The organism is Marinobacter sp. LV10R520-4 (assembly GCF_002563815.1).
Classification (GTDB): domain Bacteria; phylum Pseudomonadota; class Gammaproteobacteria; order Pseudomonadales; family Oleiphilaceae; genus Marinobacter.
Map to the genome: position 1 here is coordinate 1,210,774 of NZ_PDJM01000001.1, position 56,600 is coordinate 1,267,373.

Annotated in this window: 54 protein-coding genes and 2 pseudogenes (2 of these 56 only partly in view); 30 read left to right on the forward strand and 26 right to left on the reverse strand. The window is 55.5% G+C overall.

Features of this window, described 5'->3' with window-relative positions:
* The 3 genes from ATG98_RS05720 to ATG98_RS05730 all read right to left on the reverse strand — a co-directional run.
* Window positions 1-195 carry the start of a putative bifunctional diguanylate cyclase/phosphodiesterase gene (locus ATG98_RS05720; RefSeq protein WP_228706252.1) on the reverse strand. Its footprint begins 759 nt before the window's first position, so the window shows 195 of its 954 coding nt (coding positions 1-195); its start codon is at window positions 193-195; the stop codon falls past the left edge of the window.
* Between the two features lie 63 nt (window positions 196-258).
* On the reverse strand, window positions 259-1,329 hold the full coding sequence (locus ATG98_RS05725; RefSeq protein WP_228706253.1) for an RNA-guided endonuclease InsQ/TnpB family protein: 1,071 nt from the start codon (window positions 1,327-1,329) through the stop codon (window positions 259-261).
* Window positions 1,330-1,593: 264 nt separating this feature from the next.
* On the reverse strand, window positions 1,594-2,298 hold the full coding sequence (locus tag ATG98_RS05730) for a tellurite resistance TerB family protein (RefSeq protein WP_098422364.1): 705 nt from the start codon (window positions 2,296-2,298) through the stop codon (window positions 1,594-1,596).
* Window positions 2,299-2,569: 271 nt separating this feature from the next.
* Between ATG98_RS05730 and ATG98_RS05735 the strand changes: the two genes are divergently transcribed.
* Window positions 2,570-3,016 carry a YaiI/YqxD family protein gene (locus tag ATG98_RS05735; RefSeq protein WP_098422365.1) on the forward strand — a complete coding sequence of 149 codons (447 nt, stop codon included), beginning with the start codon at window positions 2,570-2,572 and terminating at the stop codon, window positions 3,014-3,016.
* A 32-nt stretch (window positions 3,017-3,048) separates the two neighbouring features.
* Window positions 3,049-4,173 carry a PQQ-dependent sugar dehydrogenase gene (locus tag ATG98_RS05740; RefSeq protein ID WP_098422366.1) on the forward strand — a complete coding sequence of 375 codons (1,125 nt, stop codon included), beginning with the start codon at window positions 3,049-3,051 and terminating at the stop codon, window positions 4,171-4,173.
* A gap of 11 nt (window positions 4,174-4,184) precedes the next feature.
* Here the strand turns inward: ATG98_RS05740 and ATG98_RS05745 are convergent, their stop codons facing one another.
* Window positions 4,185-4,700, reverse strand: coding sequence for a CIA30 family protein (locus ATG98_RS05745; protein WP_098419873.1), 516 nt, complete (start codon window positions 4,698-4,700; stop codon window positions 4,185-4,187).
* Between the two features lie 435 nt (window positions 4,701-5,135).
* On the opposite strand from ATG98_RS05745, the gene ATG98_RS05750 reads away from it, so the two are divergent.
* Genes ATG98_RS05750 through ATG98_RS05765 form a run of 4 tightly spaced genes read left to right on the forward strand, consistent with a single transcriptional unit; the run spans window position 5,136 to window position 8,928 of the window.
* On the forward strand, window positions 5,136-6,002 hold the full coding sequence (locus tag ATG98_RS05750; protein WP_098421747.1) for an ABC transporter substrate-binding protein: 867 nt from the start codon (window positions 5,136-5,138) through the stop codon (window positions 6,000-6,002).
* A gap of 5 nt (window positions 6,003-6,007) precedes the next feature.
* Entirely contained in the window at window positions 6,008-7,210 is a 1,203-nt protein-coding gene (locus ATG98_RS05755) for an ABC transporter permease (protein ID WP_228706025.1), read from the forward strand.
* A gap of 27 nt (window positions 7,211-7,237) precedes the next feature.
* Window positions 7,238-8,185: an ABC transporter ATP-binding protein gene (locus ATG98_RS05760; RefSeq protein WP_098419874.1), complete on the forward strand. Its 948-nt coding sequence runs from the start codon at window positions 7,238-7,240 to the stop codon at window positions 8,183-8,185.
* Window positions 8,185-8,928 carry an ABC transporter permease gene (locus tag ATG98_RS05765; RefSeq protein ID WP_098421749.1) on the forward strand — a complete coding sequence of 248 codons (744 nt, stop codon included), beginning with the start codon at window positions 8,185-8,187 and terminating at the stop codon, window positions 8,926-8,928. The genes ATG98_RS05760 and ATG98_RS05765 overlap by 1 nt, the downstream gene beginning before the upstream one ends.
* On the opposite strand, the gene ATG98_RS05770 is transcribed toward ATG98_RS05765, so the two are convergent.
* Both ATG98_RS05770 and ATG98_RS05775 read right to left on the reverse strand, forming a co-directional pair.
* Window positions 8,912-9,826 (reverse strand): AEC family transporter, encoded by a 915-nt coding sequence (locus ATG98_RS05770; RefSeq protein WP_098422367.1) that lies wholly within the window; start codon window positions 9,824-9,826, stop codon window positions 8,912-8,914. The genes ATG98_RS05765 and ATG98_RS05770 overlap by 17 nt on opposite strands.
* Window positions 9,827-9,982: 156 nt before the next feature.
* On the reverse strand, window positions 9,983-10,765 hold the full coding sequence (locus ATG98_RS05775) for a substrate-binding periplasmic protein (protein ID WP_098419876.1): 783 nt from the start codon (window positions 10,763-10,765) through the stop codon (window positions 9,983-9,985).
* A gap of 386 nt (window positions 10,766-11,151) precedes the next feature.
* Between ATG98_RS05775 and ATG98_RS05780 the strand changes: the two genes are divergently transcribed.
* The 3 genes and pseudogenes from ATG98_RS05780 to ald all read left to right on the forward strand — a co-directional run bounded on the left by ATG98_RS05780 (window position 11,152) and on the right by ald (window position 14,276).
* Window positions 11,152-11,331, forward strand: a complete 180-nt coding sequence (locus ATG98_RS05780; protein WP_098422368.1) for a hypothetical protein — start codon at window positions 11,152-11,154, stop codon at window positions 11,329-11,331.
* Between the two features lie 95 nt (window positions 11,332-11,426).
* Window positions 11,427-12,839, forward strand: a pseudogene (locus tag ATG98_RS21970) (sodium:solute symporter family protein).
* A gap of 312 nt (window positions 12,840-13,151) precedes the next feature.
* On the forward strand, window positions 13,152-14,276 hold the full coding sequence (ald, locus tag ATG98_RS05790; protein ID WP_098422369.1) for an alanine dehydrogenase: 1,125 nt from the start codon (window positions 13,152-13,154) through the stop codon (window positions 14,274-14,276).
* Between the two features lie 75 nt (window positions 14,277-14,351).
* On the opposite strand, the gene ATG98_RS21805 is transcribed toward ald, so the two are convergent.
* Window positions 14,352-14,519, reverse strand: coding sequence for a hypothetical protein (locus ATG98_RS21805; protein WP_179888061.1), 168 nt, complete (start codon window positions 14,517-14,519; stop codon window positions 14,352-14,354).
* An 87-nt stretch (window positions 14,520-14,606) separates the two neighbouring features.
* On the opposite strand from ATG98_RS21805, the gene ATG98_RS05795 reads away from it, so the two are divergent.
* The gene (locus ATG98_RS05795; protein WP_098422370.1) at window positions 14,607-15,419 is read left to right on the forward strand and encodes a TlpA disulfide reductase family protein; all 813 of its coding nucleotides are present in this window, start codon (window positions 14,607-14,609) and stop codon (window positions 15,417-15,419) included.
* A 40-nt stretch (window positions 15,420-15,459) separates the two neighbouring features.
* Window positions 15,460-16,287, forward strand: coding sequence for a thiol:disulfide interchange protein DsbG (dsbG, locus tag ATG98_RS05800; protein ID WP_098419880.1), 828 nt, complete (start codon window positions 15,460-15,462; stop codon window positions 16,285-16,287).
* 14 nt (window positions 16,288-16,301) lie between these two features.
* On the opposite strand, the gene ATG98_RS05805 is transcribed toward dsbG, so the two are convergent.
* Together ATG98_RS05805 and ATG98_RS05810 are read right to left on the reverse strand one after the other, a co-directional pair.
* Window positions 16,302-16,574, reverse strand: coding sequence for a BrnA antitoxin family protein (locus tag ATG98_RS05805; protein WP_098419881.1), 273 nt, complete (start codon window positions 16,572-16,574; stop codon window positions 16,302-16,304).
* Window positions 16,549-16,860, reverse strand: a complete 312-nt coding sequence (locus ATG98_RS05810; RefSeq protein WP_098419882.1) for a BrnT family toxin — start codon at window positions 16,858-16,860, stop codon at window positions 16,549-16,551. Before ATG98_RS05810 ends, ATG98_RS05805 begins: the two co-directional genes overlap by 26 nt.
* Before the next feature lie 113 nt (window positions 16,861-16,973).
* Here ATG98_RS05810 and ATG98_RS05815 point away from each other — a divergent pair, with 113 nt between their 5' ends.
* Window positions 16,974-17,537: an NADPH-dependent FMN reductase gene (locus tag ATG98_RS05815; RefSeq protein WP_098419883.1), complete on the forward strand. Its 564-nt coding sequence runs from the start codon at window positions 16,974-16,976 to the stop codon at window positions 17,535-17,537.
* Window positions 17,538-17,620: 83 nt separating this feature from the next.
* Here the strand turns inward: ATG98_RS05815 and ATG98_RS05820 are convergent, their stop codons facing one another.
* From ATG98_RS05820 to ttrB, 3 genes are read right to left on the reverse strand one after another with little or no spacing between them, the layout of a single operon-like run.
* Window positions 17,621-20,722: a molybdopterin-dependent oxidoreductase gene (locus ATG98_RS05820; RefSeq protein ID WP_098422371.1), complete on the reverse strand. Its 3,102-nt coding sequence runs from the start codon at window positions 20,720-20,722 to the stop codon at window positions 17,621-17,623.
* 60 nt (window positions 20,723-20,782) lie between these two features.
* Window positions 20,783-21,892, reverse strand: coding sequence for an NrfD/PsrC family molybdoenzyme membrane anchor subunit (gene nrfD / locus ATG98_RS05825; RefSeq protein ID WP_098422372.1), 1,110 nt, complete (start codon window positions 21,890-21,892; stop codon window positions 20,783-20,785).
* The gene (ttrB, locus tag ATG98_RS05830) at window positions 21,873-22,652 is read right to left on the reverse strand and encodes a tetrathionate reductase subunit TtrB (RefSeq protein WP_098422373.1); all 780 of its coding nucleotides are present in this window, start codon (window positions 22,650-22,652) and stop codon (window positions 21,873-21,875) included. Before ttrB ends, nrfD begins: the two co-directional genes overlap by 20 nt.
* 325 nt (window positions 22,653-22,977) lie before the next feature.
* Between ttrB and ATG98_RS05835 the strand changes: the two genes are divergently transcribed.
* Together ATG98_RS05835 and nfsA are read left to right on the forward strand one after the other, a co-directional pair.
* Window positions 22,978-24,027, forward strand: a complete 1,050-nt coding sequence (locus tag ATG98_RS05835; protein ID WP_098422374.1) for a cytochrome-c peroxidase — start codon at window positions 22,978-22,980, stop codon at window positions 24,025-24,027.
* A 106-nt stretch (window positions 24,028-24,133) separates the two neighbouring features.
* Entirely contained in the window at window positions 24,134-24,919 is a 786-nt protein-coding gene (gene nfsA / locus ATG98_RS05840) for an oxygen-insensitive NADPH nitroreductase (RefSeq protein WP_098422375.1), read from the forward strand.
* 50 nt (window positions 24,920-24,969) lie between these two features.
* Here nfsA and ovoA read toward each other — a convergent pair whose 3' ends face one another.
* Together ovoA and ATG98_RS05850 are read right to left on the reverse strand one after the other, a co-directional pair.
* Window positions 24,970-27,150, reverse strand: coding sequence for a 5-histidylcysteine sulfoxide synthase (gene ovoA / locus ATG98_RS05845; protein ID WP_098422376.1), 2,181 nt, complete (start codon window positions 27,148-27,150; stop codon window positions 24,970-24,972).
* A 158-nt stretch (window positions 27,151-27,308) separates the two neighbouring features.
* Window positions 27,309-27,671 (reverse strand): annotated as a pseudogene (locus tag ATG98_RS05850) (glutathione peroxidase); the annotation flags it as partial.
* Between the two features lie 151 nt (window positions 27,672-27,822).
* On the opposite strand from ATG98_RS05850, the gene ATG98_RS05855 reads away from it, so the two are divergent.
* The 5 genes from ATG98_RS05855 to ATG98_RS05875 all read left to right on the forward strand — a co-directional run bounded on the left by ATG98_RS05855 (window position 27,823) and on the right by ATG98_RS05875 (window position 32,037).
* Window positions 27,823-28,362, forward strand: coding sequence for a YqiA/YcfP family alpha/beta fold hydrolase (locus ATG98_RS05855; RefSeq protein WP_098422377.1), 540 nt, complete (start codon window positions 27,823-27,825; stop codon window positions 28,360-28,362).
* Window positions 28,363-28,500: 138 nt separating this feature from the next.
* Window positions 28,501-29,526 carry a TRAP transporter substrate-binding protein DctP gene (gene dctP, locus ATG98_RS05860; RefSeq protein WP_098422378.1) on the forward strand — a complete coding sequence of 342 codons (1,026 nt, stop codon included), beginning with the start codon at window positions 28,501-28,503 and terminating at the stop codon, window positions 29,524-29,526.
* 124 nt (window positions 29,527-29,650) lie between these two features.
* Window positions 29,651-30,241, forward strand: coding sequence for a TRAP transporter small permease (locus ATG98_RS05865; protein WP_098419889.1), 591 nt, complete (start codon window positions 29,651-29,653; stop codon window positions 30,239-30,241).
* A gap of 50 nt (window positions 30,242-30,291) precedes the next feature.
* A complete protein-coding gene (locus ATG98_RS05870) occupies window positions 30,292-31,578 on the forward strand; it encodes a TRAP transporter large permease (protein ID WP_098419890.1) in 1,287 nt (428 codons plus the stop codon).
* Between the two features lie 15 nt (window positions 31,579-31,593).
* Window positions 31,594-32,037, forward strand: a complete 444-nt coding sequence (locus ATG98_RS05875; protein ID WP_098422379.1) for a universal stress protein — start codon at window positions 31,594-31,596, stop codon at window positions 32,035-32,037.
* Window positions 32,038-32,681: 644 nt separating this feature from the next.
* Here the strand turns inward: ATG98_RS05875 and ATG98_RS05885 are convergent.
* The 7 genes from ATG98_RS05885 to ATG98_RS05915 all read right to left on the reverse strand — a co-directional run bounded on the left by ATG98_RS05885 (window position 32,682) and on the right by ATG98_RS05915 (window position 40,466).
* Window positions 32,682-33,722, reverse strand: coding sequence for an extracellular solute-binding protein (locus ATG98_RS05885; RefSeq protein ID WP_098419892.1), 1,041 nt, complete (start codon window positions 33,720-33,722; stop codon window positions 32,682-32,684).
* Window positions 33,719-34,486, reverse strand: coding sequence for a spermidine/putrescine ABC transporter permease PotC (potC, locus tag ATG98_RS05890; RefSeq protein ID WP_098422380.1), 768 nt, complete (start codon window positions 34,484-34,486; stop codon window positions 33,719-33,721). The genes ATG98_RS05885 and potC overlap by 4 nt, the downstream gene beginning before the upstream one ends.
* A complete protein-coding gene (potB, locus tag ATG98_RS05895) occupies window positions 34,486-35,346 on the reverse strand; it encodes a spermidine/putrescine ABC transporter permease PotB (protein ID WP_098419894.1) in 861 nt (286 codons plus the stop codon). Before potB ends, potC begins: the two co-directional genes overlap by 1 nt.
* Window positions 35,330-36,466, reverse strand: a complete 1,137-nt coding sequence (potA, locus tag ATG98_RS05900) for a spermidine/putrescine ABC transporter ATP-binding protein PotA (RefSeq protein ID WP_098422381.1) — start codon at window positions 36,464-36,466, stop codon at window positions 35,330-35,332. The genes potB and potA overlap by 17 nt, the downstream gene beginning before the upstream one ends.
* Window positions 36,467-36,604: 138 nt before the next feature.
* Window positions 36,605-37,669 (reverse strand): TRAP transporter substrate-binding protein, encoded by a 1,065-nt coding sequence (locus ATG98_RS05905; protein ID WP_098422382.1) that lies wholly within the window; start codon window positions 37,667-37,669, stop codon window positions 36,605-36,607.
* A 29-nt stretch (window positions 37,670-37,698) separates the two neighbouring features.
* On the reverse strand, window positions 37,699-39,396 hold the full coding sequence (locus ATG98_RS05910) for a methyl-accepting chemotaxis protein (RefSeq protein WP_098422383.1): 1,698 nt from the start codon (window positions 39,394-39,396) through the stop codon (window positions 37,699-37,701).
* A gap of 56 nt (window positions 39,397-39,452) precedes the next feature.
* Window positions 39,453-40,466 carry a DUF2235 domain-containing protein gene (locus ATG98_RS05915; protein ID WP_098419898.1) on the reverse strand — a complete coding sequence of 338 codons (1,014 nt, stop codon included), beginning with the start codon at window positions 40,464-40,466 and terminating at the stop codon, window positions 39,453-39,455.
* Window positions 40,467-40,672: 206 nt separating this feature from the next.
* Between ATG98_RS05915 and ATG98_RS05920 the strand changes: the two genes are divergently transcribed.
* A complete protein-coding gene (locus ATG98_RS05920; protein ID WP_098419899.1) occupies window positions 40,673-41,053 on the forward strand; it encodes a rhodanese-like domain-containing protein in 381 nt (126 codons plus the stop codon).
* Window positions 41,054-41,092: 39 nt separating this feature from the next.
* Here the strand turns inward: ATG98_RS05920 and ATG98_RS05925 are convergent, their stop codons facing one another.
* Both ATG98_RS05925 and ATG98_RS05930 read right to left on the reverse strand, forming a co-directional pair.
* A complete protein-coding gene (locus ATG98_RS05925) occupies window positions 41,093-41,518 on the reverse strand; it encodes a hotdog fold thioesterase (protein WP_098419900.1) in 426 nt (141 codons plus the stop codon).
* A gap of 100 nt (window positions 41,519-41,618) precedes the next feature.
* The gene (locus ATG98_RS05930; protein WP_098422384.1) at window positions 41,619-43,001 is read right to left on the reverse strand and encodes a ribonuclease J; all 1,383 of its coding nucleotides are present in this window, start codon (window positions 42,999-43,001) and stop codon (window positions 41,619-41,621) included.
* A gap of 103 nt (window positions 43,002-43,104) precedes the next feature.
* Between ATG98_RS05930 and ATG98_RS05935 the strand changes: the two genes are divergently transcribed.
* The 3 genes from ATG98_RS05935 to ATG98_RS05945 all read left to right on the forward strand — a co-directional run bounded on the left by ATG98_RS05935 (window position 43,105) and on the right by ATG98_RS05945 (window position 45,699).
* Window positions 43,105-43,788 carry a type 1 glutamine amidotransferase domain-containing protein gene (locus tag ATG98_RS05935; RefSeq protein WP_098419902.1) on the forward strand — a complete coding sequence of 228 codons (684 nt, stop codon included), beginning with the start codon at window positions 43,105-43,107 and terminating at the stop codon, window positions 43,786-43,788.
* 139 nt (window positions 43,789-43,927) lie between these two features.
* Entirely contained in the window at window positions 43,928-44,656 is a 729-nt protein-coding gene (locus ATG98_RS05940) for a MotA/TolQ/ExbB proton channel family protein (protein ID WP_018405328.1), read from the forward strand.
* Window positions 44,653-45,699, forward strand: a complete 1,047-nt coding sequence (locus ATG98_RS05945; protein WP_098422385.1) for a peptidoglycan -binding protein — start codon at window positions 44,653-44,655, stop codon at window positions 45,697-45,699. Before ATG98_RS05940 ends, ATG98_RS05945 begins: the two co-directional genes overlap by 4 nt.
* Window positions 45,700-45,819: 120 nt before the next feature.
* Here the strand turns inward: ATG98_RS05945 and ATG98_RS05950 are convergent, their stop codons facing one another.
* Entirely contained in the window at window positions 45,820-46,932 is a 1,113-nt protein-coding gene (locus tag ATG98_RS05950; RefSeq protein WP_098422386.1) for an S-(hydroxymethyl)glutathione dehydrogenase/class III alcohol dehydrogenase, read from the reverse strand.
* Between the two features lie 114 nt (window positions 46,933-47,046).
* On the opposite strand from ATG98_RS05950, the gene ATG98_RS05955 reads away from it, so the two are divergent.
* The 7 genes from ATG98_RS05955 (at window position 47,047) to ATG98_RS05985 (ending at window position 53,288) form a co-directional block, all read left to right on the forward strand.
* Window positions 47,047-47,634, forward strand: coding sequence for a TetR/AcrR family transcriptional regulator (locus tag ATG98_RS05955; protein WP_098422387.1), 588 nt, complete (start codon window positions 47,047-47,049; stop codon window positions 47,632-47,634).
* A 68-nt stretch (window positions 47,635-47,702) separates the two neighbouring features.
* Window positions 47,703-48,830 (forward strand): alkene reductase, encoded by a 1,128-nt coding sequence (locus ATG98_RS05960; protein WP_098422388.1) that lies wholly within the window; start codon window positions 47,703-47,705, stop codon window positions 48,828-48,830.
* A gap of 32 nt (window positions 48,831-48,862) precedes the next feature.
* Window positions 48,863-49,612 (forward strand): SDR family oxidoreductase, encoded by a 750-nt coding sequence (locus tag ATG98_RS05965; RefSeq protein ID WP_098422389.1) that lies wholly within the window; start codon window positions 48,863-48,865, stop codon window positions 49,610-49,612.
* 118 nt (window positions 49,613-49,730) lie between these two features.
* Window positions 49,731-51,056, forward strand: a complete 1,326-nt coding sequence (locus tag ATG98_RS05970; RefSeq protein WP_098422390.1) for a DASH family cryptochrome — start codon at window positions 49,731-49,733, stop codon at window positions 51,054-51,056.
* Window positions 51,057-51,083: 27 nt separating this feature from the next.
* On the forward strand, window positions 51,084-51,482 hold the full coding sequence (locus ATG98_RS05975) for a YkvA family protein (RefSeq protein WP_098419949.1): 399 nt from the start codon (window positions 51,084-51,086) through the stop codon (window positions 51,480-51,482).
* A 72-nt stretch (window positions 51,483-51,554) separates the two neighbouring features.
* Window positions 51,555-52,340: a MotA/TolQ/ExbB proton channel family protein gene (locus ATG98_RS05980; RefSeq protein ID WP_098422391.1), complete on the forward strand. Its 786-nt coding sequence runs from the start codon at window positions 51,555-51,557 to the stop codon at window positions 52,338-52,340.
* A gap of 3 nt (window positions 52,341-52,343) precedes the next feature.
* Entirely contained in the window at window positions 52,344-53,288 is a 945-nt protein-coding gene (locus ATG98_RS05985; RefSeq protein ID WP_098422392.1) for a flagellar motor protein MotB, read from the forward strand.
* A 10-nt stretch (window positions 53,289-53,298) separates the two neighbouring features.
* On the opposite strand, the gene ATG98_RS05990 is transcribed toward ATG98_RS05985, so the two are convergent.
* Both ATG98_RS05990 and ATG98_RS05995 read right to left on the reverse strand, forming a co-directional pair.
* Entirely contained in the window at window positions 53,299-54,423 is a 1,125-nt protein-coding gene (locus tag ATG98_RS05990; protein WP_098422393.1) for a lipocalin-like domain-containing protein, read from the reverse strand.
* Window positions 54,420-56,600 carry the 3' portion of an ABC transporter permease gene (locus ATG98_RS05995; protein WP_098422394.1) on the reverse strand. 306 nt of this gene lie beyond the right edge of the window, so the window shows 2,181 of its 2,487 coding nt (coding positions 307-2,487); the start codon falls outside the window, past its right edge — the gene reads right to left on this strand; its stop codon occupies window positions 54,420-54,422. The genes ATG98_RS05990 and ATG98_RS05995 overlap by 4 nt, the downstream gene beginning before the upstream one ends.

Genomic DNA, 56,600 nt, shown 5'->3' on the forward strand with positions numbered 1-56,600 from the left:
TGCGCGCCTTAGCCTGCCTTCCAGCGATATGTGTTCGAGCGCCGCAAGGTTGTAGGCAGCGGAATAAAACTGGTAATTGTTGCGCCCCTGTTCTTTGGCCTGATACATGGCGGCATCGGCGCGCTTTATCAAATCATCCACCTCACTGCCGTCCCCGGGGAACAGTGAAATCCCGATACTGCAACCGCTGTATATTTCGTTATCAGTGAACTACCAACACTAAATCGAAGATTTTGAATTGGCATCTGGGTAAACCTACTACGCGGCGATCTGATGCGCAGTATTTTCCCTTCTAATAACGATGGATTTGTGTGGTATCAGATCCATCATTATGGGGTTGGACACGCACCCCTTACAGGCTAGCCCTAAGGCCTCACCCGTTGCTTTTCTCAGGATATTAAGAGCACCGTTAATGTCGGCGTTTATGATCCCGTGTTTGCTTTGATACAGCCCTCGGCGGATTCGCTTTCCGCTGAATAGTGGTACGACGTTTTCAGGATTGTTGCCGTAAACCGGCATGAAGTCGTTGTCCAGAGCGGATGCCTTGGAGGTGTACGACTCTTCCTGAATAACGGTGGTGATGCCGAGAGCTTGGCACTTGTATTGGATTTGAGAGATCAGAATGGCATGCGGAATACCGACAAATTTCTGGTTATTCACACGGCCAATATTGACCTCCTGATTCCAGTGTTTGTTGTAACCGATGACCAGCGTGCCAATATTGTTCTCCAGGCAGCACGCGATCACCTTGCTGGAGGCCCTGTGCAACAGGTCTTTTATCCGGCGATTGCGCTTGTTGGTCACGGCGCGAATGTGGGCGTATTTGCCTTGGGAGCGAAGTTTGGCCACACGTTTGTTGTACCAGGCATTGATCGATTTCAGCGCTTTACCGTTGATCAGAACAGGGCGAACGCCCGGCTGATCGGTTGCGAGTGCGATAAGATTGTTGATGCCTAAATCGATCCCGGCCTTGCGGGATGTGTCGAGAAGACGGCAGAAGCGACCCGCCTCCACAATCTTTGATTCGTTGTAAACGATTTCGATAATGAAGCAGTTGCCCTTGGGTACAATTCTGACCTCAAGCGCAACGGTGTCGCCGACAGCCGCGTTCCATTTTTGTGAAAACCGAAACTGCGTTTTGATCGGTGGCAACACGTCGCTGGCAAAGTGCAGAGTCCCGTCAACGAACTTGAAGCCGTTTCGTCCAATGTGGACGGTGGCTGCTTTGTGGGCGTAACCGGGCTTCTTCGGCTTGGCCTTGAAGCTGGAAGGCATCTTCTTGTACGCCCGCAGAGCCGCAAAATAAGAGGTCCATTTCTGGCCAACAATCTAAGTGCAAACGCTGGCCCCGCGAAACGCTTCATGCTGCTTTCGAATGAGGATTTTCTGGGTGCGAATGTGGGTTGATTTCTCGTTGTTCATGTTGATAATATTAGGACTTGAAATAATTGGTGTCAATCATTTATACAGTGAAATTTACCGACGAAAAGAAGCCACAATTCGTGTGCACATCGAAAACCAAGATCGATCCAAATAGACGCTATCCATCCAACACTAAATCAGAGATTTTGAATTGGAATTCCGCTCATTTCGTTAAATATCCCAGGATCGAGCATGTTTTGGTTTCAGGGCGCTCACTTGGTTGTCCAGCTCTGTAACCAGCTGCGGCGGTAATTGCAGGCGCGCCGCAAGCATGGCCAGGTAAGATTTCTCAGCGGCGGTATCTACATCAATCGCCAGCAGTGAGGCAATGTAAATTTCTGACGCTACTTCCGGGCAAGTGGCACTGTTAACAATCGCGTCCATATCAACAGGGTGCCCTATTTCCTGCACCAGAACATTCTGGCTTGCGTTATCCAGCCCCAGGGATTCAATCCGCTGAAAAATAACCTGGCTCTCTTGTGCGTCCATCCGTCCGTCTGCGCGGGCCGCCGCAATCATGGCGCGTATCAGCATCAGGCCTAACCTGTCATTGGCTGCCTGATCATCTGCCGCGGGCAAAAAAGCAGATCCGGCAGGGGGCGATTTTAACGCGGCAGCATTTACAACTTGGGTTTCAGCCGCAGCTGCGCCCTGGCTATTGTTGTAACGCTGGTATGCGGTATAGGCCAACGCTCCAACCGCTGCAACCGCTGCAACCGCTGCAACACCGCCGAGCTTAAGGGCCCCCGACCCAAGTTTTTTGACAGATTTCCCGGTTATCATTTTGCTCGCAAAACCGCCGGCCAACCCACCGGCAAAACCGGTCCCAGCACCGCTACCAAGAAACGATCCCAAAAGTTTATTCATATCAACCATGGTAATAAGCCCCAGTGATAACTATTGATGTAATTGCACAGATAACCGATTCACGTAAACTGCCGCCCGCACTGTTAATCGCCAGAGTCCAGGCCTCGCTAACCCTATAAGACTGTCAGCGGACGCAGACGTTCCTGCAACCACACGGTTTTTCAGACGAAAATTCGGAACAGGTTTATTTTCCTGCAAAGTGATCTTCCTCGGATTAGAATAAATTTGGCGATCTATTTAAACCACTCACCCATAACCTTCACACACTCAGGAGCCTGCCATGTCCATCTGGGTTGATGCCGACGCCTGCCCGGTGCCCATTCGCGAGATTATCTGTCGCGCGGCAGCACGCTGGAGGGTAGACACCACGTTTATTGCCAATCACGTTGTTCCTTTACCGCCGGGGCCGTTTATTCACACCCGCCAAGTGATGCAGGGGTTTGACGTGGCGGATAACGAAATTATGGATCAGCTCAAAGCCGGGGATCTGGTAATCACACAAGATATCCCCCTGGCCGCAGAAGCCATTGAAAAGGGTGCAGATGTGTTCAACCCTAGAGGCCAGGCATTTACCAAAGAGAATATTCGCCAACGCCTGGCGATGCGTAATTTTATGGAAGAGATGCGCAACGCCGGCCAGGTTACCGGCGGCCCGGCGCCCTTCGGCCAGAGCGACCGCAAAGAATTTGCCGACAAACTGGACCGCTGGCTGCAACGTAATCGGTAGTTGCTGGTCGAAGACCGAAACAGGAGACTTTTATGTGGGTTTTACAGCAAGCTGTGATCGGTTTTGCCTTACTGGTCGGGGTTCTGCCGCTGGCGTTCAGCCAGACCTTCCCGTCTGACGCAGGCCCCTTTCAGCTTGAAACCATCGCAGAGGGGCTGGAGCATCCCTGGAGCCTGGCGTTTCTGCCAGACGGCTCGGCTCTGGTCACCGAGCGGCCCGGAAGATTGCGAATAGTCCAAAACAGCGCGCTGGCGGCGAAGGCCATTCAAGGTGTACCCGAGGTGGCCGCATCCGGCCAGGGCGGATTATTTGACGTAACACTGCACCCGGATTTTGCCAGCAACAACACCCTGTTTCTTAGCTATGCCCATGGCTCGCCTGAGGGAATGACCACGCGGGTTGCAAGAGCGGTACTGGATGACAACGAACTCAAAGACCTTAAGGTCATCTTCGAAGCCCTACCCCGCTCGAACGGCACACGCCACTTTGGCGGCCGTATGGCTTTTGACAGCAGCGGCTATCTTTACATCGCCGTGGGCGATCGTGGTGAAAAGGATCGCGCTCAAGAAACCCGCGATGACGCCGGCGGTGTGCATCGCATTACCATCGACGGCGAACCTGCACCGGGCAATCCAGGTTTGGGAAGCTCCGCTATCCGTGACACGTTCTACACCTGGGGCAACCGCAATATTCAGGGTATGACCGTTCACCCACAGACCGGCGAAATCTGGACCCACGAACACGGCCCCCGCGGCGGCGATGAAGTGAACATCCTGCAAGCCGGCACCAATTACGGCTGGCCGGAAATTACCTACGGTATCGGCTATTCGGGGCTGCCGATCACTTCGGATACCCATAAAGAAGGCATGGCCCAGCCGTTGCACTATTGGGATCCGTCCATCGCACCGTCAGGTATGGCACTTTACAGCGGCGGCCTGTTTCCACAATGGCAGGGCGATGTGTTTGTGGGCGCATTGAAACTGCGCAAACTGGTACGACTAGGGACAAACGGAAATGACAAAGTGATTGAGGAGGAAGACTTGCTGACCGATCTGAACGAACGCCTCCGCGATGTTCGGGTTGGCCCTGATGGCGCTTTGTGGCTGCTGAGCGACGCCCCACAGGGCAAGCTTTACCGTATGGTACCCACACAATAGTGTGGGTAGGCTTATTCCGCCCTGATCCACTCAACCCGCAACTCGAACGCACCCGCGCGCTTGTCGCCCAGTAGCAAGCCCATGGCTTCTACATGTTCAACATCCAGAGGTGGGCCGGAAAGCGCGCGGCCACGAAAATGCGGGCTCAACAGGGCGATCGGTATAACCGGCTCCGTCCACTCGCCTGCGAGTGTCGGGAACTCGGCGGTATAGGCGATGGGTGAATGGCCATAACGGGCGTCGGTATAAAGTCTGAGCTGGTAACTGCGCCCATCGCCTTTCAGCCGCAGACGCAGCGAATGGCAGGCACTCAGGTCAAACTGATGGCCGCTGCTTTTCACTGACGAAAAACCACCGTTGTTCTCCAGCGATATCTGTCCGGAGAAAACCAGCCGGCCATCCACAATTGCGGGTCCACCGCGGGATTCGCCACCCATCACGCCATCGTTAACCGCGTACCACTCGGGCGCGGGCGAGGTCACGGAAAAGTCGACTAAAATAGTGCCACGGTCTACATTTGTATTCATTGAGCACGCTCCCTTAAGAAAGATCACTAAAACGCAAAACAGACATTTATATCCGCCACCCTAAACGCTAATAATTTTTCAGGCTTGATGGCGTGCATTATGATCCGTTGCAGTACACTCGTATTAAAGTTTTCTATCAGCGTACATTATTCAGTTGTGCACCGTTATTTTGTTAGTACCGACACGGGCATACGCCATGCCCGCCTTAGTCGCTCAGGGCGACTACCCGGAGATCACTTCGGCACCGAAGAAAGCATCTGGGACAAAGCTCTTGGCTCTAATCAGTGGCTAGACAACCACGCCAGAAGCCATGGTCGAATTCATAAACCCCGCAACAGAGCCATCGCTCTGATGTCACTCGCTATCTAATTATGAGGATCAATTGTGTTCAATAACATCCGTTTTATTCGCCTGCTCGCTCTGATAACGGTCTTCATGGCCGGGCCAGCCCTGGCGGCTGATCCGGTCGTGGTTTCCTCAAAAATTGATACCGAGGGCGCTGTATTGGGCCAGTTGATCTTTCAAAGTCTGGAACAAGCCGGCATCCCGGTTGAAAGCCGAATACAACTGGGGGGCACCAGTATCGTCCGCAACGCCATCAAGGCGGGTGAAATTGACATCTATCCGGAATACACCGGCAATGCTGCCTTTTTTCACAATCAGGCCGACAGCGACGTCTGGAAAAATGCCGACACCGCCTATGCTCAGGCCAGCAAACTGGACCAAGACGCGCACAATATTGTCTGGCTAACCCCCGCCAACGCCAACAACACCTGGGCCATGAGCGTACGCGGTGATCTGGCGCGGGAGCATCAGCTGACAACCCTGGATGACCTGGCAGACTATGTGAACAACGGGGGCCGCTTCAAGTTCGCCGCCAGCGCCGAGTTTGTTGAATCGGCCAGTGCCCTGCCTGCGTTTCAGGCGGCTTACGGCTTTACCCTGACCGCTGACCAACTGCTGGTGCTGTCTGGTGGAAACACTGCGGCTACCCTGCGGGCGGCGGCGCTCAACAACAATCAGGTTAACGGCGCCATGGCCTACGGCACCGATGGTGGCCTGGACGCGCTGGATCTGAAAGTGCTAACCGATACCCGCGGCGTGCAGCCGGTATACCAGCCGGCGGCCATTGTGCGAGCGGAGGTATTGGCCGCTCACCCGAACATCGCCACCGTGTTAAAGCCGGTGTTTGAATCGCTGGATCTGGCAACCCTGCGCCGCCTGAATGGCCAGGTTGCGGTGAATGGCGCGCCAGCTCAAACCGTTGCCAGGCAATACCTGGATGCCCTTAGCGGGAACTGATCGGGGTGACCCTGGATAACGCTATCGGCTCGGTCGCCGGCACCACGAACGCCCGCCCAAACCGGGTCATTCCGGTGTTGGCTGCATTGGCCTTGGTGCTGGTGTGGACTCTGAATCTGGGCAGCATCCAGCCTAATCGTATTGTGCCGGGCGAAGGCTTCGGCTTAATGGCAGCTCTGGGCGGTAGCGGTGCTCTTGCGATTACCCTGGGGCTTCTGGGCGCCATACTACTGGCGCTGTTGCCACTGCCCCGCCGCTTTGCCTGGCTGGCCGCACTGCTGGCTCTGTCACTCGCCTGGCTACCCGTATTACTGAGCGTATTCGCTGCTCAGCATCTACCCTCGAACGCACCTTACGCGCGCACGTCGATCGGCGCGGCGTTTTGGTGCCTGCTTTTCCTACTATCCCTGATGCTGCTGGAAGTGCTGGACCGCCTCGGCAGCAGCCGCCTGACACGGCTGCTGCTGCTGGCCGCCATTGTGGGTGCCTGGTCGATCATGTTCAGCGCCGACGGCCTTGCCAGCTTGTCGCTGGTGAGGGAGTTTCAGGCGCGTCCCGAACAGTTCTTTGCGGCCCTCGGCACGCATCTGGCACTTGCCTTCGGCGCTGTCGCCTGTAGCCTGGTTATTGCATTCGGACTCACCCTGAAAATGCTCGCCAGCCCCGGTTGGCGGCGGCCGGTTCTGGCGCTGGTGAGCTTTATGCAAACCATTCCCAGCCTGGCGGTGTTTGGTTTGCTAATTGCGCCGCTGAGCGCGCTTTCGAACCACTTTCCGCTGCTGCAGGAACTTGGCATTCACGGGATTGGCTGGGCGCCGGCCGCCCTGGCGCTGGTGGCCTACAGCCTGCTACCCATGGTGCGCAACAACTACGTGGCGCTTTGCGGCATTGCACCCACGCTGTTAAACGCGGGCCGCGGCATGGGCATGTCGGAACGCCAGCTGTTTTTCAAACTCAAGCTGCCACTGGCGCTGCCGGTGATGATCGAAGGCGTGCGCATTACCACAGTGCAAGCCATCGGCCTGACCGCGGTTGCGGCACTGGTAGGCGCTGGCGGCTTTGGTACTTTTATTTTCCAGGGTCTGGGCCAGGCTGCTATGGATCTGGTACTGCTGGGCGCCCTTCCCACGGTGATGCTGGCGCTGGTGGCCGATGCCGCCTTGTCGCTGCTAGCCAGCGCGCTGAAGCCGTCAAACCCGGCGCACTGAACCCACTATGACAACGGTGAGCAGAACATGATCCAACTGGAAAACCTGACCCGCCGATTCGGCGACGCCGTTGCGGTAAGCGCGGTTAATCTTAAGGTCGAAACCGGCGAGGTCTGCGTTCTGGTGGGCAGTTCGGGCTGTGGCAAGTCCACCACGCTGCAAATGATCAACCGCCTGCTGCCCATCAGCAGCGGCAATATTCTGGTGAATGGCAAAGATATCAATACCTTGAACGCCCGTGAATTGCGTCTGAGCATGGGCTACGTTATTCAGGGCACCGGGCTTTTTCCACACTGGACGGTGGCGCGAAACATTGCCACCGTACCCCACTTACTGAAGTGGGCGCCGCAACGGATTCAGCAGCGCACCGACGAACTTCTGCAACTGCTGAATCTTGAGCCGGCCCAGTATCGCAATCAGTATCCGAGCCAGCTCTCGGGCGGTCAGGCCCAGCGCGTGGGTGTTGCCCGCGCACTGGCGGCAGACCCCGATATCCTGCTGATGGACGAGCCCTTCGGCGCTCTGGACGCCATCACCCGCGACACCCTGCAACTTGAAGTACTACGCATTCAGCGCCAGATGAAAAAAACCATCGTGTTTGTAACCCACGATATCGATGAGGCCCTGAAACTGGCCAGTCGCATCGCGGTTATGGATCAAGGCCGACTGATTCAGTACGACACGCCGGACAACATCCTGCGCCACCCCGCCAGCACATTTGTCGAGAATCTGGTGGGGCAACAGGATCGTGGTCTGAAAATGCTGGCTCTGAGGCAGGTTGGCCAGGTTATGACGCCGCATATCGCGCCAGGTCCTTGCGTGGTACCTGAGGCCTCTATCTACGACGATGACAGTCTGCGTGCGGCATTGTCAGTGATGCTCTGGCACAATCTGGAGCAGTCTCCCGTTTATGATCGCCAAGGTGTACAAATTGGTCTGGTCACCCGAGCTCAGGTATGCGGGGATCTGGCCTGATGCGCAACTGGTTAACGCCCACCGCCTTGATCGTTATGCTGTTTGCGTTAAGCGCAGGTCTGCCGGCCCTGGCCCCTTGGCTGGAACAATGGCAAAACAACGCTCAGCCGCTGGTGTATCAGCGCGAGTCATTTTTAGCACTGCTGCAGAATCACGTGCTGCTGGTTTTGCTGTCGGCCGCCGCAGGCACCCTTGTTGCGGTATCCGCAGGCATATTTGTGACCCGCCGCAGTGGTCGGGATTTTCTCCCTCTGGTCAGCCAGGTTGCTTCAATCGGCCAGACCGTGCCGCCGGTGGCGGTGCTGGCATTGGCGGTTCCGGTGTTGGGCTTTGGCGAGACGCCTATTATTCTGGCGCTGATACTTTACGGGCTGTTGCCTATTTTGCGTAACACCATCAGCGGTCTGGAAGGGGTAGACGCCCGCGTGCGCAACGTGGCCCGCGGCATGGGCATGTCAGCCAGCCAGATACTGTTGAAAGTAGACTTGCCGCTGGCACTGCCGGTGATCGTAGCGGGGGTTCGCACCTCAGTGACCATCAATATAGCCACCGCGGCAATTGGCTCTACCGTGGGCGCACGCACTCTGGGTGATCCGGTGATTGCCGGGCTGGTGAATGGCAACACCGCCTACATTTTGCAGGGCGCCATCTTGATGGGTCTGCTGGCTTTAGCTACCGACAGTGTATTCGAAGCTTTTGAGAACAAGCGGGCCCGGTCTGGCGCGGCTACCAGAGCAGGCTAAGCATCAACGGAATGGTCACCACCGCCAGCAGGGTTTGCCCGCTGATGATACCGGCCATCAGCGGTGCATCACCGCCTAGCTGGCGCGCAAGAATATAAGCCGAGGTAGCTGTGGGCAAGGCTGCCAGCAGAATCATGACTTGCACCAGCAAGAGCTCAAAGCCCAGAACATAGCCGATGCCCGCGGCAATCACAGGCATCACCAGTAACTTAAGAATTGACGACGTCACAAACAGCATCGAAGCGCCGCGCAACACGTTCAGTTGCAGGCCCGCACCCACCGTCATCAAGCCCATAGGCAAAGCCAGGCTGCTCAGTGGCCCCAGGGTGCCTGCCAACAGCGGGTGAAAGCCCAGCTCGAAGTAACTCCAGGTAATACCCAGTAGCGATCCGACAATTAATGGATTTGTAATGATCATCCGCAGCACGGGCAGAAACTGTATCCGCTGGCCAGCGGTCGTCAGCGAAAACATGACGATGCACAGCAGATTCAGCATGGGCACCATAATAGCGACCACAATGGCGGTCAGTGCCAGGCCCTCATCGCCCAGCAGCATGCCGCCCGCCGCCAGTGCGACGTAGGAATTGAAGCGGGTAGCACCTTGAAACACCGACGAGAACACCGAGCCACTCCAGCGCCAAAAGCGCTGGATAATGGCCAGTATCAGAGTCATGGATGCCAGTGTTGCGCCAACCAGCACGGCAACATCGGCGTAAACCGACGGCGCCATGTGCGCCTGGCCAAGCTTGTACACGAGCATGGCGGGAAACAGAACGTAATAGGTAAAACGTTCTGCCTGGGGCCAGAATTCAGGCCCGGGGAAATTCCAGCGGCGAAAAAGGTGCCCCAGGGTAATCAGCAGAACAACCGGCACCAATGCATTGAAGAAAACGTTCATTGCCCAGCCCTGTGGAGGAAAAAACTAATGCAAAGCTTGCTATAGTTTTACAGGCAGAACAACCGGTGCTTCGGTTATCGTAAATAAGATTGTTATCAAGGTGCGCATTACAGCAAAGAATAGCCGCAGTTGACGTTCAGCCGGGCATCCCGCTGTTTACTGGTAACGCTGTACAATACGCTCCAGTTCACCTGCGGCCCGGGCTTCGTCCAGCGCTTGCTGCAAGTCTGCCACAATGGCGGGGTCGGTTTCGTTGCTGAACGCCAGATACATGGGCGTTTCACGGAATGTAAGAACCGGCTTAAGGCCGCTAACGCCAAATTCTTTCTTGGCCACCAGAGGGCCCACCAGGCCGTCCGTTACCCAAAGATCCGCCTGGCCCAGCACCAGGCGGCGGGTATTAACCTCGCCCGAGGCTGCCATAATCACGTTAAAGCCCTGAGCGGTTAAATAATCCGACATCACATCGCCTTTGTAACCCGCAATTTGAAGGTCTTTGGCGTCGTTCAGCGAATTCAAGGTTATGTCAGAATCCGGAGCCGCGAACAAAGTCCACTGAATGGACGCCAGCGGGCCCACCCACTGGAACTGATTGGCGCGCTCGTCGGTTTTTGCGGTACAAAACAAAGCGTGATTTTTTCGACCCTGAACCCAGTTGTACGCGTAATTCCAGGCCCGCATTTTCATCATATAATCATAATCAACCCGAGCCAGTGCGGCTTTGACCATGTCAGTGCAAATGCCGGTGATGTCGTCTTCATTATGGGCAACCGCCTTGCCAGAAAAGGTGTCGTTATAGGGCGGGTATTTTTCAGTAAAAATGTACAGTTTCTCAGCACCCACAGCGGTTGCCGTCGCGCTGAATAACAGCAGCGACAATAAGCCGTAGCTAAGACCTTTCACAGCACAAGCAGTCAGAGAATTCATGGCGGTCGGCATTCAGCATGTCCTTATCACTGGTTTTAGTGCACGAACTGCACTTTACACACCGCGGGATTGGACACCGTAACCACTGCTGATTGCAACCCAATCTGCCCAAACTTCTGACGCCCATCAAAGAAATACCGAGCTAAAACCTATAGTCCCAGCTCAAGCACCCGTTAAGGCTGAGGTTGCCGTGCATATGATAGGGCTGGCATTGTCGTGTATCCGCCAAAGTGGCCGGTTTTAAACAAACTTTGTGTCATTGGCTTGCGTATTTCTCTGGCTGCCGATGTGAATTGTCAACAGTTGTCAGGCTTAGGGCTTCAAAGTAGCCCTAAGCGATGGCAGAAATTCGTCACACACAGCAATTATGTTGATTCGGTTCAACAGCGAGGAAGCCCATGAAAACGAGCAAGTGGATATGGTTCGTCTGGTTATTGGTCGTGTTGTGCTACGTCGTTCCCTACGGTGTTCTGTCGGACATGCAGACTTGGTACGGCAGTTTTCTATTCTGGAGCCTGATCGGTGTGCTGATCATCGGCGCTAACATTTTCATGACAAAGAACTTCGAGGACTACTGATCATGAGCGAATCATTGATCTGGTGGTCAGTCGGCGTTTATGTGCTTGTCGCCCTCACCATCGCCGTGCTGTCTCGTCAGGGCAAAGCCGCAAATATGTCGAGCTATTTCCTAGGTGACAGACAAATGAACGGTTTCGTCTCTGCGCTGAGCTACAGCGCAACGACCTACAGCGCTTTCATGATGGTGGGCCTTGCCGGTCTAACCTATAAGGGTGGCGTGGGCGCCTTGGGTTTCGAGATCATTTACTTCGCCGGCGTTTCATTGGTGGCAGTCTTCGGACCCAAGTTCTGGGCGGTGGGTAAGACGTTCGGTTTTGTCACACCCAGCGAAATGCTGGGCCACCGCTACACATCCAAACCGGTGGCAGTGGCCGTCTCCGTCGCCAGTTGCTTGTTTCTGATCCCTTACGCTGCCGTTCAACTGTCTGGCGTAGGCTATCTGATGCAGGGCATGACCGGTGGCGCGATTCCCTTTACTACCGGTCTTATGGTCGCAACCGCCCTGGCTATTCTGTTCTCTTACGTCGCAGGTATTCGCTCGGTCATGTGAACCGACTCCTTGCAGGCAGTCCTGATGATCGTAGTTTCGACCCTGGTTGCCCTGCTGGCAATTTCGGAGCTTGGCGGCTTTTCGGGTCTGTTCCACATCCTTGAAATCGAGCATCCGCAGTCCTTGTCCGTCCCCGGCAGCGGGCTGTTCAGCTTTGTAACGTTCCTCGGCCTGACCATTTCCTGGTTCTTTTTCGCACTGACCAATCCCCAAGTGAGCCAGCGTTTGTTTATGCCTTCATCACTGAAGGCCATGCGTCAGATGCTAGTAGGCTTCCTGGTATTTGGCCTCGTCTACACCCTGACTTCCATCCTCTGGGGCTTTACCGCGCTGGCTGCCTTTCCAGGCCTGTCTAACCCCGACATGGCCACGCCAACGCTGCTCGCTTCTGACATGATTCCACCGGTGCTGGGCGTCCTTGTCATGATTGGCATCATGGCGGCCGCCGTGTCGACCATCGACTCCATCATGCTGACGCTGGCGTCCATGTTGTCCCGGGACGTCTATGCCAACGTCAAACCTGGCACTAGCGAAAAGCGTCAGCTTACCATCGGCAAGATCGTCCTCCCGATCATCGCAATATTGGCGTATGGCTTTGCCCAGCTTGAACTTAACCTCATCGCGGTATTGTCCGTTGCTGCCTCTTCGGGTCTGGCAGTCATGGTTCCGGCGATCATCGGCGCCTTCTACTGGCGTCGCGGTACTGCAGCTGGCGTGCTCGTCAGCGTGATCGGTACCGGCCTGTTCGTGATCTATGCGTACATCAATGGCGGCAAGGTACTGGGAATCCCGGCAGGTATCTGGGGCGTTCCGCTCTCAACGCTGTTGTTTATTGGTGTCAGCCTGCTCACCAAGGCTCCCACTGCGGTAGCTGACGAGTTCCTAAAGGCGGCCAACAGCCATCGTAAAACGGCTCAACCTGCAGTCAGTTTCAACCCGGCGGTTAAGAACGTCTAGGCGCTGTTGACGTTTCATTACATCAGCAACCATAAAACCCAGAAGCCATTGCGACGACGCCCTGATAGTTGCGTTTCAACGGCCTGCGGTTCGTCTAAAATGGCCAAATCGATGCGATCGAGTTTTCTCATCTCACCTTTATCTTTCGCTTGGAAATAGTCTCAAAGCAGTTAGTCTTGGTGTTTCTCGTGAAAATAAAGACGAGCCTATCAATTTTTTTAAGATAATAAGCGTTTAATTTTGCCGCATCTATATACACTTGTATTCGTGCTATGGGTCATGGGTAATCGTGGCCTGAACAGGAGAGTGACTATGATTATTGGTGTACCAAAGGAAATTAAGAATAATGAATTCCGCGTTGGTTTAGGGCCCCAAGCTGTCCAGGAGTTAGTCGCCCACGGTCATCAGGTGGTGGTTCAGGCCAGTGCCGGTGCGGGCATTGATTTTACGGATGAGCAATACTTGGCTGCCGGTGCAAGTCTTGTGGCTTCTGCGGAGGAAGTGTTTGGGCAGGCTGAACTGATCGTAAAAGTAAAAGAACCCCAACCCAGCGAGCGAGCTTTGCTTCGCTCTCACCATACGTTGTTTGCCTACCTGCACCTTGCCCCGGATGTTGCGCAAACCAAAGATTTGTTGGAGAGCGGGGCCACCTGCATCGCGTATGAGACCGTGACCGACGGAAAAGGCGGTTTGCCGTTGCTGGCCCCCATGTCGGAAGTTGCCGGGCGTATGAGCATTCAAGCTGGGGCTCGGTGTCTGGAAAAGTCTCAGGGTGGACGGGGTTTGTTGTTGGGTGGCGTGCCCGGAGTGCAGGCGGCGACAGTGACGATCATTGGTGGTGGCGTGGTGGGCTTCGCTGCGACGCAGATGGCGGTGGGCATGGGCGCTCGCGTACTGGTGCTGGATAAGTCCATGGAGGTGCTGAGACGCTTTGATGCGATTTTTGAAAACCGGGTTCAGACCTTGTTTTCCTGTGTTAAGACGGTTGAGGAAGCGGTACTGCAAGCGGATGTTGTCATTGGTGGTGTGCTGATTCCCGGGGCGGCGGCGCCTAAACTGGTGACTCGTGAGCTGATATCGAGAATGAAGCCAGGTTCAGTGGTCGTAGATGTTGCCATTGACCAGGGCGGCTGTTTTGAGACGTCAAAACCGACCACTCATGCCGATCCCACTTATGTGGTGGACGGTGTGGTGCACTACTGCGTTGCCAATATGCCCGGAGCCGTTGCCCGAACGTCTACTTATGCCCTTAACAATGCGACGCTGCCTTATGTGTTGCAGATCGCCAATAAAGGCCCGCGCAAGGCCCTGGAAGACAATGAACACCTGCTGAACGGGCTAAACGTTGTGAAAGGCCAGCTTACCTGTCCATCTGTAGGCGTTGCGCAAGGAATCGAGTCCATCAGTCCGACACAGGGACTGAAGTTGATCGATTGAGACAGCGCGCCAGTCAAGCAGTGTGACCCACCCGCACCGAGTTCACTTTCGATCGGTGGGTTGCTTAGTGCGCTCTTAACGATTTTCAAGAAATCGGGCGATCGTTTCATGGCCAAGAAACTCTCTATTTACCGATGAAAAAGATTCGACAGATGATTGAGACTGATTTACTCCTTGATCAAAAACAAGACCATTAAGCGCAAAAAAGCCGATGGTTTTTGTCAGGTCCAGCGCAATGGTCAAAGTTGCGACGGCTGCACCGAACAGGGGAACTCCCCGCTCTGTTGCGAGTCACACCGCGCCAACTGCTGTCATTTTTAAGGAGTAAGGATGCTTTCCGTGAATCTGGGGCCACTAAGCTTGCCCATGGGCCATCTGCTGCTGCTATTCGCCTTTGTAGTAGCGCTTATAATCGGTGCTATAGCCGGGCGTAAAGAAGGTGTCCCCATCGCCGGCACCCTGGCGGATATTTTCCTGGTAGCCCTGCTGAGCGCGCGCATTGGCTTTGTTGCGCTTTACTTTGAATACTATCGCGATGACCTGCTGGGCATTATTGATATTCGCGATGGCGGTTTCAGCGTGCTGGCCGGTATCGCCGGAGCCTTGGTATTTGCAGCCTGGCGAATGCGTCGGCACGCGCGAATACGTCGCCCACTGGCCATTGCCATGACAGCGGGCCTGATCAGTTGGGGCACAATTGCCGGGTTAATCGCCCTAATGGAGCAGCAAACCGCCAGCTTGCCCCAAGCCAGCCTCGCCACTCTTGATGGCAAGCCCATACAATTGTCTGAACTGGCGCCGGGCACGCCCATGGTGGTGAATCTGTGGGCCACCTGGTGTCCGCCCTGCATTCGCGAAATGCCCGTGTTGGAGCAGGCACAGAAAGACAATCCCGGTGTGGCCTTTGTGTTTGTAAATCAGGGTGAGCGACCGGAAACAATTCGCCGTTTTATGCAAGAGCAGGGCCTAACCCTGAATAACCTGATGACCGATTTCAGCGGTAGCCTTGGCCGCAATACAGGCAGCCACGGCCTGCCTACTACCTTGTTTTATAACGCTGAAGGCCGACAGGTGGATGCTCATATAGGCGAGCTGTCCAATGCCACCCTAGCCAGCAATCTGGAACAGCTTGAGGCTCCCTGAGCCGTAATCAACGTATCTGACCCTATAGGAGAGAATTGTTATGGCTTCACCCGCCACCTTTACAGCCAGCGCATTTGCAATCCACAAACCAGGCCGCTGGCAGCCATCGCTAATGGCGGCACTGGCCGCCGCCACTCTGGGCGCTAGTGGCATCGCCCTCGCCCAGGAAAGCTACCCGCCTGCGGTGCAGTTGTTGATTGACCGCGGCGTGTCCATTGCTGACAGTTTCGAAGCACCCGGCGGCCTGACCGGCTACGCCGGCGACATGCAGGGTCGGCCAGTGGCGTTCTACCTGACTCCCGACGGCGACCATATTATTGTTGGCCCCATGCTAAATGCTAATGGCGACAACCTCACTGAACCAAAAATCCAGGAACTGGTACAAGGGCCGCTGAACCAGAAAGCCTGGGCGCAAATGGAAGAGAGCGCCTGGGTACTTGATGGCAGCGCCGATGCGCCGGTCATCGTGTATACCTTTACCGATCCCAACTGCCCTTACTGCCATCGTTTCCGCCAGGCGGCAGAGCCCTGGATTGATGCCGGAAAAGTGCAACTACGACACGTGATGGTGGGCATACTGCGCGAGGATAGCCTATCTAAAGCCGCCACCATTCTGGGCGCAGACGACCCCCAGGCCGCCCTGCGCGACAACCAGCAAAGTTACAACAACGGCGGCATAGAGGTGAACCGCGAGCTGGTCAGTGCCAACAACAAACGCATTACCGCAAATAACCGTTTGATGGGCGAACTGGGGCTGAGCGCCACCCCCAGCACCTATTACAAAGATGAAAATGATCAGATCCAGATGCAGCAGGGCTTACCGCGCCCCGAAGACATGCCTACAGTGATGGGAAGTGCCCAGCCCTGATTGCTGTTAGCACCTCAGGCCCGGCGGTTGTCGTTGACATCGTCTGCAAGCCAAGCCTTGATCAGCGATTGATAGGGCATATCCCGCTTGTTAGCCTCGATTTTGATCCGATCAAGGAGAGTTTCGGGCAAGCGGAGCGAGATCGTCTTGGTTGACGGCTTCAACTTCGGGAAGGACGCCGGTTTTGCCTGATTCCAGTCCAGGTAATCGGAGGAGTCGTGAGCTTCCCAGAACTCTCGTTCTTCCGCTTCTGATTTGAACTCAGGCATCTTTTTTAGCGTGCTCATAAACAGCCCTCTCTTTGCGGTGTATGTCGCGGGCGGAAATTACTCGAATCAGTGCATCGTTATGCCTTAGCGTGAAAGTAATGTGCAGCAGTCTCGCATCATCTGTTTCACCAAGGGCATGTAAACGGACTTCGGCTTGGCTGTGCTTGGAGTCTTCCAACACCAAAAGCGGCTCATTAAAGAAAATGGCTTCCGCCTCAGACTGGCTGACGTGATGTTTCTCTGAATTTTTCCGGGAGTTGCCATCGTCCCAGTTAAAGCCAGTAATTTGTGCCCAATTGATCATAAATGTATATTATCAACATATACGCAGGCGTCAACAGGTTCTAACCAATGCAGACGCGGCGACGTTCAATAAACAAAATCGTTACTTCACGCTGCAAATCAACAGGAGTTTTTATGACACTGACACTGAACATTGTGACCTGTAGCACCCGCCCTGGCCGCATAGGGCCGTCGATTGCCCAGTGGTTCCTGGAGTACGCCCGTGAACATTCTGCATTTGACTGCCAGTTGGTAGACCTGGCCGATTTCGAACTTCCGGTTTACAACGAAGCCAAACACCCCGCGACAGGCATTTACGAGCACGAACATACCCGTAACTGGGCTGCCAGTGTGAACAGCGCAGATGCTTTCGTATTCGTGATGCCGGAATACAATTTCTGCCCGCCGCCGTCATTCGTGAACGCTCTGAACTACGTGTACACCGAGTGGAATTACAAGCCCTGTGGCTTCGTCAGCTATGGCGGTGCCGCCGGCGGCGTGCGTGCAGCCCTGCTGGCGCGGCAACTGGTCACCACCCTGAAAATGATGCCTATGGTAGAAGGGGTGATGGTGCCCATGGCCTGGAACCAGATTGATGACAGTAAAGTGTTTCATTCTAACGAGCTGATTGATCCGTCTGCCACTGACCTGCTGGTGGAGCTTGAGAAATGGGCCAAAGGCCTGAAAGCCATGCGATAACACCGCATTCACCCGCTTTAAAAATGCAAAAAACAGAGCTTCGGCTCTGCCTTTTTTGATAGCACCGGGTTAGGTCTACCGAGTCAAATCAGGTCGTTCACCACGCTGATACGTACCGGCAAACCCTGGCGCACCGAGGCGCCACTGACGTTTTCCAGCCAAGTGGCGGTTCCGCTTTTACGGGTGGGGTCGGCAAAGCCCAGATCGTTCAGGTTCACGCCAGCGCCCAGGTATTCGTTGCCCGGGCGCTTCTCGCCATCAATCACATGGGTACCCGCGCCCAGTTCGCGATGACCGTAGCCATGCTCGATACCCAACGCTCCCTGGTGTACGTGCTCACCCACCAGAGCCAAGGCAATCACCCTGCCTCCGGGGCTCTCAATGGCGATGGCGTCACCGTGTTTCACACCGTATTTTTCGGCATCTTTGTAGTGCAGCAGTACCGGGTTATAAGGTTTGATCATGCGCAGCCGTTCCAGACCAATAGCATAGGAGTTCATCAGGTTGGACTTGAACGAGAACGCCAACAGCGGCCAGTCTTCCTGGGTAAAATGATCCCGCAACGCCGAGCCGTCCCAGAACCTGGGCGGATGGAACATGGGCGTACCCACAAGGCGTTTACCGCTGTAGCTGTCGATGGTGGTGCCCACCTCTTCGTTGTACACGCACAGCGGGCGAGTCCAGGTGTGGCCGAGTTTCTGACCGTCATAAGCCTTTTTCATTTTCTCGAAGCGACCACCGCGGGAGTACAGGTGCGCCACCGGGCCCACTTCGTCCGCCGCCAGAGTGCCTTGCAAACGCTTCATTAACGGCTCAATACCGGATGCGTGGATGTCCTCTGCGGAGGCATCTGCCAGTGGTTTACCTGCCAGCGCAATGTTCGCCGCCGCCCTTAAATAGTAGTCTTCAGCGCGGTTCAACGGATGGTTCTTGCCGTCGGCGCCGGCGATGGCGTTGTCGCCAAAGCCCGGTAAATCAAGCCGTTTGGCCAACTCGATAAAGAAGCTGTCCATGCTGACCGGCTCACCGGCGGCGGTTTTTGCCTGGCGTGGCTCAACCACCGGCCAGCAGGCGGTGGTCATTTTGGTCACGGTGCCACTCCAGGCGCCGGTGAAGCCCCAGACTTCGTACATGACCGAATCCGGCACAATGTAATCGGCGTAACGGTTGGTTTCGTTGATAAAGCCGTCCACAGCCACGTACAGGCCAATGTTTTTCGGATCTTTCAGCTTGCTTTCAATCATCTCGGTCAGGCCCGCCTGGCCGTAGAGCGGATTTGCCATTACTCCGATCATGGCTTTGATGTGATACGGGTAGCCGTCAATACCGGATAACAGGTGCTCGGTCAGAATCGGCGGTGCCAGCTTGCGCCAGGGGGCTTTGGCCGGATACGGCAATTCTCCGTTGGCCACATGGCGTTTGTATTCCGAGGTTTTCTCGTAGGGGAAACGCGAACGCGACAAAAACACGCCCTTGGGGCCGATCTTGCCGGGGAAGCCGTCCAGATCGTAGCGCGGGCCACTGCCCATGCCGTTGTACTTGACACCACCCACGGCCATGCCGCCTTTCTGATTGTAGCTTCCGGCCAGCAAGTTGAGCATATTCACGCCCCAGGAGGCATAAAAGCCAGAGCCGGACATCATGCCGCCGTGAGCGTCCGCTGCGGCCTGGCGGCCAAAACGGGCAAAGCGCTTAGCCAGGGCCTTTATGGTAACGGCCTCTATGCCACAGTAATCCGCGTACTCCTCAATGCTGTGGGCCTGTGCCTGCTGGCGCAATTTGAACAGCGAGCTGCGCACGGTGGCGCTGCCATTTGCAGTGTCCACCTGGCGCTCCACAAACAACTGCCCACGGCTGGCGGCTTCGGCGCTTTCAAGATCGCCGGCGTTATTGACCACCACAGGGTGATCGCTTTCAGATCCTGCTTCGGCCTGGCCAAGGTCAGACAAACGCAGAAAGTGGCCGGCCCGTGGGTGGCTGTCGTCATCAATCACCAGGTGGGTGGCATTGCTGTGCCCTGCTTCGCCGGCGGCGTTGGCCGCGGTGTTGCCCGGCAGTGCCAGGTAATCCGCCGCGTAGCCGTTATTTTCCAGCATCCAGCGAATCAGGCCCATGGCCAGCGCGGTGTCGGTGCCCGGCAGAATGGAAATCCAACGATTACGATCGCTGGCGGCGTGGGATGCGGCCGCGTTCAGGGCCGGGTCTACCACCACGTATTCCAAAGAGCCAGTGCTACGGGCTTGCGCCAGCAAGCGGCCCTGACGCTTGAACGGGTTACCGGCCTGGCTGGGTGCGGTACCAATAAACAGGGCAAATTTTGTATTGGCGAAGTCTGGTTTCACGTGGGCGTTTTTAGCCAGATCGTTCATCAGCGCGCCAGAACCCATGCGGAACGCCAGGCCACAATAAGCGCCATGATGGCCGTAGTTGCGGGTACCAAAGGCGTTAAAGGCAAAGCGCTTGAGCAGTGCGGAACGGCCGTAGTCGGTGGCCTCCATCATCAGCAGCTGGTTGGCTTTGGGACCGTATTCGGGGTTGTTGGCGTCCAGCGGGGTTTCAACGTCGCGAATGGCGCGCAGGCCTTCTACCGCGCCTTCCGCAAACAGGTCACCGCCTTCCACAATCTCGTCCAGCAGCTGCTCGAATGAAACGGTCTGCCACTGGCCACTGCCGCGAGGACCCACCCGCTTCAGGCACTGCAATACCCGCTTGTCGCTGGTGAGCTGAGCCATGGCGGCGTTGCCGCGGGCGCAGGCGGTGGAGCGGTTGAGCTGGCCCTGATCCTGAAAACTGCTCAGGCCCTTGAGGGCGTCCAGCACCGGGATGTCTTCGTCCAGATGCTCGTCTGCAGACAGCGGGTGGTAAGGGTTACCCGACACCCGCAGAACTTTTTCCTCATTGTTATCAATACGCACCCGCACGCCGCACTGGGTGGTGCAGCCGTAGCACACGGTAAAGGCAATGCGCTGGTCCGGGTTGAGTGTAATCTCGCCGGTTTGCGGGTCTACGCTGTATTCCGGCGACAAGCTGTTGCCGTGCAGGCGGTCGGCGGTTTTCTTACCGGCGGTGCCGTTAATCAGGCCCTTGCCCATTTTTTCCAGCGGACCGTAATAGCCGGCCCCAAACGCTGCTATACCGCCAGCGGCGGCAGCACCTTTGATCAGATTACGACGATTCTTGTCCATTTATAAACTCCTCAAGACGCCGGCTGCGGACGTTATTGCGGCGGCAGCCTGGGCCGAAAATCAGTGTGCGCGCACCTGCATGCCTTTTTTCCAGGGCACCAGGATGTCGATAATCAACAGGGCCGCCAGCCACAGGCCAAAGGTGCCGATAATGCCCATAAATCCGTAAGAGCCGGCTTCGATGGCGTATTGGTAGTAACCAGCCGTGTTCTTGGCCACGGTCTGCACTTCCATCAGAACCATCCAGCGGAAGGTCCAGCCCACGTGCAGCGCCAGTAAACCTACCAGCCAGCCAAAACCCAGCCAGCTTTGTTTTTTCAGCAACACCGCCGCTGACAGTGCCAGCGCGATACCGGCCAGCAGGCCCCACACCGCAACGGCGGTCCACTGGGGCGAGTTTTTAACAGAGGCAAAAGCTTCCTGAACCGACGGGCTGTAACCGGTAATGCCCTCGGTCAGCCACAGGGCCGCAACCACTGCCGCCAATATCATGCCGACAAAGATCACCGTCAGACCCTGGAGGTTCACGTCTTCGTCGTTGCCGGTCATCAACCGGTTCAGTAGCAATATCAGACCCGCCGCGGCAATCAGCCCGGTGATCACAAACATCACTGGTAGCCACTCGGTATGCCACAGCGGACGGGATTGAAGAACCGCCACTTCGGCGCCGGTGTAGAGCATGATGCCAAACGAAAATACCAGCGCGCCCAAACCAGCCAGCACCAGCATCCAACGCGGCGCCTGCCACTGACCCAGGGCAATCCAGCCAGATACTCTAGCCATCCAGCCGTCTTCCTGAGCCTGTTCCTGCATCGCAGGGCGCCAGGCCAACCAGGCGTAAGCGACCACCAAAACCAGATACAGCGGCAACAATAAACTGCCAATAGACATCCAGGACCAGGGCGTGATGTTGGTGTAGAAGTGCCAGAACCTTAGCGGCTGGTGCAAGTCTGCCAACAGGGCTACCGGGCCCACCAGAGTGCAGCTAACGCTGACCAGCAGGGCAATTTTAGCCAACGGTAAAAACCGCTGTTTGCCCAGCAGCAAACCAGGCACGGTCAGCATCAACGCCGAGTAGGAAATGGCGATCATAAAAAAGTACTGCACCGCCCAGGGATACCAGGCCATAGCATAACGCGGTGTTAAAACCTCAATGACCATGGAATTCATAGCCCATCTCCTCACCTTGTGGGTCGCGCACATCCCAGAGTGCCGGCTTGGCGTCGGGGCGTGATATGAAACGGTCATCCATACCCAGATAGAACACATGGGGAGAGGTGCCCTGCTCGGGTTTCAATACCATCAGTTCTTTTGAGTGTTCAGCAATCATCTGGCTGATCCGGCTGTTCGGGTCACGAATATCGCCAATAATACGGGCACCGCCCACGCAGGATTCCACACAGGCTGGCAACAAGCCCACGTCCAGACGGTGGGCACAGAAAGTGCACTTGTCAGCGGTTTGAGTGTGTTCGTTAATAAAGCGGGCGTCATACGGGCAAGCCTGTACGCAGTAGGCGCAGCCGACGCAGACGTCGTTATCCACCACCACAATGCCATCTTCACGCTGGAAGGTAGCCTGAACCGGGCAAACCGGCACGCAGGGCGGTGAGTCACAGTGGTTACACAAGCGCGGCAACATGAACGTGGCTATGTCGCCGCTGTCTTCGTGCTCCACTTCGTACTGGGACACGATGGTGCGGAAACTACCTAGGGGCGCCTCGTTTTCAATGTGGCACGACACAGTGCAGGCCTGGCAGCCAATACAGGCGCGCAAATCAATCAACATGGCGTAACGCTTAGTGGGGTCGCCCTCACGCCTTGGGGGTTGGTCATTAATACCGGCAGCAGCAATGCTACTCAGCGGCACCAGGGCAGCGCCCGCGGTGAGCTTGGCCATTTGCCCCAGCAGAGCTCGGCGCGTGGTGTCCATGGGTTCTCCGGCGTGTGGTCAAAGCTGACGGGAATGTTTAGTAAGCAGGCTAACATTTGGTTCAACGCTTTATTTGACCACTATCAAGTTTCACCGCAAGAGGTACAACAAATAGTCACAAGTACGAAGTGCCGGCAAATCCCGCCAATACGGGGTTTGCATCAAAATCTCTGCACCATTTGCATCAATTGACACCAATCAACTCGACGCTATCTTTTAGCGTTCAAACGGTGTGCTTTCTTAACATTTTGTTAAATTAGCGAATAAGACAGATCGGTTACAAAAACCGGCGATAAGAGATCAATATGCAACAAGGAATAGTGTTATGAAAAAACGTCCATTAGCAATCGCCATAATTGCTGGCTTGGGTATGGTGGCAGGTGTCGCTGCCGCTGATGACCTGCAGCAAAAAGCCGCCGCTATGTTCAGTGCCATTCCCCAGTACCCTCCGGTAATTGACGGCAACGAAATGACCGACGCCAAAATTGAGCTGGGCAAGATGCTGTTTTTTGAACCGCGCCTGTCGGCCAGCCATTTGATCAGTTGCAACACCTGTCACAACGTTGGCATGGGCGGGCACGACTACCTTCCAGTGTCTATCGGCCACGGCTGGCAAAAAGGCCCGCGCAACTCACCCACCGTGTTCAACGCGGTATTTAACGCTGCCCAGTTTTGGGATGGCCGCGCCGCTGACCTGGCCGAGCAGGCCAAAGGTCCAATACAGGCTGGCGTAGAAATGGGCAGCACGCCGGAGCGGGTAGAAGACACTCTGAACAGCATGCCCGACTACGTTGAGCGCTTCCGCCAGGCCTTTCCGGGCCAGGAAAGCCCGGTGTCGTTTGACAACATGGCAACCGCCATTGAAGCCTTCGAAGCAACCCTGATTACTCCCGACTCCAACTTCGACAAATACCTGCGCGGCGACACCGGCGCTCTGAATGCGGAAGAGCAAGAAGGTTTAGCGTTGTTTATGAACAAGGGCTGCGTGGCCTGTCACGCCGGCACTAATCTAGGCGGCCAGGGCTATTACCCGTTCGGCCTTGTGACCAAACCAGGCGCCGATATTCTACCCACCGGCGATAAAGGTCGCTTTGCCGTTACGGCAACCGCAACCGATGAGTATGTATTCCGTGCGGCGCCTCTGCGCAACATTGAGCTGACGGCGCCTTACTTCCACTCTGGCGCGGTCTGGAGCCTGGAAGAAGCGGTTTCCGTAATGGGCACCGCGCAGCTGGGTTCCGAGCTTGCAGAGGATGATGTGAAGTCCATTACCGCGTTTCTGAAAACCTTGACCGGCAAAATTCCGGCCGTACAATATCCGGAACTGCCACCAAGCACTGACAGCACACCGCGCCCAGACCCAATGACACCGTAAACTGGCCGTAGTAAGCTGACCGGAAAACCGGCATCTACAAACATCGCCGTATCCTGCTTCAACATACACAAGGGTACGACGGTGTTTTTTCAGCTTACGAGGCTTTATGACTGTTACCGCACCTACCCCTTCAGAATCCGCATCAGCATCGTCCGTCAACCCGGTGCTTGACCTGCTTAGCCGCCACCGTTCCATTCGCAAGTTTACTGACCAGAAGATTCCGGCCGAGCTGCTGTCTAACCTGCTACACGCCGGCCAATGCGCCGCCACCTCCAGCCACGTGCAGGCTTACACGCTGCTTCACGTCGTCGATACCGCCAAGCGCGAGCGTTTGGTAGAGCTGACCGGTGGCCAAGGCTACGTCGCTTCCGCCTCGGACTTTTTCGTGTTCTGCGCCGATATGAAGCGCCCGACCGAAGCTGCCGCAAGAGCTGGCGCCGAGATAATTACCGGCACCACCGAGCAGTTGCTGGTGGCCAGCATAGACGCAGCAATGATGGCGCAGAACCTTGTGGTGGCAGCAGAATCTGAAGGGCTGGGCATTTGCTACATCGGTGGTATTCGTAATGATCCGGCTGCCGTCAGCGACCTGCTGGACCTGCCCGATCAGGTGTATCCGGTATTCGGCCTGTGTCTGGGTTATCCGGACCAGGATCCCCAGGTGAAGCCACGCCTGCCACTTAGCGTCATCGTGAAAACGGACAGTTACAACAGCGAGCAAGACAGCGAGCTGATTGATGGCTTTGACGCCACTATGGAAACTTATTACAGCGAGCGCCTCGGCGGTAATAAGTCCAGCAACTGGTCGAAGCAGCTTAAACCCCTGTTCACCAGCAAGCTGCGCCTGCATCTGAAGGAGTTTCTAGAAAAACGCGGCTTGGGTCGGCAGTAGGCGGTATAGAAAATCGGGGACAGATTTTAAATCTGTCCCTGGTTCCCGTATCAGGGCGTAACCTTCTCCCACACTGTTAGCTCTGACAGGCTGTGCTGGTATTTATTGCGGGTCTCGCGAATCACGAACGGCAGGCTGCGCGGCGCGCTCATCAAACGGAAATGCGGCGCCAGCAAGTCTTTCAAACCGTCCAGAGTGCTGTAGTTTTCGCCGTCTTTCTTGTAACCACCTACCCACTTGTCCTTCGGAGTGTATTCCTCCAGCCAGGTATAGGGCGATGCAATCACCAGCACGCCGTTGTCGTTCAGACGCTCGTGAATGCGAGTCAGAAACTGCGCCGGATCGTACAGGCGGTCAATCAGGTTGCCAGCCACAATCAGGTCATAGTTGTTGAACAACGGTTTCAGGTTACAAGCGTCGCCCTGATGGAACACCACACGCTCGGCAGACTCGGTCAGGCCCAATTCCTCTAGGGTGCGCTCGTGGTAACTCACCAGGTCACCCTCTTCCGGGCGGGCATAGCGAATCACCTTCTGTTCTGCCATCTCCACTCCTTTCTGGATGAAATTGGCTGAAAAGTCGATGCCGTCCACATGCTCAAAGCGGGTAGCCAACTCAAAACTGGTGCGGCCGCAAGCGCAGCCGATATCCAGGGCGCGGCCGTAGCTTACGCCACTTTGGTCAGCCGCTGAGCGCTCGTCGAGGGCTGCGATACCCGCCATCGCCAGTTCTTTGGGAAAGTTGGCTTCACCGTGCCAGTTTTCGCCGAAATTAAATTCCGAGTACTGGGCAAGAATGACATCGTTTTCGTAATACGCGCTGGGGTTCTTCAATTCGGCCTCCGAAGCCACATAGCGGAATCCCGCATGCTGGAAGAAATGGCGGCGGAACGCATAGCGGGCACTGAGCCGCGCCTCGTTACCGCAAGAAATCCACGACCCGCCTTTAATCAGGTTGTGGCGATTATCAAATGTGGGTGTGGTGAAATCATCGTACAACGGATGCACCTCAAACCCGGCAAACGGATACATCGGCGTTTCAGTCCACTGCCACACGTTACCGACGACATCAAACCACTGGCCGTGGCGGAAGCGAGTAACCGGGCAGGAAGACGCGCCATGGTCCAGATGCAAGTTGGCCGCTGCGGGCCCGGCGCCTACTTCCGCTACCTGAGCCACGTCGACCAGGCGGTGCCATTCGTCTTCGGTGGGCAGGCGTACCGGGCGGCCACCATCCACGGTTTTCCATTCGCAGAAGGCTTTGGCTTCGTGGTAATTCACTTCCGCGGGCCAATCCCACGGCATTTCAACTTCTTCGGTCATTAACCGCAGAAACCATTGATTGCGCCACACCCAGAAAGTGGGGTGGCTGGCCTTAGCAAATGCGCGCCAGCCCAAGCCTTCTTCGCTCCAGTAAGCATCTTTGCTGTAGCCGCCGGCTTCAACGAATTCCAGAAACTCCTGATTGCTCACCAAATATTTTGACGCATCAAACGCGTCTACGCTGGCTTGATGGCGGCCATATTCATTGTCCCAGCCATAGTAATCACTATCAGCTGGCAGGCCCAACGCCACATCGCCCGCCGCCACCGGCAGCAGCTCGTTCTGCGGAGCTTCCCCGCTTTGGGTGTTGGGCGCCCACTCTGGCTGCGGCTGCACATACTGCAGCTTTTGCTGGCGAATCAGCACCGATGAGGTCTCCATGTGAATGCGCTCGTGATCGATGCCCATCAAAATCGGCCATAACGGGCTCTTCCAACCCACCGGCAACTGCAAGGGCAAGGTGCGGATGAGATCCACCACCATGGCCCGAACTTTCTGACGATAGGCCATAACCGCCGAAACCTTAGGCCAGGCGTAGTGGTCTTCGTTCAGGTCGTCCCAACTCATTTCATCCACGCCCACCGCAAAAATCGACTCCATCTCTGGGTCAATGCGCTCGGGCAGAATTTTCGCCAGCACCAGCTTGTTCACAAAGAAAGTCGCTGTATGGCCCAAATAAAACATCAGCGGATGGCGCAGCGGTATCGACTTCTTAAAATAAGCCTCTTCAACGGCCAGCGTTGTAAACAGTGATTCATAGGTGTCAAAAGTGTCGCAAAAAGAGCGCTCGATTTCCTCGCGTTTTTGCTGCACATTACCCTCGGCCAGGTTGACCGTGCGGCTGAACAGCTCAGCCGGCTTGATGGCAGGGTCCGGCGCGGCAACCAACTCAGCGGTTTTTTCAGTCACAATTCTCTCCTGATTCCTTTCTAATTCTAATTATTTCAGCGGGTTAACCTTAAACTCTGAAGTACCCTCAGGGAAATGACCCGCGGGCAAATACTGATTGGGGGAAATGTACGCTGATGCCCGGGAAACAGCTTCATTCGACGCGGACATTTTCTGCATCAGAGTACAGATTCCACCGCCTGCGTTACCTGTTTGTCGCCAGGGCGCACGCTGCTTGAGAAAGACCCCACTACCTGGCCGCGATCGTTCAACAGGTATTTTGTGAAATTCCACCGCGGCGGCTGGCTCTGTTGATTAATATGGGCGAACACAGGCGTTGCGCCGGCACCGGTGACCGACCCGGGGGCTATCATGGTGAAGGTAACGCCGAAATTTTTGAAACAGATGGTGGCCGCTTCCTCTTCGGTGTCTGCCTCCTGACGAAAATCGTTGCTGGCAAAACCAACCACCACCAGGCCTTCTTTACCATAACGCTGATGCAGCTGTTCAAGGCCTTCGAACTGGTTGGTAAAACCACAAAAGCAGTGTAACTGCTGACTGGCCACCTGAACATAATGCGTATCCTGTTATTCTTACTAATAGTAGAAGAAGTTACGGGCTCACGACCGCAACGGTTTGCTGCGCCGCCGCTCTTTGCCGCCGGGAAACAAATAAATCCTCAGGAGCCAAACCATGACATTACCAATTTTTCACGTATTTCTGTCCCACGGACTGGAAAGTGGCCCCGACAGTACTAAGATTCAAACTATGAAAGCGGTCGCGGAAAAATACCCGGGCGTGGTGGCCGAAGCGGTAGACCATCGCAGCAGTAAAGACCCGACAACCCGCCTGAAGCAGATGCAGACAGCCATAAAGCGGTCTGGGGCTGATCCTCAGCGCACCGTATTGGCAGGGTCCAGCATGGGCGGCTGGGTGTGTGCGCAAACGAGCGCATTGACCCCGGTACTGGGCTGTTTTCTATTAGCCCCTGCGCTGGCACTCATGGGCTATCCACAATCCAGGCCGCAGATTTGTGCCACTTTCAGCCAAATTATTCATGGCTGGGAAGATCACGTTGTACCAGTAATGCCTGTGTTGGAGTTGGCTCAACAGCAAGGCATCAGCGCCATTGTGCTGAACGATGGCCACCGGCTCGAAAACAGCTTACAGCGAATAACCCAAGAGTTTGAACGTTTTTTATTAGCATGCCTGAAAGGCCATAATACGCCTTAATACCAAGAAGTTATTGACTAGAAAAAAGACAGCAAGCGAAGCTTAAGTTTTTATCCGTAAACTTGCGCTTCACTCTGTGTTTTGCCAGTCTAAAGACAGAAGAATAACCAATTCAGAAAAAGAAGCGGAGATTACGCGATGAGCAGCATGAGTAAATTCAAGAAACTGGCCGGTATTTCAGCACTGACGTTTGCGGCCCTCACCGCAGCGAATTCGGTGAACGCTGCCAATTGGCGTTACGCCCATGAAGAATACGAAGGCGATGTTCAGGACGTTTTCGCTTACAGCTTTAAAGAATACATCGAAGACAACTCCAAAAACACGGTACAAGTTTACCGCTTCGGTGAACTGGGCGAGTCTGATGACATCATGGAGCAGACCCAGGCCGGCATTCTGAATTTTGTAAACCAGTCGCCCGGTTTTACCGGGGCCCTGATTCCAGAAGCGCAAATTTTCTTTATCCCGTATCTGTTGCCTACAGACATGGGAACGGTGGTTACCTTTTTCCGTGAAAGTAAGGCTATCAACGAAGACTTCCCTAAACTTTACGCAGAAAACGGCTTGAAGTTGCTGCAGATGTATCCGGAAGGTGAAATGGTCGTCACGCTCGACGAGCCCTTTACGACCCCGGCAGAGCTGCAAAATAAGAAGATTCGCGTGATGACTAACCCGTTGCTGTCGGAAACCTACTCCGCTTTTGGCGCCACGCCTACGCCCTTGCCTTGGGGTGAAGTTTACGGCGCGCTGCAGACCAATATGCTTCAGGGCCAGGAAAACCCGATTTTCTGGATTCAGTCCGGCGGTCTTTACGAAGTGTCACCTAACCTGGTCTTTACCGGTCACGGCTGGTTCACCACCGCAATGATGGCCAACCAGAATTTCTACAACGGCCTTTCAGATGCAGACAAAGAGTTGGTGAATAAAGCATCTGACCACGCCTTTGAAGAAATTCTTGTTCATATCGACGGCCTGGCGGATGAAGCTCTGGCAAAAATCCAGGCTAGCAGTGACGAAGTCACCGTTACACGCCTGACCGAAGAGCAGATCGACGTGTTCCGCAAGCGCGCCCCGCAGGTCGAGGCCAAGTTTGTTGAAATGGCCGGCGATAGTGGTCAAAAGCTGCTGAACCAATTCAAGCAGGATTTGCAAGACGTCCAAAAATAACGGATCGTTATTTTTTGCAGCCCCTGGCCTCGCGGGCACTTGCCTGCGGGGCCCAAAAACTCACCCCGCCCAGCCGGGGTTTCCCCCCTACCGGCCGAGACTTTGCCACTCCGGAGCATAGCCCATGACCGAGAACTCCCCGGATTTAGACGACACTGGCCATTATGACTCGGGACTACCCGGCTTTTTGGGCATCATCGATGAGTGGATTGCTAAAACCGAGGCGGTAATACTTGCCGCCGGCATTATTTTGATGGCACTGAACACCTGCGTGAACGTGATTGCCCGCTTCGTATTCGGCGAAGGCATGTTTTTCTCGGGCGAGATCAACCGTATCCTCATTATTCTGGTCACCTTCGCCGGCATTGGCTACGCAGCCCGCCACGGACGCCATATTCGCATGTCTGCGATTTACGACGCCTTTCCCGCCAAGGGCCGCAAAGTGCTGATGATTATCATCGCGCTGTTTACGGCCGCGATGATGTTCTTCCTGTGTTATCACTCCTTCGGCTACATCGTCACTTTGTACGATCGCGGTCGGATACTACCCGCGTTGGGCATAGACATTTGGATGATCTACATCTGGGCACCCATCGGTTTTGCCGTTACCGGCATTCAGTATTTGCTAACCGCCGTCAAAAACGTAACCAGCAAAGACGTGTACTTATCCACCGGTGTGGTGGACGGCTATGCAGAGACCGAAACCGAAGTTTAAAGCAGCCCGAATCAGACAAGACCCTGAGCAGACCACAAAAGGCAAGAATCATGGCAACAATACTGATGGTCATTATGATCGGGCTCCTGCTAATGGGCTTCCCGATGATGATCCCGCTAACAACCGCTGCTGTTGTCGGCTTTGTAATGATGTTCGACGGCTTCAGCCAGATGGGCACTTTTATTCAGCAGATGATGGGCGGCATTCGCCCCGCGTCGCTGATTGCGGTGCCGATGTTCATTTTGGCAGCGGACATTATGACTCGTGGCCAGTCTGCTGATCGCCTGATCAATATGGTGATGGCGTTTATTGGCCACATCAAAGGCGGGCTGGCTATTAGCGCGGCCACCTCTTGCACCCTGTTCGGCGCGGTGTCGGGCTCTACCCAGGCCACCGTGGTGGCGGTGGGTTCACCGCTGCGGCCGAAAATGTTGAAGGCGGGTTATTCCGATTCCTTTACCCTGGCGCTGATTATTAACGCCAGTGATATTGCGTTTTTGATCCCCCCCAGCATTGGCATGATTATTTATGGGGTTGTCTCGCAAACCTCCATTGCCGAATTGTTTATTGCCGGTATTGGCCCGGGCATCATGATTCTGTTCATGTTTTCGCTTTACTGCCTGTTCTACGCCTATAAGAACAACGTGCCCACCGAACCCAAGGCTACCTGGGGCGAACGCGGACGCGCCGTGCGGGAAGCCCTGTGGCCGCTATTTTTCCCGGTTATTATTGTGGGTGGTATTTACGGCGGTATTTTCAGCCCCACCGAAGCAGCCGCGGTATGCGTGTTGTATGCCTTCTTGCTGGAATTTCTGATTTTCCGTTCGCTGAAACTCCCGGATATTTACCGCATTGCCAAATCCACAGGTCTGATCACCGCCGTGGTGTTTATTCTGGTGGCCGTGGGTAACGGCTTTTCATGGATCCTGTCGTTTGCACAGATCCCTCAGGCCATTCTGGAATCTGTAGGCATTAATGAGGCCGGTCCGGTTGGCGTACTGGTTACCATCTGTGTCGCGTTTTTTATCGCCTGCATGTTTGTGGACCCGATTGTGGTGATTCTGGTGCTGACGCCGATATTTGCGCCGGCCATTCAAGCCACCGGGCTAGACCCGGTACTGGTGGGTGTACTGATCACCCTGCAGGTGGCCATCGGCTCTGCCACACCGCCATTTGGCTGCGACATATTTACCGCCATCGCCATTTTCAAGCGGCCTTATATGGATGTGATTCGCGGCACACCGCCGTTCATTGTGATGCTTATCACCGCTGCCGGATTGATTATCGCGTTCCCGCAGATTGCACTGTTCTTGCGCGACCTGGCCTTTCCGGCCTAATCAGGAGACAACGGAATGTTCAAACGCATATTAGTCGCCATCGATGGTTCAAAAAACTCAATGAACGCGCTGGACAACGCCATCAGCTTGCAAAGGCTGATTCCTGACGTCGAAATTTTTTTATTGTGCGTGTACAAGCACCACAGCCTGTTTGAGGCATCGTTGTCGATCAATCGTCCTGACAGCATGGACATCCCCGACAAGGTGCTTTCAGAGTACGCCAAGGAGGTTGTAAATCACGCCAAAGAACATGCCAAGGAGCAGAACGCCACTCATGTCCGCGGTTTTGTCAAAAGCGGGCGGCCGTCCAAAGTGATCGTACAGTTCGCCCAGGACAAAGAAGCCGACCTGATTGTGGTGGGCACCCGCGGCACCCATAGCGACAAAGACGGCATGTTTCTGGGCAGCGTGTCGCACCGGGTTACCAGCCACGCCAAGTGCCCGGTGCTGGTAGTCTGACTGGCCCAACCTCAACCGCTGGAAGACACCTCCACGCGGTTGCGGCCGTTTCGTTTTGCTCGATAAAGCGCCTTATCGGCCAGCCCCATCAGCTTTTCTGGATAATCTGGTCCATTGAAAAGTAAAGATGGGCAATGCCGTATTCGGTTGTGTTGGCAGAAGGGTCCTCTGGTATTTCCAGCTGCAACAAACCAATGATGCACACATTCCTGCCACGATCAGAGATTTTTTAGAATATAAGATACCTCTGCACCGAACTCACCAAACTGGTAAATCTGCCAGTCGCCGGCCGGCAGTGTTACTCGGTACTACACGTTGTTAAGACCATTCCGGTCGGGTGGGTTTGAGAGGAAATCGATGGCAGATTACTGATTCAGGGCGGACGTTTCTGTCCATGTAGGGACACCGTTGGTGTCTATCGGGGAGTCGCCCCAGCGATATTCCCAGCCTTCGGTGACCGGTTGACTGGCAGCAGAGGCAACTGAAGAACCTATCGCCAACCAAAACAGGGCAGCAACAATGAGGCACGGGAGTGTTAGACGAAGGGGCGCCAGAAACATCGAAATAAGCTGCCTTAAGGCTATGATGATCTTATGAGTGTAGATCATTGGCACGCCGGGCAGCTACTTTCACAACAGGTCGGATTAACGACCCGACTTCAATTTTTCCCAATACTTGGCGTAAACCTGCATTGCTTCATCGCCAATGTCGGTCTGGAATTCAGCGTTCACCATGTCTGCCGCCGTGGGGTAGCTGGCGCGATCGTTGGCAACCGTATCGTCTAGCAGCTCACGGGCAGGCAGCACCGGTGTGGCATAGCCAATATCTGTACTGATCAGGGCAGCAATTTCCGGGCGCAGCACAAAGCTGATGAATTTGTGGGCGGCATCTGGGTTCTTCGCATTCTTCGGAATGACGAAGCTGTCGAGCCACACGATAATGCCTTCTTCCGGATACACGTATTCCAGCGATTCCAGGACTTCTTTGCCCATCACCGCTTCACCGTTCCAGATCATGCCTATGTCCACTTCGCCTTCCAGAAACGGCATGCGCGGGGCATCGGAGTTGAAGGTTCTTACCGAAGGCATCAGTTCGGTGAGCTTTTCATAGGCCTCTTTAATCTGCTGCGGGTCGGTGCTGTTACCGGAGTAGCCCAACACCCGCAGCGCCACGTGAAACACCTCGCGCATGTCGTTGGTCAGAATGACGCGGCCGCTAAAACGCTCTTCCCACAAATCAGCCCAGGCGGTGACGGGCTCACCGTTAATGGTCGCGGTGTCTACGCCCAACCCGGTGGTGCCCCACATGTAGGGCACGCTGTATTCATTGCCCTTATCGATATCCAGATTGATCAGCTCCGGATCCAGCTGGTCAAAGCCTTCAATCTTGCTGCGATCAATCGGCATCAACAGGCCTTCGTTGCGCATTTTGCTCACGAAGTAGGTAGACGGCACAGCCAGATCGTAGGCGGCGCTGTCGTCCAGCAATTTCAAACGGGCGTACATGGCCTCGTTGCTGTCATAGGTGGTGTATACCACCTGTATACCGGTTTCTTCCTCGAAGCGGGTCATCACTTCCTGAGGCATGTATTCAGACCAGTTGTACAGGTTCAGTACCTTGGGCTCTTCCGAGCTACAGCCCACAAGGCCAGCCGTCAGTATTCCCGCCAGTGCCAGTTTTTTCATTGTTTATTCCTCGTCAATATCCATTGCGACAACAACAGCATCACCAGTGAAAACACCAGCAACAAAGTGCCTAAAGCGTTCACTTCAGGTTTCAGGCCTACACGCACCATGGAGTAGATGCGCAGGGGCAATATTTCGTAACTGGGTCCGCTAACAAACGTGCTGACCACCACGTCATCCATGGACAGTGTAAAACCCAGCAGCCAACCTGCCAGCAACGCCGGCATAATCACCGGAATCAGCACGGTACGAGTCATGGTAAAGTCGCTGGCGCCTAAATCACGTGCAGCTTCCGGCAAGCGTTCATCAAATCCGCTGAGCCTTGCCATTACGGTAATCACCACGAACGGCAAACAGAAGGTGACGTGGGCCAGCAGTAACGACACATAGCCCAGCTGGATACCCGCCAGCAAAAACAGGCCCAGCAAGGATATTGCCAGTACGATTTCGGGAGACATCATCACCACAAACAACATGCCTTTCAGCGCTTTTTTACCGCGGAAACGATAGCGATGCAGCGCCAGCGCCGTCAACGCGCCAATCAGGGTAGACACGGTCGCGGCTGTGAGCGCCAGGAACAGCGAGTTACCCAAGGCTTTCATCATTGCGTGGTTGTTAAACAGCGATTCGTACCAGCGCAGGCTAAGCCCGCCCCAGCTATAGCCGGTGCGTGAATCGTTAAACGAGAACACCACCAACACGGCGATGGGGATGTACAACAGAAGGTAGACCAGCGCCAGGTAGGTCCGCGGTAGCCAGCCCATCAGGAACTCTCCTCGCCGAGGCGCTGTTTGCTCAGGCGGTGGGCAAACATCAACAGCGCCATGGTCAGGGTAAGCACGATGCTGGCGGCAGCACCAAAGGGCCAGTTGCGGGCGTCCAGAAACTGGTTTTTGATCACGTTGCCCACCAGCAGGTTGCGCGAGCCACCGAGTATGTCAGGCACAAAAAACAGCCCCATGGCCGGCAGCAACACCAGCATAACGCCAGCCAAAACACCCGGCAGGGTGAGCGGAATAATCACATTTGTGAAAGTGGCAAAGCGCCCTGCGCCAAGATCGTGGGAAGCCAGCAGCACGTCCTGACGTAAATCATCAAACACCGCGTACAGAGGCAAAATCATAAACGGTAGCAGCAGATACACCAGTCCAACAATCACCGCGCCCTGGGTGTACAGCATTTGCAAGGGTTCAGAAATCCAGCCCAGCCACAGCAGAGCGCTGTTCAGCAGGCCGTTGGCGGCCAGAATCAGCTTCAGAGCGTAAATCCGCACCAGCGAATTGGTCCAGAAGGGTATGATCAATAAAAATATCAGCAGCATCTGCCGGCGTTTCTGCACTTTGGACAGCGCCCAGGCAAACGGATAGCCAATCAGCAGGCATATCGCTGTGGTCAATGTCGCCATCCACAAGGAGTGTAAAAACACGTCCAGATACAGCGGATTGAACAACTGGCGGTAAGCATCCAGGTTCAGTGGCAAGGCGATAAATGTGGACGGGTCGCGGGTCATCACACTGGCACCCACCACCAGCAGGTTGGGCGCCAGAACCAGAAACAGCAGCCAACCCCACACCAGCACCAGAACAGCGGTTTTAAAAGGCTGTTGCCTAATGCTCAGCATCATCGGCGGCCTGCTCCTCTTCGTCGGTCAGCGGTTGGTCTTGTTCTTCGGCCAACAGCCATTCCCAGCCGTCTACCCAGCTAACCCGCACCTTCTCGCCAATGTTGTAATCGAAGGTAGGGTCGTCTTCATCAAAAAATTCGCTGGCCATCACCTGGCTGCCGTCTTCCAGTTCAATCACCGAATCCAGCGTACTGCCTTTGTAATTGCGTTCGACGATCTCGCCAGCCACGCCTTCGCTGTCGTCTGGCGCCAGCACGCGGATGTCTTCCGGGCGCAGCAGTACGTGGAGTGACTGGTTCAGGGTGACACGGAATGAAGGCTTGTTCAGTACCCGCTTCAGGCCGAACACATCCACGCTGATCTCGCGATCGCTAATGCTGGTGACCTGTCCCGGAAAAAAATTGGTCTGCCCCACAAAGCGCGCGGTAAACAAGTTGGCAGGGCGTTCGTAAACTTCCCGCGGTGTGCCCAGCTGTTGAATATAGCCGTCTTTTAGCACCGCAATGCGGTCTGACATAGACAGCGCTTCTTCCTGATCATGGGTCACGAACACAAAGGTAATGCCCAGTTCACGCTGCAGGCGCTTGAGTTCTACCTGCATGGTGCGGCGCAGTTTGTAATCCAGTGCGGACAAGGGTTCGTCCAGCAACAGCATTTTTGGCCGCTTTACCACCGCGCGGGCGATCGCTACCCGTTGCTGCTGGCCGCCAGACAGCTGGTGCGGCTTACGGCTGACGAAATCTTCCAGCTGCACCATCGCCAAAACTTCTGCTACCCGTTCGCGGATTTCCGCCGTTGGACGCTTTTCCATTTTCAAACCATAGGCTACGTTGTCATACACTGACATATGAGGAAAAAGAGCGTAACTCTGGAATACGGTATTAAGGGGGCGCTGTTCGGGAGGCTGGTCGGTAATGTCGACTCCGGCGAGGGTAACGGTGCCGTTATCGGGAAGCTCAAACCCCGCCATCATTCTCAACAGGGTGGTTTTGCCGCAACCGGAGGGGCCTAGCAGGGTGATGAACTCACCGTCAAAAATATCCAGCGTGAGCGAATCCAGTACGGTTTTACCGTCGAACTGTTTGCTGATTGTGCTCAGCGAAAGTAACGTTTTTTCCATCAAACCAGCCTAAATCGAAACGGTGTCACCGTGGGTAAACGCAAAAAACAAAAGGGGCGTGAGGATAATCCACAACGCCCGCAGTTGCATTCTTTTTAACCAGTTTTTGACTCTACCAAATCCTGGTGTTCCGCCTGTTTATTCGTTAGCAACCGAGTTCAGATACGCCTTGTCAGAAATGTTAGTCCACTGGCGCACCTGCTTCAGGTACTCCTGCTGGGAGGTAATGATTTCTTTTGCCAGCGGGTCTGCGTCGCTGGCCTCTTGCAACAGTCTTTTGGTGACGTCGCGCAGAGCGCTGATTACTTCTGGCGGGAAAATTTTGTGGGTTACGTCCGGGTAGTCCTGCTGCATACGGCTCCAGGCCACACCGCTTTCATGGGTGCTCTGGATGTACATATCATAGGCCGCAGTGCGCATGGCCACACGCAGAATTTCCTGCAGGTCTTCTGGCAGCTTGTTCCAGGTTTTCTCGTTAATCAGAAATTGGACCTCAGCGCCGGGTTCCTGCCAGCCGGAATAATAGTATTTGGCAATCTGGTGAAAGCCCATCTGCAAATCCAGAGCCGGGCCTACCCATTCAAGGGCGTCAATCGTGCCTCGTTCAAGAGCGCTGTAGAGCTCGCCCGGTGGAATGTTGGTCACCGCCACACCGAGTTCAGCCATCACTTCACCAGCAAACCCCGGGGTGCGCATCTTGATGCCCTTTAGGTCATCCAGTGAGGTGATTTCCTCACGAAACCAGCCGCCCATCTGGTTGCCGGTGTTGCCACCAGGAAACGACAGCAGGCCAAAAGGCTGGTAAACCTTCTCGGCCAGCTCCATACCGCCACCGTGATAGAACCAGGCGTATTGCTCTGGCGCTATCATGCCAAACGGCACGGTGGTGAAGTACATGGCGTTAGGAATGCTGCCCTTGTAGTAATAAGAGGCCGTGTGGCCCATGTCGTATTGGCCGTTGCGCACCAGGTCAAAAATGCCAAAAGGCGCTTTGTGCTTGTTCGACGAATCGATGCGGATCTGGAGGCGGCCTCCCGACATGGTTTCCGCCATCTCTGCCATGTGTTTGGTGGTTTCCCCCAATATGGGCGAGTTGGGGCCCCATGTTTCCGCCAGTCGCAGGCTATAAGTTTCCTCAGCCAGTGCTGAGGATGTGGCCAGGGTAGCGGCCAGGGCCAAAGAGGCCACGATCAGTTTGCGCATTTTTATGTCACCTTTTTTTGTAGTTGCGTTTAAATTTTGAAGTTTCCGATCAAATGTCGCAAAGATTCACTCAATCTCGCCAGTTCGTGGCTAGCCTCATGGGTCTGACCAACCCCAGTATCGCTTTGCTGAGCCGCATCGACAATACGCACCACGTTTTGGTTTATCTCTTCGGCAACCTGGCTTTGTTGCTCGGACGCGGTGGCAATCTGGGTGATCTGATCGTGTATCTGCCCAACCGAGGTTTCAATGGTGGCTAAAGCCTGAGCAGCATGGCTGATACGCTCGATGGTTTCAGCCGAACGCTCCCGCGACTGGTTCATACGCTCGGCGGCGGCACGGGATTCGGTCACGAATCCGTCAATCATCTCGCGAATCTGGTCCGCCGATTCGGCACTGCGCCGGGCCAGCTGGCGCACTTCGTCAGCGACTACCGAAAAGCCGCGGCCGTGTTCACCCGCCCGAGCTGCTTCAATCGCCGCGTTCAGCGCCAACAGGTTGGTCTGGTCGGTCACCGCATGAATCACATCCAGTATCTGCTGAATATTGTCTGAGCGTTCCGCGAGTGAGTTAATAGTGGTGGCACTGGCCTGGATTTCATCAGAAAGCTGATGCACGGCTTGCTGCGCGGAAGCGATGGTCTTACCGCCTTCCCGAGCCATGCGATCGGCATCGGATGCGGAACTTTCAACATCGTTGGCGTTGCCGGAAATCTGCTGGATAGTCGCCACCATTTCATGGATCGCCGATGCAATCTGATCGGTTTCCGAACCCTGCCGCTGAACCGATGCGCGGGTTTCGTTGGCCACGCTGCTTAGCTCTTCGGCAGCTGACGCCACCTGATCGGTGGTGGTCGATACCTGGCGAATGGTGTCCTGGATTTTGATCACAAAGGCATTAAACCGGCGCCCCAGTTCCGCCAGCTCGTCGTCGCCCTCGGCGGGCAGACGCTTGCGCAGATCTCCATCGCCGTTGGCGATGTCTTCCATCAGGTCACTTACAGTCTTCAATGGCCCGGTCACCGTGCGCCCCACAAACACACCAATGAACACCGCCAGCAAAACAATCACGGCGGCAGCCATGGCAATAAACCCAAGAGCCTCGGCCAGCTTGGCGTCGGTGTCGGTTTTTACAACAGCCAGCTGCCGGTCGATATCAGTGGTATAGACTCCAGCGCCGATCATCCAGCCCCAGTCGGGAATGGTAGTGGTATAGGAAATTTTCGGTTCTTCCTCGCCACTGGCCGAATTTAGCCAGTCATAGCCATGAAAACCATCGCCGTTGGTCGAATCAAACAAAGACCGCACAAGACTAATGGTGCTCGGGCTAGACACAACACCTTCTTTACTTGGGTCAGGGGCATAAGCAAGGTTTCTAAACTGGCCAGGGCCGGTGCGCTCGTAGGCGTAAATATAGTTATTGCTGTCAAAACGAATGGCCCTCAGCCGGTTTGCGACCGCCTCCTTGGCCTCACGCTCACTCAGTAAAGGGTTGTTTTTAGCCTCCAGAGCTACAATCTTGGCTACATCTACCAGCGTTTTTAGCCCGTCTTTTCGGGACTCAAGCAGGCTCTCTCCCAGCTGCTCCAGCTGCGCAAGTTGGCTTTGTTCGTTGCTACGGAGCTGTTCAAAGGTGATGAAACTGATGGCTGCCGCAGTGAGCAGAACAGGAATCAGAGCGATAAGTAAGAGACGCGTGCGAACACGAAGGCGGCTTAGCAGGCCCATTAAAATGCATCCTTTCATTAAAAACGGTTATTTGTTTTATAATTACATTAAATGGCTTAGCCTGCAAAGCCAACTGTTTTCAGGTTTGGCGGCCGGTAATCCGAATCTTGCCGCCAGCGTTCGCCAACCGACTCGTGAAGTCGGGTTTTGATGTCTGGCACCTGCAAAGGCCGAATTAATGGCCGGGCAAAACGGAACACATGACGTCGCGAATTATGCAGCTTGGCGCCGGCGCCCGGTTTGAGCGCTTCAACCAGGTGGTTTTCCACCCCCAGGCCCGTGGCCTCTGCTTCCTTTAACATCCATTCAAGCGGCGAGTCCGCGGCACACAAGCCCTTGTCATCTGGCCCGTAACCACCGCCAATATCGCTGTGGGAGCCGGCAAACCATACCTGTTGCAAGTCCAGCTTAGGCCGCGGCAACCAAAGCGTCGGTTCAAAGTCTTCACGGCGCTCGTCAATGGCCAGCGCGTGGCGGGCAAAACTCACGTTACTACCCAGTTTGGTGTCGTAGAATTCGTCTTTGCTGTCAAACAGGCCCATCAGAGAAAAAGGCACACCCAGGGCACCAACCGTATCCCACACGCCAACAAAACGAACCTGACGGGACGGATGGCTGTGCGCTGCGCGAAAAGCCAAAGACTGCGCGCCTTCAGGTGCGTAGTCTTTTCCTGACTTTTTGTAGTGTTCAAATCCCTGCTGAATGCGCGCTGCGTCTACCCGTTTGAGAATGCCACAGTTGTTAATCAACCCGCACAGCGCCCGCACGGTGTAAGCCCCGCGACTGAAACCGAACAAATAAATTTCGTCACCCGGTGCGTAGTTCTGAACCAGGTAGCGATAGCCATCCAGAATGTTCTTGTGCAGGCCCTGGCCCGTTACCCCGCCAATCAGTGCGTTGTGATACGAACCTATGCCCCAGTCATAAAACACCTGCTGTGGCAGGCCGTCCGCTGCGATAGGCGTTATCGCTCTGGCCAACCGCAAAACGTTGGTTGGAAAATCCCGCTGCAAGTCTTCTTCAGGCCTGTTCCAGGTACCGTCTGCGCAAATAACGATCCGTTTGGCCATAGTGCTGTCCTCGTTAGCCACAGGGCTTATGTCGGTTATTTAGTATAGTCATACCCGACCAAAGCGTTTTGTGACGGTCGCACCTATTTGCGCTGTCGCAGGAGCGCCGCGGCGGATCCGGGTACACTTTGAGTTAATGATTAACAATGGCATACTGTCTAATTATTCAACTTAAGAATAACCTTATTCCAGAGCGAGTATTTACCATGAAAACCGTTCACGACCTGGTCGCCGAGGCCAAATTACACATTCAGGAAACGCCACTGGCCGATGCCGATGAAGCGATTCTAAAAGCGGACCTGTTGATTGATGTACGCGACGGCGATGAATACCGCCAGAGCCACATTCCCCACGCCATGAATATTTCCCGTGGTTTGCTGGAGTTCAAGTTCAGCAACGACCCGACTCTGGAAAATCGTGGCCTGAACATAGTGCTGTATTGCAAGAATTCCGGGCGCTCTGCGCTGGCGGCAAAAGCACTGAAAGAGATGGGCTATATGCACGTTCAGATCATTGCAGGCGGCTTTGAGGCCTGGCAGGCAGCGAGCAAACCCCAAGCGAAGCCGGAGCTGCCCAGCTTCGATTAACAGCCGGGCGTAGGCAATAGCAAGATATAATGAGCAGGCCTAGCGAGCCTTTGTAACCGCCATGGTTAAGCGGGAAATGCAGGTTTTTTTGCCGTTTTCGTCTTCAATCACAATGTCCCAGACCTGTGTAGTACTGCCCAAATGAATGGCAGTTGCAGTGCCGTAAACCCAGCCGCTGGTTGCGGGACGCAGATGATTCGCATTGATTTCAAGCCCTACTGCCACGGTACCCGGATCACGCAGGCAGCAGTTAGCTGCCATGCTACCCAAGGTTTCGGCCAGCAACACCGATGCGCCGCCGTGCAGAATGCCAAATGGCTGAACTGTGCGCTCGTCGACGGGCATGCGGCCCTTGAGGAAGTTGTCACCCACTTCCAGAAATTCGATACCCATGTGGCTAACGGCGGTATTCTGACAGCTTTTGATGATGTCTTCTTTGGTCGGAATTCGAGTCCATATCGCCATGGTTCGCGCCTTGTGTGAGTGAGTATTTTGCGACTTGCAGGATTTGGCACTAGTCTATCTAGATAGCAAGCGAACAGCCAGACTGCGAGCGCCAACGCCCTCAAACTACCCTTACCAAGGCCTGCTTGAGCCAGCCCAACCGCCCTGTTTCGGTAATTTGACGGCGCATGCCGGGCACCGGGCGAATCATGAACAGATCTCCGTTGCGGCCCACCAGGGTTTTGGGCACCCCGGTTTGCTTTGCCAGCCGTGCGTGCACCGCCATGTGTTCTTCTTCGCCGTGTACCGGAATGGCAACGGCGGGCTGAACCCAGCGATACATCGCTTCAAGCTCCTCCTGCGCCGGGTGGCCAGACGCGTGTATCGGCAAGTCGCACTGCTCGGCGGTAATCACCTTGACCCCCATTCCCTGCAGTTGGCCGATTAACGCGGCGATCAACTCCTCATTACCGGGAATGGCACGGGCGCTGAAAATCACTGTGTCACCCGCTTCCAGCTCAACATCCGGGTGACTGCCATTAGCCAGACGGCGCAAGGCCGTGCGCGGCTCGCCCTGGCTACCCGTTGCCACCACCAATACCTCGTGCGGCGGCAAATAGCCCAGGTGGGCAGGATTGATTAACTCGTCGGCACTGTGCCACAGGCCTGCGGCTTTTGCGGCGGAACTCATATTCACCAGCGAGCGGCCCAGCAGCCCCATATAGCGCCCGGTTTGGCGGGCAACGGCCGCCAGGGTGTGCAGGCGGGCAATGTTGCTGCCAAAACACGCCACCACCACACGCCCTTCTGCGCTTTTTACCGCTTTTAAAAGACCTTTGTGCAGGGCACCTTCAGACACCGAATGGCCCTTGACCGTCGCGTTGGTGGAATCACACACCATGGCGGCTACGCCCTCGAGCGCCAAATCCGTAAATGTCTGTTTGCTGTAGCCATGGCCAATCAGTGGTTGGTCGTCTAGCTTCCAGTCGCCGCTATGGAAGATATTGCCCACCGGCGTGCGAATCATCAGTGCGTTGGGATCGGGTATGGAATGGGTCAGCGCCAGCCACTGCACATTAAAAGGGCCGATTTGACGCCTGTCATTGGTTGCCATCACCACAATGGGAACCCGGTGCAGCATGTCGAATTCCGCCAGCTTGCGGCGCAGAATTTCCGCGGTAAAGCGGTTGGTGTAAATCGGACATTGCAACAGGGGCCAAAGGTAAGGCACAGCGCCCACGTGGTCTTCATGAGCGTGGGTAATCACCAGACCACAGAGCATTTCGCGGCGATCAGCAATAAAAGCGGGGTCTGCCATTTGTACCGGCGGTTCGCCGTGATGGTGCATGGTACCGTCTGCCGCCAGGCGGCCCGGTTTTGGGAAGGTTACACCGCAGTCCACCATCAGCCAGCGGCCATCGTGGCCATACAAATTCAGGTTCATGCCAATCTCGCCGGTGCCACCAAGGGGTAAAAACCACAGGTCATTGGAATCCGGCGTCATGATCAGAACTCTCTCAGGTTGAATTTTCGCCGTTATGGCACAATCTATTAGTATACGGACAACATACCGTAACTTACTTATTGCTTAAAAAGGGTGGATTTTTATGAAGATCCTGATGGTTTTGACGTCTCACGATCAACTTGGCGACACCGGCAAAAAAACCGGTTTCTGGCTGGAAGAGTTCACTGCGCCTTACTATGTCTTCAAAGGCGCCGGCGCTGATATAACCATTGCCTCGCCCAAAGGCGGGAAACCGCCGGTCGACCCGGCCAGCGAAGCCGAAGGCGCCTTAACAGATACCACAAAACGCTTTTCAGAAGATGCACACGGCAAAGAATCCCTGGCCAGCACCCGCAAACTTGCCGACGTGGACATGAACGATTACGACGCCATCTTTTACCCCGGCGGCCACGGCCCGCTTTGGGATCTGGCCAACGACAAGCATTCCATAGCGCTGATCAAACGCGCCTACGAGCAGGATAAAGTCATCAGCGCAGTATGCCATGCGCCTGGCGTGTTCAAAAACGTAGAAGTGAAGCCCAACCAGAATATCGTCGGCGGCCGCAAAGTCACCGGCTTTTCCAATTCCGAAGAAGAAGCGGTTCAGCTGACCAAACTGGTGCCTTTCCTGGTGGAAGACATGCTTCAGGAAAACGCTGGCGATTACAGCTGTGGCGACGACTGGGCACCTTACATAGTCGTTGACGGCAAACTGATCACCGGCCAGAACCCGGCTTCCTCCGAGGGCGCGGCCAAGGCTGTGGTACAGACCCTGCTCGAAGGCTAAAACTCGTAATGCCCAGCCCTGGCTTGGCATTTTGCCTCGCCGGGGAACCCTCACTCCCATAATTTCCCGCCAATTAAGCATTAACATCCGCCAGTCTGTGCTAACGTTTTGACGAAATTCTCAACAGGGTGACTTTTTCATGAGTAATCCAAAGCATACCCTTTTCTGGATGACGTTTTTTCTGGCGATTGTTGCCGTCGTCGGCGTATTGATTCACCAACCGCTGATAACCGCCTTTATGGCCAACTGGGTTTTCAACCTGTTGATTCTTTGCGTACTCATTGTTGGCATCGGCCTCACCTATCGTCAGGTGTTCGTATTGTTTCCCGAGCTGCGCTGGATTTCCCAGTTCCGCACTGGCCAATCAGGCCTGTCAGTGCTGGAAGAACCCCGCCTGCTCAAGCCGCTGGCCAGGCAGCTGGGCGAAGATTCCAAACGTGACCGTTTTACACTCTCTACCATGTCGCTGCGCACAGTTCTGGATGGCATTCATTCCCGCATGGATGAGCAACGTGAAATCACCCGCTACTTCATCAACCTGCTGGTTTTTCTGGGGCTTCTTGGCACCTTCTGGGGTTTGTTGGGCACCATCAATGCAGTGGGTGCGGTGATTACCAATCTGGACATGGGCCAGGGTGATTTTAGCAAGGTGTTTGCAGACCTGCAGGCCGGACTGCTAACACCCTTGCAGGGTATGGGCACCGCGTTCAGCTCGTCGCTGTTTGGTCTTGGTGGTTCCCTGATACTCGGTTTTCTTGACATTCAGGCCGGCCATGCCCAAAACCGCTTCTACGACGGGCTGGAAGAATGGCTGACCGGCGTTACCAACCTGTTAGACCCGTTCACCAGCAATGAACGCCAGCCGTGATTGGGTCCAGACGCCGAAGCAGAAGCACTACCAACGTCTGGCCAGGGTACGTAGACGCCCTCTCGGCCCTTCTGATGCTGGTGATATTCATGTTGCTGGTTTACGTGGTGAGCCAGCTTTTTCTGTCGCAGACGCTGTCTGACCGCAACTCCGAACTGGCTCAACTGAACCTGCGGCTAAGCGAACTGTCGCAGTTATTGGGCCTGGAGCAGGACACCACGGCCGCTCTGGAGCAGCAAATGCTCATGGTACAGAACAGCTTCAGCGATAGCCTGGCCGAGAACGAGGACCTACAGCAACGGCTTGAAGCCTCCCGCGATCAATTAATGCGGCAAACCGCCGACGCCGAAGCCCGAGCTGAAAGCCTGGCGAGCATGAACCAGGATCTGGATAACAAGGATGAGCTTTCCAACAGTCAACAAAATATGATCATGCGGCTATCCAACCAGATTGCATCGCTGCAGAACCAGCTACGACAGATAACCACTGCGCTTAGACTGCAAAAAGAAATGACCGTGGATAAGGAAGACGAGCTGGAAAGTGTCAGCCGACGCCTGAACACACTGCTGGCGGAACGGATCAACCAGCTGGAGCAGTACCAGTCCGAATTTTTCGCCCGGTTGAGAAACATTCTGGCCGCCAATGAAAACATCCGCATTGTTGGCGACCGCTTCCTGCTGCCATCCGAGTTGCTGTTCGCTTCCGGTTCGGCCCTTCTCGGCGCAGAAGGCAAACGCGAACTCGACAAGCTCGCCGGAGTGCTGCTGGATGTGGTTGAAACCATCCCCGCAGACCTAGAGTGGATTCTGCGCATTGATGGCCATACCGATCGAATTCCCATCAATACACCGCAGTTCCCTTCCAACTGGGAGCTTTCAACCGCACGCGCTGTCGCGGTAGTGCGCTACCTGGCCGATCAGAGCGTGCCGCAAAACCGCATGGTCGCGGCGGGTTTTGGTGAGTTCTTTCCGGTGGCGGATGGCACCACGCCAGAGGCCTTACAGGAAAATCGGCGTATCGAAATCAAGCTGACCGACCGATGACCGGGGACAGACTTGACCGGGGACAGATTTTAAATCTGTCCTCGGTCTTGATCTTACGCCTTTGGCCTTGGGGACAGACTTGAAGTCTGTCCCCGATCTGTCCCGGTCCTGAGAAGAAGCTTAAAAATGAATCACTGTCCTGATGCTCTTACCTTCATGCATCAAATCAAACGCTTTATTGATGTCTTCCAGCGGCATGTTGTGGGTAATAAACACGTCTAGCGGAATGTCGCCGCTCTCGGCTTTTGCCACGTAGCCCGGCAGTTCGGTACGGCCTTTTACACCGCCAAAAGCAGAGCCTTTCCAGACCCGGCCGGTCACCAGCTGGAACGGGCGAGTGCTGATTTCCTGGCCGGCGCCAGCCACGCCGATGATGATGGATTCACCCCAGCCCTTGTGGCAACACTCCAGCGCAGCGCGCATTAGCTGCACATTGCCCACGCATTCAAAGGAATAGTCCACGCCGCCGTCGGTCATTTCGATGATCACGTCCTGAATAGGCTTGTCATGATCTTTCGGATTGACCACATCGGTGGCGCCCAACTGCTTGGCGATGTCGAATTTTTCGGGGTTAATGTCAACAGCAATAATGCGCCCGGCTTTGGCCATTTTGGCGCCGATAATCGCGGCCAGGCCAATACCGCCCAAACCAAAAATCGCCACCGTGGCGCCCTCTTCTACTTTGGCGGTATTCAACACGGCGCCAATACCAGTGGTTACGCCACAGCCCAGCAGGCACACTTTTTCCAACGGTGCTTCTTTGGGGATTTTTGCCAGCGAAATTTCCGGCAGCACGGTGTATTCAGAGAAGGTTGAGCAGCCCATATAGTGGTAAATAGGCTCACCCTTGTAGCTAAAGCGCGAGGTGCCGTCGGGCATCACGCCTTTGCCCTGGGTTGCGCGCACAGCGCCACACAGGTTGGTCTTGCCAGATGTACAGAATTTGCACTCGCCGCATTCGGCGGTGTACAGCGGGATAACATGATCGCCCACTTCCAGATTTTTCACACCCGGGCCCACGGCTTCAACAATGCCGCCGCCTTCGTGGCCCAGAATGGTCGGGAACAGGCCTTCAGGATCGGCGCCCGACAGGGTGTAGGCATCGGTATGACACACACCAGTGGCCACAATGCGCACCAGAACTTCGCCTTCCTGAGGCGGTGCGACATCCACTTCTACAATTTCCAACGGCTGATTGGCAGCAAAAGCCACCGCGGCACGGGATTTAATCACGGGATATCTCCTTGCAGGCAGAGTTAAGGTTAGAGATCTGGGCTTTACGAGTTACGGTTATTCCGGATACTGGGAGTTTGACGGATTATAGACGACCGGTCTAGTATAGACGCCATGACAACGAACGACACACGCAATCTTATTATTCAAACCGGCGCTGACCTTATCGGCACAAAGGGCTTTGGTGCGACCGGCATCAACGGCATCCTGACGGTTGCTGGCGTGCCGAAAGGTTCGTTCTATCACTATTTTAGCAGTAAAAATGACTTCGGCCTTGCGATCATTGACACCTTCGCCGAGGAATACGATGAAAAGCTGGACCAGATTCTCAACGACAACAGCCGTTCCTGCGTTGACCGCCTGCGTACCTACTTTGATACCGGCTTTGACCACATGACGAGTTCCGAATGCACCCGCGGTTGTCTTATTGGCAACTTAGGGCAGGAGCTCGCCGGGCAAAACGAGATGTTTCGTGTTCGACTGGACAAAGTGTTCTGCGCTTGGGAAAAACGTTTTGAACGCTGCATTGCCGAAGCGCAAACTGCCGGCGACATTGGTGCAGGTATTGATCCTTCAGATGCTGCCAGTGTCTTGCTGTCTGGCTGGGAAGGCGCGATTTTGAGATCCAAAGTTGTGAAATCGACAAAGCCGATGGAACGGTTTGTCCGTGTATTTTTCACTCAGTGTCTTAGCATTGGCTGATTTTTTTTCGGGCACTCGATAGTAGACTGGTCTAATTAATATTAGTTAACCTGACAAGAGTATATTTTATGAGCAATCAACAACTGAATGATCCGCTGTTTCAGCCCTTGACTATGGGTGACCTGACACTGCCCAACCGGGTTCTGATGTCTCCACTAACCCGTTCACGCTCAAGCCAACCGGGCGATGTTCCGAATGCCATGAACGTGCATTATTACGAGCAGCGGGCCAGTGCCGGACTGATTCTGAGTGAAGCCACTCAGGTATCACCGCAGGGCAAGGGTTACGCTTTCACACCGGGTATTCATTCCCCGGAGCAAGTTGATGGTTGGAAAAACATTACCGACGCGGTGCATCTTGCCGGTGGCCGTATCCACATGCAGCTGTGGCATGTAGGTCGCATCTCCCGCCCCGAACTGCAGCCGGATGGCGAGCTACCGGTCGCACCTTCCGCTATCAAACCGGAAGGCGCCAAAACCTATATCAGTGCCGATTCTGGCATGGTGGATGTGCTTGAACCCCGGGCTCTGGAAACCCACGAGATGGCCGGTATTGTCGAACAGTACCGCCAGGGCGCCCTGAACGCACAAAAGGCAGGATTTGACGGTGTTGAGGTTCACGCTGCTAATGGCTACCTGTTGGAGCAGTTCATAAAGAGCGGCAGCAACCACCGTACCGACGAATACGGTGGTTCTTTGGAAAATCGCCTGCGCCTGCCGCTGATGGTGATTGAAGCCGTCATCGATGTGTGGGGCAAAGACAAAGTGGGCGTTCGTGTTGGACCGACCGGCAGCTTTAACGGCATGCACGATGACAACCCCATCGAAACCTTTACGGCCTTTGCCAAACACCTGAACGACTTGGGAATCGCTTATCTTGAGGTGGTAGAAGACTCATTCCAAGGCAACCACGCCAGCGGTCGCCCAGAAGACATCATCGACGCAATTCGAGCTGTATACAAAGGCACTTACATCGCCAACGGCGCCTATACAGCTGAAGAAGCCCGCACGCGCATTAGCGAAGGCCGTTGCGACCTGGTTACCTTCGGTCGGCCGTTTATTTCCAACCCGGACCTGCCCGAGCGTTTCCGCCAGAATGCCCCGCTCAACGGCTGGGATGACAGCACCTTCTACGGTGGCGATGAGCACGGCTATACCGATTACCCCACACTGCAAGAACTCGATATTAGTGCCTGATTAGAATTTTCTGATCAAAACAGGAGAAAACTATGAGCAACACCAACGATCCGATTAATGGCAAGATTGTCATCATCACAGGCGCCAGCAGCGGTTTAGGCGAGTCCACCGCCCGCCACCTGGCCAACCGTGGTGCCAAACTGGTGCTGGCAGCCCGTAGGGAAGACCGCCTGAAGTCTTTGGCCGAAGAGCTGGAAGCAAAGGGCACAGAAGTCTTGTGGCAGGTCACCGATGTTACCGATCGCAAACAGGTCGAAAGCTTGGCTGCAGCAACCAAAGAGAAATTTGGCCGTATTGATGTTCTGATTAACAACGCTGGTCTTATGCCCCTAGCGCCGCTGGATGCCCTGAAGGTAGACGAGTGGGAACAGATGATCGACGTCAACATTAAGGGCGTTTTGTATGGCATTGCGGCCGTGCTGCCCATTATGCGCGAGCAACACAGCGGACACGTGATCAACTTGTCCTCGATAGCCGGGCACAAAGTATTTCCGGGCGGTGCCGTTTATTGCGCGACCAAATACGCAGTCAGAGCCCTGTCTGAAGGCTTGCGCATGGAAGCCGGTGACGAAATTCGCAGCACCAACATCTCACCGGGTGCGATTGCCACCGAGTTGACCAGCACCATTACCGACCCCGGTGCAGCGAAAGCAGCGGAAGATCTTTACAAGGTCGCGATCAACGCCGATTCGGTTGCCCGCGCCATTGTCTATGCGATTGAGCAGCCCCTTGATGTAGATATTAACGAGATCATCCTGCGCCCTACGGCTCAAGAGATGTAAACCCGCTTTCGAGCTGGTAAAGTTCCGGGCGCGACCCCTCACAACGCCCCTGTGGATAATCCTTTTAACCCGCAGAAGCGTAGGTTATAACCACAAGGGGATTAATGAGGGATTTACGTTGCGCACGCTTTACTGGTTTACCCGAGATCTTCGCTTACACGACAACGCCGCCCTGCTGGCAGCGTCCAAGTCGGACATGCTGCTGTGCGTTTACGTGGTGGAACCACGATGGTTCAAACCCGGGCCGTTGCAGTGCAAAACCATGGGCCACCACCGCTGGCGCTTTTTATGGCAAAGCCTGATTGGGCTGGAACGCAGCCTGCGCGCTGTGGGCCAGCGCCTGCACATTGCTTGGGGCGATCCGGAAACCGTGATCCCTGCGTTGGCCCACAGCCACGCCATCAGCCGAATTATGCGTTCGCGCCAGCCCGGTACCCGTGAAGCCGTGCAGTGGCAAACGCTTCAGGACAGACTCCCGAAAATTACGTTCACGCAATACGAAACTCTTGGCCTGTTTACCGAAAGCCTGCTGCCGATGCCCTTGCAGGATTTGCCGGCAACCTTTTCCCAATTTCGCAAACTGATCGAGAAGAAAGGCGACAGAGGGCCTGCGCGGTTGCGCATCCCAACGGTAAAAATGCTGCCTCCAGCACCCGGTTTGCCAGACGATAACCGCGGTGAATGCCCTGCCATTCAGGAACCCACGCAGCCGTCAGCGTTCAGTGGCGGTGAACAGGCCGGCCTGGCACGCTTGCGGGATTTTTTAGCCGGCACTCACGCGATCGACACCTACAAGGAGACCCGCAACGCGCTGGACGACTGGAATTCATCCTCCAAGTTCTCGCCTTGGCTTGCCCATGGTTGCCTGTCAGCACGCGAAGTCGCAGACAGCATCAGCCTGTATGAGCAGCAACACACCAGTAACGAATCCACCTACTGGCTCTGGTTTGAAGTTCTTTGGCGTGAATATTTTTACTGGTATGCATTGCGGCACGGGTCTGAGTTATTCCGCCGTGACGGTGTGCAGCGCAAGCGCCGGTCTGTGACTTTTTATGGCCACCGTTTCAAAGCCTGGTGCGAAGGCAACACCTCTTATCCGCTGGTGAATGCGGCCATGAATCAGCTGCGGGAGACCGGTTACATCAGCAACCGAAGCCGCCAACTGGTCGCCAGCTGTTTTATTAACGAGCTCGAGCTGGACTGGCGCTATGGCGCGGCCTGGTTTGAACAGCAACTGATCGATTATGATGTGGCCAGCAATTACGGGAACTGGCAGTATCTGGCGGGCGTGGGCGCCGATCCCCGCGGCCTGCGGCGGTTCAATCTGGACAAGCAAGCCCAGCAATATGACCCCAACGGTACCTTTGTTGAGCGCTGGAAAGGCCACGCCGAGCAGCCCGTGGGGCTGCACACCGTTGATGCGGCTGACTGGCCGCTTCCCTGACCCATCGGCCTTCAACCGGGACACACTATGGCATTTATCAGTGAACGCACCGCCCGCAGGCAGCTGGAATCGGAGTCTGACAAGGTCAAACAAGCCGATATTCAACGCCTGTTAGAAAAGCAGCAAGCGGTAGAGGAAAAGGTCAAAAACAGTGGCAAGCTCGATCGGTTCACAACCGACATAAAACTAATGTTTTCATTGGTGCGAGACTACTATAATGGTCGTTATCGCAGCATACCGTGGAAAAGCATCGCCGCCATTGTTGGCGCATTGATTTACGTATTAAACCCGCTGGACCTGATTCCAGACTTTATTCTGTACATCGGCTTCGTAGACGATGTAGGTGTGGTTGCCTTGTGCCTGAAACTGGTGGAGTCAGACCTGCACCGTTATGCAGCATGGAAAGAACTGCAAGACACGAACTGAAAAGGCCCGCGTAAAAACGGTCGGTAACACCGGCTCTTTCGATAACAACAACTTGAGTATTTTGGAGTTACTGTGGATTTTGCCACTCTGATTGGCCTGGTGGGAGCGATGATGTTGATCGCCTCGGCGGTTATTTTAGGCGTGTCACCGGACGTGTTTCTTAACGTCCCGGCGCTGCTGATTGTTATTGGCGGTAGTCTTTTGGTGGTTTTGGCCAAATTCAGTTTTCAGCAGTTCTTGGGCGCATTTACTGCCGCAGCCCGGGCCTTCAAATTTAAGCTTCCAGAAACCCGCGCAGCCATCGACGAGCTGGTAGATATTGCTAATGTGGCGCGGCGCCAAGGCGTGCTGGGCCTGGAAGGGCGCGAGGTAAGCTCGCCGTTTCTTAGTAACGGCATTCAGATGTTGGTCGACGGCCAAGACGGTGCCACCATCAAACAACTGCTCAGTAAAGAGCAACTGATGACCCTGGAGCACAACCGCTCCGGCGCCAGGGTATTCACTGCCTTCGCAGACGTTGGTCCCGCCATGGGCATGATCGGCACGCTGATTGGCCTGGTGCAAATGCTGTCCAATATGGAAGACCCGAAATCCATTGGCCCTGCCATGGCGGTTGCGCTTCTAACCACGTTGTACGGTGCCATGATGGCGACCATGATTGCCTCACCTATTGCCGACAAACTGTCATTGCGAATGACCCAGGAAGCCCGCATGCAGTCGCTCTATATAGACGCGCTGGGCGCTATTCAGGAAGGCGTTAACCCGCGAATTATCGAGCAGATGCTGTCCAGTTATCTGTCTCCCAAAGAGCGCGACAAGGTATCTGAAGAAGCCACCGCGGCCACGGCAGACAGTTAACCGATGGAAGACTTCCCACAAGAAGAGAAGCCTGGCACTCCGGCGTGGGTTGTGACATTTGCCGACCTGATGTCGCTGTTGATGTGCTTTTTTGTGCTGTTACTGTCGTTTTCTGAAATCGACGCGCAGAAGTTCAAACAGATTGCCGGCGAACTGTCCGCGGCCTTCGGTGTTCAGCGCGATGTGCCGGCGGTGGAAGTTCCTATGGGCACCAGCATAATATTCGACAATTTCTCGTCGGCTCCGCCAGAACCCACCGTAATCAATGAAATAAAGCAGACCACCACCGACCAGAAACCGGAACTGGATACCCTGCGGGGCGCCGCTGACGGTGCGGCCACAGCAGCTGAAGCTGCCGAAGCCGCCAAAGCCGCCGAGCAGGAAAAAATGCAGGAGCAGCTAGAACAACTGCGCAAAGTGCTGGAACCCGCGCTCAGCGACGGTCGCATTAACGTGACCCAGGAACAACACCGTATTGTGATTCGAGTGGAAGAAAAAGGCTCGTTTCCGTCAGGAACGGCCAAACTCACCTGGGAATTCGAAAGCCTGCTGCTGGAAATGGCCGAAGTACTGGCCAGTATTCCCGGCAAATTGACGATAGAAGGCCACACCGACAATGTGCCCATCAGCACCGACCGGTTTTACAGCAACTGGGACCTGTCTGCCGCCCGCGCCGCCTCTGTAGCCAACGCGTTGCTGGCCAGCGGAACCGTCGAGCCCGACCGACTGGCGGTAAAAGGCCTGGCGGATACCGCGGCACGGGTGGATAACGATTCGGCCGAGAACAGAGCGAAAAACCGGCGGGTTGAGATCATTATTGACCTGTCTGACCCTCTGGAAGAACAGGAAATTCAGCTGCGTGACATCATCGACGGCCAGCTACCGGGCCAGGATACGGTGATCGACATGCAATCCGGGCCGGTTCCGGTAGAAAGCATCACCTGGTAACCACCGCCCATCAAGGTGAACCGCGGTACCCGGTCAGTTCCATATAGCCCTCACCACTGTGGCTGCCAGACACGCTCACCGGGCTTTCCCAATAGGGAAAGAGCCCGTTATTGATATAGCTGCCGGCAGGCGCCGCCAGATTAATATCCACCTGATATTGCGATATCTGCAGGCGCCATAGATTGGGCGTAGCACCACTGAAACCCAGCGGTGTCAAACTGAGCGCCTCAGGCGGCAGGGCCACCGGCTCGCCGGACTCTGGAATCCAAGTGCCTGACAGAAACCCACCTTCCTGTTGCCGTAACTGAAACGCCATTACCTTATCGCCGGAATCCAGGTGCAGAGCAAACCAGTCCCAGCCCTGCTGCCCGGCTTTCAGAAACTGGCTGCTCCACTCCCGATCAAACCAGCCCCTGCCCGTCACTTTTTGGGTTTCGCCCTTGCGGGTCAGCTCACCGCTGATGGCGATGTCGACCAGGCTGAAATACATTGAGCCCTCGCCGCTTGCGGACTTTGCGCTGAAGCCCTGATCGCCGTGGGCCACCGGCTCGCCCTGAACTCGCAACAACAGATCGTAACCCCACTCGGGCGTATTTACCTGCAGGCGCAAGGCGCCGTCAGGCTGTTGGGTCAGCTGCCAGTCATCAATCCAGATATCCAGTGGGCTGGCCACAGCCCCGGCCTGGCCAATGTCGCCGCGGGCGAATTTTTCGGCAAACCTGTGTTCACCTTCAAGGCTGACCGCCGCATGAGCCATCCAGGCTGCCTGCAACGGCCACAATTCTGCTGCCGGCGGCTCTTCTGACGCAGGGCGCGGCTCAATAGCCTGGCGAAACTGGGTCCACTGCACGCCCACCGGCTCGCCGTCTGCGGTTTTCAGATTGGCCGTCAGATACCACCACTCAATGCGGTGTTGCGGGTGCGGGCCCCAGTCATCGGGAAAGCGCAATTGATCCCCCGGCCCGGGCTGCAAGAAGGCTTCATTCTGACCGCTATCGACGGCCTGCGCCAAGCCAGCAAAACCGCCAGAGTCTGGTTCTTGCGAACACCCGGCCGCCAGCACAGTGGCGAATAGCAAAAGAACACTCGCGACTTTTTGATACAAGCCTGTAGGCCGTTTTTGAGTTTTTATCATCGTTCATCACCCCCCAGGCTGGCGGCGGAAACCGGTTTTGGGCCGCTACCGCCAAGCTGGCTGCGCATCAGCAGCGTAATGCTAAGCCCGATCAACACACTCACAATCCCCAGCTGAAGCCAGAACCCGGGGTAGATCGCCATGGGTAAAGACCAGCCAAAGGCCAATGGATTAATTCGGTGCACCAGAATCCAGGTCAACCAGACACCCAGGGGCAATGCCAACAGGGTGATCGACAGGGTCAGGGTCAGCGCCAGCCGGGCCAGCTGCGCCAAAACCTGTCGCCTGGTCAGCCCCCACACCTGGAGCAAGCGAAAATACCAGGCCCGGGTGCTGAAAAACACCCAGCCCATAATCAGCAAAGCCACCGCCGCCAGCACCAGAGTGACAAAGGTCATGGCGCGGGTCAGCAAAAAAGTCTGATCAAACACCGCATCGGCCAACTCGCGAATTCGCTTGTTATCACGCACCCGCACGCTGTCTACCTGCCACAGCCGTTGAAGGCCATCGGTTATGACCTCAATGCCACTATCACCCGGGCTGATAGAAAGACTCTCGAACGCCGGCACGTATCCGGCAGGCAGCAAATCGAGATTGATCAGCACTTCCCCGGCCGGGCGGCCGTAATCCGCATAAATCGCCAGCACCGGCAGCTCAAGCCGGGTGTCCGCCAAGGTCAGCACCAGGCTATCCCCTACTGCCAGTGGGTACCGCCGCGCCAACTGTTCGTTCACCATAACGCCTGCACCTGCAGCAAAACCCTGCCAGGGCTGGTCACCGGCGGCCTGCAGGCTCCACATGGTCAGCAGCGGGCTAACGGGCCCTATTGCGAACAAGTCAACGGATTGCGCTTTTCTGCTCTTTTCCGGGTCAGCCGCTGCCGGCAGTTGCGCGACCCCACGCACCACTTGATGCCAGTCACCGCTTTGCGCCAGCTCCGGCTGCGCAGCCAGCCACTGCGCCGCCGCATCTGCGTTGGCACCGGCAGGCACTTCAATAAAATAATCGGCGGCTAAGCGCTGGCCCAGCCACTCATCAAAGGTGGCTTCAAACACAGTTACCAGCGCCTGCACCGCCAACACCATCGCCAGCGCAAACTGCAACGCAACCAAAGGCAAGGCCAGCCTGCGCGCCATAACCCCAAGCTCAGTGTGGCGCCAGCGCGCTAATGGCTCCCGCGTTTTCCGGGCAAGGGTTGCAGACAGCGCGGCAATGGCAAATGGCGCGGCAATACCGGTAGCGGCAAACACCAACGCCACCGCCACAAACACCAGCGGCAGCGACTGCGCCAGCAGCGCCATTATCAGGCCTGCCGCAGCCAAAGGCAGCGCCAACCAGGGCCACGGGCTCTGTCTAAATCCAGTTCCAGTTCCAGTTCCAGCACCAGCACCAGCCCCAGTCAAAAGCTTCGCCGGTAGAGCAAACGGCAACATGGCCGCCATGCGCAGCAGCAGCGCCCGCACATTTTGCGCCAGGCACACCACCAGCACGATGGCCATCATGGTTGCTATCGGCGTCAGCCAGTTTTCTGCCTGGCCGGCGTACAGCGGCGTATCAAACAGGCTGTCCAAAGCCTGACCAAAACCACCGCCCACGGTGCCCGCTAGCAAGCGCCCCAGCCACACACCCGGCACCACACTCAGCAGCGCCAGCAGTAGAATTTCGACCAGTAATACCCGGTTGATGGCTGAAGGCATAACGCCAAACCGCTGCAGCAGGGCAAAGCTGTCGCGGCGTTGGGCCATGCCCAATTGGTACACGCTGCGCAGCAGCAAGGCGGTAATCAACAGCACCAGAAATCCCAAGGCATCCAGATTCAGCAAAAAGCTGTCGCCCAACTCGCCGGTGTCCGGGCCTAGTGAGAAACCCGTCATCCGATAATCTGCGGGCAAAGCGGATGCCGGCTCGGGCGACACGATTAACAGACTCAGGCTTACGTTGCGCGGGGCAACATTCTGCGCCAGCGCCGCGGCTTCGCTGATGTCGATAAAAGGTTCGCCGTTTAACGTCGGGGTCCAGACTGGCTCAGGTTTTTTTGATGGCTCAGAGCTTTCCATCGGCTCAGAGCTGTCTACTGGCTCAAGGCTGTTTTCCGGCTCAGGGCTGTCGGTTTGCGCAAAGCAACCAGCGGCCAGCGGGTCTATACCCACCAGCCGACCGGCCTGCCCCGGGCGCTC

What these genes read in the sequence shown, in the direction of transcription:
- ATG98_RS05910 (WP_098422383.1), bottom strand. Translation starts at nt 39,396, where the DNA reads ATGGGCCTGCTAAGCCGCCTTCGTGTTCGCACGCGTCTCTTACTTATC.
- ATG98_RS05735 (WP_098422365.1), top strand. Translation starts at nt 2,570, where the DNA reads ATGTCCATCTGGGTTGATGCCGACGCCTGCCCGGTGCCCATTCGCGAG.
- nrfD (WP_098422372.1), bottom strand. Translation starts at nt 21,892, where the DNA reads ATGAATTCCATGGTCATTGAGGTTTTAACACCGCGTTATGCTATGGCC.
- ATG98_RS05730 (WP_098422364.1), bottom strand. Translation starts at nt 2,298, where the DNA reads ATGGTTGATATGAATAAACTTTTGGGATCGTTTCTTGGTAGCGGTGCT.
- ATG98_RS05990 (WP_098422393.1), bottom strand. Translation starts at nt 54,423, where the DNA reads ATGATAAAAACTCAAAAACGGCCTACAGGCTTGTATCAAAAAGTCGCG.
- ATG98_RS05905 (WP_098422382.1), bottom strand. Translation starts at nt 37,669, where the DNA reads ATGCGCAAACTGATCGTGGCCTCTTTGGCCCTGGCCGCTACCCTGGCC.
- ald (WP_098422369.1), top strand. Translation starts at nt 13,152, where the DNA reads ATGATTATTGGTGTACCAAAGGAAATTAAGAATAATGAATTCCGCGTT.
- ATG98_RS05855 (WP_098422377.1), top strand. Translation starts at nt 27,823, where the DNA reads ATGACATTACCAATTTTTCACGTATTTCTGTCCCACGGACTGGAAAGT.
- ATG98_RS05935 (WP_098419902.1), top strand. Translation starts at nt 43,105, where the DNA reads ATGAAGATCCTGATGGTTTTGACGTCTCACGATCAACTTGGCGACACC.
- ATG98_RS05760 (WP_098419874.1), top strand. Translation starts at nt 7,238, where the DNA reads ATGATCCAACTGGAAAACCTGACCCGCCGATTCGGCGACGCCGTTGCG.
- ATG98_RS05775 (WP_098419876.1), bottom strand. Translation starts at nt 10,765, where the DNA reads ATGCCGACCGCCATGAATTCTCTGACTGCTTGTGCTGTGAAAGGTCTT.
- ATG98_RS05885 (WP_098419892.1), bottom strand. Translation starts at nt 33,722, where the DNA reads ATGAAAAAACTGGCACTGGCGGGAATACTGACGGCTGGCCTTGTGGGC.
- ATG98_RS05815 (WP_098419883.1), top strand. Translation starts at nt 16,974, where the DNA reads ATGACACTGACACTGAACATTGTGACCTGTAGCACCCGCCCTGGCCGC.
- ATG98_RS05920 (WP_098419899.1), top strand. Translation starts at nt 40,673, where the DNA reads ATGAAAACCGTTCACGACCTGGTCGCCGAGGCCAAATTACACATTCAG.
- ATG98_RS05925 (WP_098419900.1), bottom strand. Translation starts at nt 41,518, where the DNA reads ATGGCGATATGGACTCGAATTCCGACCAAAGAAGACATCATCAAAAGC.
- dctP (WP_098422378.1), top strand. Translation starts at nt 28,501, where the DNA reads ATGAGCAGCATGAGTAAATTCAAGAAACTGGCCGGTATTTCAGCACTG.
- ATG98_RS05865 (WP_098419889.1), top strand. Translation starts at nt 29,651, where the DNA reads ATGACCGAGAACTCCCCGGATTTAGACGACACTGGCCATTATGACTCG.
- ATG98_RS05940 (WP_018405328.1), top strand. Translation starts at nt 43,928, where the DNA reads ATGAGTAATCCAAAGCATACCCTTTTCTGGATGACGTTTTTTCTGGCG.
- ATG98_RS05960 (WP_098422388.1), top strand. Translation starts at nt 47,703, where the DNA reads ATGAGCAATCAACAACTGAATGATCCGCTGTTTCAGCCCTTGACTATG.
- ATG98_RS05915 (WP_098419898.1), bottom strand. Translation starts at nt 40,466, where the DNA reads ATGGCCAAACGGATCGTTATTTGCGCAGACGGTACCTGGAACAGGCCT.
- ATG98_RS05745 (WP_098419873.1), bottom strand. Translation starts at nt 4,700, where the DNA reads ATGAATACAAATGTAGACCGTGGCACTATTTTAGTCGACTTTTCCGTG.
- ATG98_RS05955 (WP_098422387.1), top strand. Translation starts at nt 47,047, where the DNA reads ATGACAACGAACGACACACGCAATCTTATTATTCAAACCGGCGCTGAC.
- potB (WP_098419894.1), bottom strand. Translation starts at nt 35,346, where the DNA reads ATGATGCTGAGCATTAGGCAACAGCCTTTTAAAACCGCTGTTCTGGTG.
- ATG98_RS05985 (WP_098422392.1), top strand. Translation starts at nt 52,344, where the DNA reads ATGGAAGACTTCCCACAAGAAGAGAAGCCTGGCACTCCGGCGTGGGTT.
- ATG98_RS05810 (WP_098419882.1), bottom strand. Translation starts at nt 16,860, where the DNA reads ATGATCAATTGGGCACAAATTACTGGCTTTAACTGGGACGATGGCAAC.
- ATG98_RS05805 (WP_098419881.1), bottom strand. Translation starts at nt 16,574, where the DNA reads ATGAGCACGCTAAAAAAGATGCCTGAGTTCAAATCAGAAGCGGAAGAA.
- ATG98_RS05965 (WP_098422389.1), top strand. Translation starts at nt 48,863, where the DNA reads ATGAGCAACACCAACGATCCGATTAATGGCAAGATTGTCATCATCACA.
- ATG98_RS05930 (WP_098422384.1), bottom strand. Translation starts at nt 43,001, where the DNA reads ATGACGCCGGATTCCAATGACCTGTGGTTTTTACCCCTTGGTGGCACC.
- nfsA (WP_098422375.1), top strand. Translation starts at nt 24,134, where the DNA reads ATGACTGTTACCGCACCTACCCCTTCAGAATCCGCATCAGCATCGTCC.
- ATG98_RS05795 (WP_098422370.1), top strand. Translation starts at nt 14,607, where the DNA reads ATGCTTTCCGTGAATCTGGGGCCACTAAGCTTGCCCATGGGCCATCTG.
- ATG98_RS05740 (WP_098422366.1), top strand. Translation starts at nt 3,049, where the DNA reads ATGTGGGTTTTACAGCAAGCTGTGATCGGTTTTGCCTTACTGGTCGGG.
- ATG98_RS05875 (WP_098422379.1), top strand. Translation starts at nt 31,594, where the DNA reads ATGTTCAAACGCATATTAGTCGCCATCGATGGTTCAAAAAACTCAATG.
- ATG98_RS05770 (WP_098422367.1), bottom strand. Translation starts at nt 9,826, where the DNA reads ATGAACGTTTTCTTCAATGCATTGGTGCCGGTTGTTCTGCTGATTACC.
- ATG98_RS05750 (WP_098421747.1), top strand. Translation starts at nt 5,136, where the DNA reads ATGGCCGGGCCAGCCCTGGCGGCTGATCCGGTCGTGGTTTCCTCAAAA.
- ATG98_RS05780 (WP_098422368.1), top strand. Translation starts at nt 11,152, where the DNA reads ATGAAAACGAGCAAGTGGATATGGTTCGTCTGGTTATTGGTCGTGTTG.
- ATG98_RS05820 (WP_098422371.1), bottom strand. Translation starts at nt 20,722, where the DNA reads ATGGACAAGAATCGTCGTAATCTGATCAAAGGTGCTGCCGCCGCTGGC.
- potC (WP_098422380.1), bottom strand. Translation starts at nt 34,486, where the DNA reads ATGGGCTGGCTACCGCGGACCTACCTGGCGCTGGTCTACCTTCTGTTG.
- ATG98_RS05975 (WP_098419949.1), top strand. Translation starts at nt 51,084, where the DNA reads ATGGCATTTATCAGTGAACGCACCGCCCGCAGGCAGCTGGAATCGGAG.
- dsbG (WP_098419880.1), top strand. Translation starts at nt 15,460, where the DNA reads ATGGCTTCACCCGCCACCTTTACAGCCAGCGCATTTGCAATCCACAAA.
- ttrB (WP_098422373.1), bottom strand. Translation starts at nt 22,652, where the DNA reads ATGGACACCACGCGCCGAGCTCTGCTGGGGCAAATGGCCAAGCTCACC.
- ATG98_RS05835 (WP_098422374.1), top strand. Translation starts at nt 22,978, where the DNA reads ATGAAAAAACGTCCATTAGCAATCGCCATAATTGCTGGCTTGGGTATG.
- potA (WP_098422381.1), bottom strand. Translation starts at nt 36,466, where the DNA reads ATGGAAAAAACGTTACTTTCGCTGAGCACAATCAGCAAACAGTTCGAC.
- ATG98_RS05765 (WP_098421749.1), top strand. Translation starts at nt 8,185, where the DNA reads ATGCGCAACTGGTTAACGCCCACCGCCTTGATCGTTATGCTGTTTGCG.
- ATG98_RS05870 (WP_098419890.1), top strand. Translation starts at nt 30,292, where the DNA reads ATGGCAACAATACTGATGGTCATTATGATCGGGCTCCTGCTAATGGGC.